Origin of the sequence: Vreelandella glaciei, from assembly GCF_013415125.1 — a bacterium.
GTDB lineage: Bacteria > Pseudomonadota > Gammaproteobacteria > Pseudomonadales > Halomonadaceae > Vreelandella > Vreelandella glaciei.
Window position 1 is genome coordinate 1 of record NZ_JACCDE010000017.1, and the last position, 57,428, is coordinate 57,428.

Below are 57,428 nucleotides of genomic sequence, written 5' to 3' on the forward strand. Positions count from 1 at the left end.
ACCTGCTCTAACCTCCTGACAAACCGAAGGTTTTCACCTTCATTCACCGCTGGAAACGCTTGGCGTCCCCGGCAGCGGATGCGTACTTTACGGTTTCGTGGACGCGTTGGCAAGGGGTTTTGTAAGAAAATTACAGATTAGCAGGCTGTAACGAATGAAAGCCCTTCGGCACTACCCTCATTGGCGGTTACACTAGCCTTATCTACCACCTTACTGAGGTCCGCCATGAGCCACCACCTGCTAACTGTCGACTCATTAAACCGCGAAAGCGTTGATCATTTACTGCGTGTAGCTGCACGCATGGAGCCGATTGCTCAGCGGCGCCAAGTGACGCGAGTGTTGGAAGGGGCGGTACTCGGTAACCTGTTTTTTGAAGCCAGCACCCGCACGCGGGTAAGCTTCAATGCTGCCTTTTGTCGTTTAGGTGGCAGCGTGTGTGACACAACGGGCTTCACCTTCTCCTCTATGGCGAAGGGGGAGTCACTATATGACACCAGCCGTGTAATGAGTGGCTACTGTGACGCCATTGTAATGCGCCACCCCGACCAGGGTTCGGTGGCTGAGTTCGCGGCGGCGACGAATGTACCAGTGATTAATGGCGGTGACGGTCCTGGGGAACACCCTAGCCAAGCGCTACTTGACCTGTATACGATTGATAAAGAGTTTCAGCGCCTGGGTAAATCGCTGACCGGTGCACATATCTTACTTACCGGCGATTTGAAGTATGGCCGTACCGTTCATTCACTGATTAAGCTTTTATCACTCTATGACCCGCTGCGCATTACCCTGGTGTCGCCGCCGGGCCTTGAGATGCCTTCCAAGCTGATTGACTTAGTAGCCTCTCGCGGTCACCGCATTGAGCAGCGCGATTCTCTCGCTAGTGATTTTGCCGATTTAGATGTGGTGTACACCACGCGGATACAGAAGGAGCGCTTTACCGACGAGATGAATGAGAGCTTCCAGGGACTCTCTGACGACTTTATGGTTAACCGCGATTTTCTCGATCACCGCTGCAGTCAAAGCACGATTGTGATGCACCCACTACCCAGGGATAGCCGCCCCGGCGCGAATGATTTAAACGTCGACCTCAACGGCGACCCGCGTCTGGCGATTTTCCGCCAAACCGATAACGGCATTCCTATGCGGATGGCGATTTTCGCAACGTTGTTAGATGTCGACAAATTGATCGAGCAAGATTTGCGCCCTGTGCGCTGGTACGTTCCAAGCCAAACGGGCACGCTGGATCGTTAAAGCTCAAGAACTTAAGAAGAGAATTTAAAGATAGCGGTTATAGGGATAGACGCCCGCCAGGTAAACCTTCCTGGTGGGCAAACCAGCCTTCAAGAATAAGAATAGCCGCAATGCCATCGACACTATCTTGCCGATAGTTGCCTTTATGGCCCGCCTCGCGAGCGATTAGCTTGGCTTCTCGCGTAGTGCCACGCTCATCGACCATTTCACACGGTTTACCAAAACGGCCATGCAGACGATTGCCGAACTTGCGAGCGCGAGTGCTCATATCTGACTCGCTACCGTCCATATTCAGCGGTAATCCCACCACCAACAGATCCGGCTGCCACTCGTTCAGTAGCCGTGACACGACATTCCAATCGGGAATCCCATCCCGCGCCGTCAGCGGAGTGAGCTCGCGCGCACTGCGCAGCAGCTCGTTGCCCACCGCCACACCGATACGCCGAGTGCCATAGTCAAAGGCCAGGATTAAGCGCTGCCCCGCTTCGGCCATCAGGCGTGCCCCGCGTCTCGGGTCATTAAGTTAAGGTCAATACCCAACAAACCAGCCGCCGCGGTTAAGCGCTCAACGGGTGGTGTGTTGAAGAGCACGCTGCTCTCGGCTTCAACCGTTAGCCAGCTGTTCTCCTTCAGTTCCTCTTCCAGTTGCCCAACTTCCCAGCCCGCGCAGCCTAAGCAGACTAAAAAGTGCTCTGGCCCCTCGCCTGCAGCAAAAGCCTGGAGAATATCCAGCGAGGTGGTCAGTGCAATGCCATCCTCCACCTGGATACTCGAATCCCACTGCTGGCTATCGCCAACATGCAGAATGAAGCCACGGTCTTTATGCATCGGCCCGCCGTAATAAACCGGCGCATTACGGTGCGGACTTGTTTCACCGCCTAATTCCAGCTGATCAAACAGTGCCTCGAGCGTGATCTCTAACGGTCGGTTAGTAATCACCCCCATGCAGCCATTGTTATCGTGATCGCAAAGATAGATAAGACTACCGGCAAAATTAGGATCTTCTAAATGCGGCATGGCCATTAGAAAGTGATGTTTCAAACTTTGCATGCGTCTCCCACTGCCTGCTGGCATCCCAGCAGGCATAGCGTAATAAGTGTCGTTATAAGTAAGAAAGCTCGCCTAGGCTAAGCGGCGCTCGATGGCATCCAGCAGTAAACCGGCAATATTGGTGCCCCGCTGATCGTCAATTTCACGCACGCAGGTAGGGCTGGTGACGTTAATTTCAGTAATATAGTCACCGATGACATCTAGACCCACGAACATTAAGCCCTTTTCACGAATCATTGGCTGTATCTGCTGAATTAGCCAGTGATCACGCTCGGTAAGCTCACGACTGACGCCCCGTCCACCGGCCGCTAAATTGCCGCGGGTCTCGCCCGCTGAAGGTATCCGCGCCAGCCCAAAGGGAACAGGCTCACCATCAACCAACAAAATACGCGTATCGCCATCCTTAATTTCCGGCAGGTAGCGTTGGGCCATGATTTGCCGCTGGCCACGCAAGGTAAGCTGCTCGATGACCGCGCCGATATTACGGCCTTCCGGGCCAATATGAAAAATACCGGTACCGCCCATGCCATCTAGAGGCTTGAAGATGACATCGCCGTGCTCCGCGTGGAAGGCGCGCAGTACATCGTCGCGGCTGGCCACAAGCGTGGGCGCGCAGCACTGAGGGAACTGCTGGGCAAACAGCTTTTCATTACACTGCAATAGCGCCGCCGTGGGGTTAACCACCAGCACACCCTCACGCTCAGCAAAGCCCAGCAGGTGCACGGCGTTAGTAAAATCGGCGTCGACGGGCGGGTCTTTACGCATCAACACCACATCCAGCTCAACCAGTGGACGCGCAGAGGGCTCGCCCAGGTCGTACCAGTGGTTTGGATCACGATGCACCGTTAACGGCCGCATACGCGCATAGGCTTGTCCTGCATTCAAGAAAAGGTCTTCCTGCTCCATATAGTGCAGGGTATAACCGCGCTCCTGGGCAGCCCATAGCATGGCCATGGTGGTGTCTTTCTTGTAAGCGATGTCGCTGATGGCATCCATCACAACGCCGAGATGCAGATTTGATTGGCTCATCGGGGGCACTATCCAAACATGAACAATAGGGGCCCAGTATGCCGCACTGCCCGCTAGGCTCCAACTGTCCTAGCGAGTGAAACATCAACAGATCCTAGCTAACTACTCGCTGAGCGCGCCAGGCACTAAGCGAATAGCGTCAGGCTCCAGGGTGATTAACTGCTGCTTATAAAGACGCCCAATAGCCTGTTTATAGGCGCTTTTACTCACCCCTAAACGTGCTTTAACTTCATGGGCAGGGCTTTTATCCCCCAGTGCCAAATAGCCGCCGCTTTCACGCAATGCCTGCAGTATCTTATCGCCCACCACATCTAAACGAGCAGCACCTGGCGGTAGCAGCGAGATATTTAGGCGACCATCTTCACGACGCTGCTTTACATAGCCCTTGACTGATTGACCACGGCGCAATGGCTGAGTGACGTCGTCCTGATAAATAAGCCCCCAGTAGCGGTGATTGACCACCACCTTCATACCCAGATCAGTACGCTCCGCCACCACGACGGCGACTTCGTCACCCTTTTCCAAGGCCCAGGCGTCATCGGTCAAAAAACGATCCAGCTTCATCGACGCCACCGGCCGCCCCTGGTCGTCGCTATACAGCATGACCAGTACACGTTTGCCGGGATCAGGGCGGAACTGCTGCTCACTAAACGGCAGCAACACATCTTTCGGCTGCCCCCACTGCAAAAACGCGCCGATGTTGTTGACGGCCGTAACCGTTAGGTACGCCACTTCACCCAACTGGGCGGCTGCATCGCTGGCGGATCTAGGGGATGAGTGTGACTCACGCACCATGGGTGTCGTCCTTCAAGAAAATAGATAAACATTATGGTGCCTGACACCCACAGGGCAAAGCCGGATAGCGTTTTTAGTAGATGAAAGCATGTCTTCCACCTGAAAAAGCAAACAACGCACAACCTGCTACTATCAAAACACTAGACAAAATTAGGCGTAGGGGAGCGAACATGGAAGGGTTCACGCTTTTTGATACGGTCGTTTTGATTGGTTACATCAGTTTAATCGCTTGGATTGGTTCGCGATTCGGGAAAGATCAGCACAATCCGGAGGACTATTTTTTAGGTGGGCGTAAAATTCCCGGCTGGGCGATCGGCCTTTCGGTAATGGCGACTCAAGCCAGTGCGATCACCTTTATCGGGGCACCGGGCTGGGGCTTCGAGGGCGGCCTTGAACGCTTAGTGACCTTTATCAATGTGCCCTTGGCCATGATCGTGTTGATTTTGGTGCTGGTACCTATTTTCCACCGCGCGGGCATCTACAGTATCTACGAACTGCTGGAGCGTCGTTTCGGCCCAGCGACGCGAACCCTTACCGCCCTACTGTTTCTGATTGCCCGTGGCCTAGCTACGGGCGTGGTGCTCTATGCGCCAGCATTAGTACTTGCCGTAGTGACCGGTTGGAGCGTGAACCTCACCATTATCATCATGGCGGTACTGGCCATCAGCTATACAGTAATGGGCGGTATCAGCGCGGTAATTTGGACTGATGTGGTGCAAATGTTCGTGCTCTGGCTTGGCGCACTATTAAGCATCTTCTTTTTAGTCACCAGCCTGCCTGGCGGTTGGGGCGATGTCTTCGACTTTGGCGCGGCCAGCGGGATGTTCAACGCCATCGATTTGTCCTTCGACCCCAGCGTAACCTACTCGCTATGGGCAGGCTTGCTCGGCGGTTTTTTCCTGCATGTGGCCTACTTCGGCACCGACCAGAGCCAAATCCAGCGAGTGCTCTCAAGCCCATCAGTGCTCGATGCTCAGCGCTCGCTGCTGATTGGCGGCTACCTGCTGATTCCGCAGATGCTGCTGTTTCTATTTATTGGCGTCATCTTGGCCACCTATTACCAGCAGCATGGGCTAACACCACCCGAAGATCTCAATGAGCTGCTACCCCGCTATGTCGTCAGCGCCTTTCCCTCAGGCATGGCCGGTCTTGTCATTGCCGGGGTATTTGCCGCGGCGATGTCGAGTCTCGACTCGGCGCTCAACTCACTCTCAGCAGTGACCGTTCGTGACTTTTATAGCCGCTATATCAAACCCAATGCCAGCGATGCCCATTACTTAAAAGCCTCACGGCTAGCCACTATTTTCTGGGGGCTTTATGCCACCCTGTTTGCCTTTTTTGCGGGCAATCTCGGCCCCGTGATCGAAGCAGTCAACCAAATCGGCTCGTGGTTTTATGGGGCGCTACTGGGTACCTTCCTGTTGGCTATCTTCAGCCACCGCGCCAATGCACGCGGCGCAATGGCGGGGCTCATTGTCGGTATGTGGGCCGTGTGGGCCGTCTCTGCACTACTCGATATCTCTTGGCTGTACAACAACACGGTCGGCGTAGCGGTTTCGATGTCCGTTGGCTACCTCGTTAGCCTAACGGCTCCCGCCCCCAGCCAAGAGCAGTTGAGCGATGTGATGATGACGGAAGCGGCACCGGATATGCAGGCCGTGCTGGCAGCGCGAGCTGATAACGCTCAGGTGATTGGCAAAGAGGCCCGTTTGACGCGGCGTCGCTGTATCGGCTTATTTATTTGGTTTTGCCTCATGCTGGGCATGTTAGCGCTTCTACAGGGTTGGGCGAATGAGTGGTGGGCGAATGGTTGAGTGCTTAACGCTGGCCCGGCGGATTGATGTGGCAGCCGCTCAAAAGCGGTTACAACGCCTAGGGGCTCACGCTTGCGAACCTGCCTGGGTTCGCCTGTGGGCCACTGGCTTGGGCATGGCTGATGGTCAGCCAGGGGCGTGGTTACTCTCTGCTCAAGAAATGCGCCGCGCACTGCTGTTGGTGGGTGCAGAACTGCCCGCTCAAAAAGAAAAACCCAGTGCAGGCGTTAAAATTGATAGCGGTTCACCGCCAACGCCAAAAGCGTTGGACCGACTGTGGTTATGGGAACGCATTGCCACCCCGCGCCACTGGCGAATCCAGTTGCTGGATAGCACGCCTATACCGATATGGCTGCCCTGCTGGCTGGGCTACGCACGTGGCCGACACCTTCGTTTAACGGTACTCAGTGGGTTATCGGGCGAAACGCTACCGATGCTTAAGCCCATCGTGCTTAAGGGGCTTCAGCAGGTATATCAAAATGGGCAGGCATCAGCGCCAAAGAGTTCAGGGGCAAGCAAACGAAGGGAAACGGTAGTTTGAGGGAGCCTTGACGTTAGTAAGCGCTTACAAATCGCCAAAGTAGTGCTGTAGCAGGGAAAGCGCCACTATGGGTGCTGTTTCTGTTCGCAACACCCGTGGGCCGAGTGTTAACGGTGTAAAGGTAGCGGTTTGAGCAGCCGCAATATCGTTTTCACTCAAACCGCCTTCCGGACCAATCAGTAGGGCCACCGCCGCCGGTCGGTCTTGGCGATCAAACGCCTTGCCGGTCGCTAGATGCAGCATCAAGCGCAGCGGCTCTCGGCGCTCGGCAAGCCATGCTTGAAGTGCCATGGGCGGATGCACTGGCGGCACAACCGCTCGCCCGCTTTGCTCACAGGCGCTGGCAGCCACCGCCTGCCAGTGGGCGTGCTTTTTATCTTCGCGGTCGCCCTTTAAGCGCACGTCACCGCGCTCGGTATACAGCGGAGTAATCGCCGCCACGCCCAACTCGACGGCCTTCTGAATGGCATAATCCATTCGGTCGCCTTTTGAGATGGCCTGGCCTAAATGGACAGACAGCGGCGATTCACCACTGCCCGACCATACCGCATCGACCCGTGCGAGCGTCTGTTTACGGCTAACTTCTACCAGACGCACACCCGCCTCGAAACCTTGGCCGTCAAATAGCACCAGCGGCGCACCTTCACCCATGCGCAGCACGCGGGTGATGTGGCGCGCTGGGCCGTCAGGCAATGCAACGTCGCTGCCTGCTACGAAAGCAGCAGGTACATAGAGGCGTGGCATTTTGCCATGCTGGGAGTACCAATCAGCAGCTGGCGATACTTGCACGGCTTTTGACATAGCTTAGTGGGTATTCTCTTCTGCTTGCTTGGCTTCGCGCTGCTTACGCTGGGCGTACATCGCTTCGAAGTTAACCGGCGCCAGCATCAGCGGCGGGAAGCCACCACGGTTGACCAGATTATCGACGCACTCGCGGGCGTAGGGGAACAGCAGGTTAGGGCAGAAAGCGCCCAGGGTTTGATCCAGCTGTGCGCCTTCGATACCGGCAATGCGGAACAGGCCGGCCTGCTCAACTTCGGCCAGGAAAGACGTCGTGCCCGTTTCGTTATCGTTCACCTGAGCGGTCACTTTGACCACCACTTCGTACTGGTCGTCAGCAATCTTGGTGCTGGTGGTATTCAGATCCAGATTCACCTTGGGTTTGAACGCCTGCTTAAATACCGACGGGGAATTGGGCGCTTCAAACGAAATATCTTTTACATAAATGCGCTGCAGCGAAAACTTCAGCTGCGGCTTTTCATCCGTTGCGGCACCGGCCTGTGGGGTATTGTTATCTTCCGCCATGATATAGCTCCTGATTGTTCATTAAATAAAAATAACGTCGCTTACTTCTTAACCACCGGCAGGCCATCGCCTTGCCACTGCGCCATACCGCCTCTTAACTTGTAAGCGCGCTCAAAGCCTGCTTTGGCGAGTTTGGCCTGTGCAGCACCAGAACTCTGGCCGTGCTTGCATACCACAATGATCGGCTGGGCTTTCACTTTTTCCAGTTCGTTCATGCGGCTATCGAGGTTGCTTTGCGGAATGTTACGCGCACCTGCGATATGCCCGGCTTTGAAATCCTTGCTTTCACGGATATCCAGCACCACCGCATCTTCGCGGTTAATAAGCTGAGTGGCCTGCGAGGCAGTCAGTGCATTTGTAGAGGCGCTGCGCGTTTCATAAATAAGCCACGCGATTAACACCAGCAAAAATGCCCCAACCAGCAGGGGGTGGTTCTGTACGAATTCGAACACCTGATCGATCATCGCGAACACAATCTCTTGGTCAATGCAGAAAAAAGCGGCCTAACCGCTGCCAAAACGCGACAAGTATACACGTCAGATAGCTTCCCGCGCAGGTCTTGATCATGACGCCTGGCAGTTGCCTGCGTTATGATGCCCCAAGCGTGCGCCCGTCGCGACCCCGAATTTTCGAGTCGTTCGGCTTGCCAATCTTAACGAGGTTTTTATGGATACTTCGCGTACCCCGCGCCCAGTGGCGCTGATTATTCTCGATGGCTACGGCCACAACCCCGACAGCGACCATAATGCCGTCGCCGCTGCCCATAAACCGGTGTTAGATAAATTGTGGGAAACCTGCCCGCACACCTTCGTTCATACCGATGGTCTTAACGTGGGGCTCCCCGAAGGCCAAATGGGTAACTCGGAAGTCGGGCATATGAATATTGGTGCCGGGCGTATCGTGTATCAGGACTTCACCCGCATCAGCAAAGCGATTGAAGACGGCGACCTGGACGTTAATGAAAATCTTACCCAGCCGATTGACGAAGCCGTCGCCAACGGCAAGCCGGTACACTTGATTGGCCTGCTCTCCCCCGGCGGTGTCCATAGCCATGAAGAGCACTTTATTGCCATGGCCGAATTGGCCGCACGCCGCGGTGCCCAGCGTATTTTTATTCACGCCTTTCTCGATGGTCGCGATATGCCACCACAAAGCGCTCTATCATCAATAGAGCGCGCCAATGCCCGTTTGGCAGAGCTGGTGGGCGCTGATAACGGCTTTGTAGCGTCAATTATTGGTCGCTTTTACGCCATGGACCGTGACAACCGCTGGGAACGTGTTGAGCAAGCGTACCGCCTACTGACCGATGGTCATGCGGAGCACTACGCTACCAGCGCCGAAACTGCGCTACGCGACGCCTATCAGCGCGGTGAAACTGACGAATTTGTAGCAGCGAGCAGCATACCGCAGAAAGACGGCACCAAAGAGCATGCGGTAACCCTACAGGATGGCGATGCCGCCATTTTCCTTAACTTCCGCTCCGACCGCGCTCGTGAGTTAACTCGCGCCTTTGCCGAGCCGGATTTCAAGGGTTTCGAGCGGCGTGTATGTCCTAAGCTTGCGGGCAAGGGGCTGGTGATGATGACCCAGTACGCCGCTGATATTCCTGCGCCTGCCGCCTTCCCACCGTCGGATCTTAACGACACTTTGGGGGAAGTCGTCGCCAAGCGCGGCTTAAAACAGTTGCGTATTGCCGAAACTGAAAAGTACCCTCACGTGACGTTTTTCTTTTCAGGCGGCAATGAAGCTGAGTACGAGGGCGAAGAACGCATCCTGGTGCCCTCGCCCCGTGATGTGCGCACTTACGACGAAAAGCCTGAAATGAGTGCCTTTGAGATCACCGACAAGCTGGTAGACGCCATTGACGGCGGCAGCTTCGATTTCATCGTTTGCAACTACGCCAACGGTGACATGGTCGGCCACACCGGTGACTTTGACGCGGCGGTAAAAGCCATTGAAACCGTCGATACCTGCGTGGGTCGTGTCGTTGAAGCCATTGAGCGCGCTGGCGGTGCCTGCTTGATTACCGCCGATCACGGCAATGCCGAACAGATGGTGCACCCCGAAACAGGCGCGCCGCAGACTGCCCACACCACCTTTGTGGTACCGCTCATTTACGTTGGCAAGCGCGCGGCCTCGCTTGAAGAGGGCAAACTATGCGACCTGGCCCCTACGCTGCTGACCATGATGGATCAGCAACAGCCCGAGGCGATGACCGGAAAACCACTGATTCATTACAAGTAGTGCCCATGCGGTGGTATTTAGCAGTGACGCTCCTGCTGGCGTTAGTTTACACGCCAGCAGGTTTCGCTCAGCAGGATGAAAGCGCGGCGCGCCAGCAGTTGGATGCGATTGGCCAGGAGATCGAATCCGTCGCCCAACGCCTCAGTGCCACTGGCCAAGCCCGCGATGACGCCGAGCGCGAGCTTCAGGAAGTCGAAACCAAGCTTGCCGAAACGCATCAGCGCTTAGACACACTGCAAGCGGAGCGCCGCCAGCTAAACGACGAAACGACCCAGCTACGTCAGCACCGCGACCGGCTGGAGGGCGAGCGTGCCGATCAGTATGCGGCCCTGGGCCAACAGCTTTCAGCGCTTTATCGGCTTGGCCCAACGCCACAGCTCAAGCTGCTGCTTAACCAGGGCGACCCTGCCGAACTTGACCGTATGCAGGCCTACATGAACCGGCTAACGGAAGCACGCAATCGTCGCTTAGAGGCTATCGCCAAGCTAGACACCGCCCTGGCTGAGACCCAGCAAGAGCTGAGCGAGCGCCAGGCCCGCCTCGATACGTTGGCCGACGAGTTAGAAGAACAAAGCGCGCTGCTTGCCGAGCGCACTACCGAACGGCGTGGCGTTGTTTCTAACCTGGATGACCGCTACGGCAGTGAAGAAGAGCGGCTGGCCGACCTCAACCAAAGCCGTGAAGAAGCCGAGCAAGTGCTGCGCACTATTCAAGCCGAAATGGCAAAACTCGCCGAACCATCGCCCACTACGCATATGGTCAGTACCCAAGGTGATTTACCTTGGCCAGTACAGGGCTCCATCAGTAGTCATTTCCACCATCGCGATGGTGTGCACTACAACGGTATTGTCATTCAAGCCAGCGCAGGCACGCCGGTGACCGCCGTTCATACCGGCCGCGTAGTGTTTGCCGACTGGATGCGGGGGTTTGGCAACCTGCTCATTATCGATCATGGCGACCAAATCATGACGCTGCACGCCCACCTGCAGCAGTTCAGCGTTAGACCTGGGCAGCAGGTCAGCCGCGGTGATGAAATCGGCCGTGTGGGGGTCAGCGGTGGTCAGAACCGCGCAGCGCTTTACTTTGAAGTGCGCCGAGGCGGTGAACCCATTAATCCGCAGCGTTGGATTGCGCGCCGCTGACGGGATAAGCTGCACTATTATAAATATCTCAGTTTATAAATGACTCAGTTGTTAATGTTATTCCAGCTACTATTTCAAGGTGACGCACCACGACGCCACCTATCGCCTTGCGGAGTCTGCATGACGCTATCTGTTACCGGGGTATCCACCCCCGCCAAGCGCCTTTTGGCTACCCTGCTGCCGATTGTTTTACTGTCGGCCCCGCTACCGTTACTTGCCCAACCAGCCACTAGCAGCGTGGGGGATGAGCCTGTTTCTAACGAACTCCCCCTTGAAGATATCCAGACCTTCGCCGAGGTGTTTGAACGCATCAAGCGTGCCTACGTTGAAGAGGTCGATGATCGCACGCTGCTGCGCAATGCCATGCGCGGCATGCTGAGCGAGCTTGACCCCCACTCCGCCTACCTGGACGAAGAGGAGTACCAAAGCCTGCGAGAGTCGACGCAGGGCGAATTTGGCGGTATTGGTATCGAAGTGGGCACCGAGAACGGCCAATTGATGGTCATTACGCCTATCGATGACACCCCGGCCTCCCGCGCCGGTTTACAGTCCCACGACATTATCGTGGCCATCGACGGTACGCCTACCGACAGCATATCGCTGCAGGAAGCGGTAACCCTGATGCGCGGCGAGCCCAATACCGAGATTCGCATTAGCGTGCTGCGTTCAGGGGAAGACACGCCGCGCGAGTTCACCCTAACCCGCGAAATTATTCGCAGCGAGAGCGTTAAGCACGAGCTGCTTGAACCAGGTTACGGTTACCTACGCATCAGCCAATTCCAATCTCGCACGCCTGATCAGGCTCGCGAAGCGCTGGAGCGCATGGCACAGGATCAGCCGCTGGAAGGGTTAATACTCGATTTACGTAATAATCCCGGCGGTGTGCTGCAGGCCGCCGTTGGCATTACCGACTTGTTCCTGGATGAAGGGCTGATCGTCTATACCGAGGGTCGCCTCTCGGATACCGAAATGTCGTTCTCTGCCTCCCCCACCACGCCGGCTAGTGATGTGCCGCTGGTGGTGCTGATCAACGGCGGCAGTGCGTCAGCGGCAGAAATCGTCGCCGGTGCGCTGCAGGATCAACGGCGCGGCGTCATCATGGGCACCGACAGCTTTGGTAAGGGGTCGGTGCAGCAGATCATGCCGCTGGGCAATGGCGAAGGACTCAAGCTGACGACAGCGCTCTACTACACCCCTAACGGGCGCTCTATCCAGGCCCAGGGTATTGAACCCGATGTAGAGGTGGTACGTGGCCGCCTGGAAGTAGCCGAGGGTCGTCGTGAAATTCGCGAAGCCGACCTTGAAGGCCACCTAAGCGCCCAGCAGGCGCCCCGTGATCGACAGGAGATGGCCGAGCGGCTACTTGACGATTACCAGCTCAGCGAAGCACTCAACCTACTCAAGGCACTTAATGTGGTGGATCGCCAGCGGCGTTAACAACAGCCTAATTTAACGGCACGTGAGCGGCAGGCGGCCGCGTTCCCCGGTCGCCTGCCGCATCAACACTCGCTTCAGTGGCACCAACTGGTTCATGCCGCTCATGCCCAGGTTGCGCATCATCGTCAACGCCGGATCGTGACTGCCAAACAGTACTTTAAAGCCCTTCATCAACCCCAGCATGGCGCTATTATCAAAACGCCGACGCCGCTCATAGCGCCTTAGCGTACTCAGCTCTCCCCAAGGAGCGCCGCGCTGCCAGGCGTGTACCACCTCTTCGGCCAGCACCGCCGCGTCCATCAGCCCCAGATTGACCCCCTGGCCCGCCAGCGGATGAATACTGTGGGCCGCATCCCCCACCAGCGCGAAATGCGGCTGCACATAGTGGCGGGCATGGCGCTGCACTAACGGAAAACGGTGGGCCTTGTCGCAGGCAGTAACGCCTCCTAGGCGATGACCAAACGCGTCCCCAAGCGCCTCCCCCAGTGCGTCACGAGACAGCGCGCTCAGCTCATCGGCGTGCTCTGGGGTGGTTGACCATACGATAGAGCAGTAATGCTCATTGCCTTCCACGGTTAAAGGCAGGAATGCCAGCGGCCGGCCATCGATAAACGCTTGCCGCGCCGTGCCGCCATGGGGCTTGGTGCACTGCACCGTGGTCACGACAGCGTGCTGTTGCATATCGTCACTGGCCACCTCAATACCCGCCATCTCACGCAGCACCGAGTGGGCGCCATCGGCGGCCACTATAAGCGGCGCGTGTAGCTGGCGCCCATCGTCAAGTATGAGCCAGTCCCCGCTAGCACGATTGCCATTGGCAGTACGACCATTGTCACGTTGCAGAGCTTGCGGGCTAGCACCAAAAAACGTCGTGACGTTGGGGTGATCTAGCACTTGACGATTGAGTGCGGCCAGCGTGACCGTGTTCTCAACGATATGGCCAAGCACCGCCACGCCCGCCTCATCAGCGGAAAAAGCGATTGCGCCGCTGCCTTCGGCATCCCACACCTGCATGCTGCGGTAGGGCGTTACCCGGGTTGCCTGCATGGCGGGCCAAGCGCCCACATGCGCCAGCAAGCGCTGGGAAACCGGCGTTAATGCGCTAACGCGCGGAGCAGGTAGCGGGCCAGTGGCCTTATCTAGACCTAATGGCGCAGGCCTTGCCTCGACCAACGCGACTTTCATCCCCGCCTGTGCCAACAGCGCACAGAGCGCGGTACCGACCATGCCGCCGCCGACAACGATGGCCTCAAAGCGCTCAACCGGCGGCTTTGCAGTAGATGAGTCAGTCTGCATAGAAATCCTTTTAACTAGCGCCAGCGAGCGCAGCTATTGTTGATAGATAGCCTAGCGTTCCAGGCCCATGGCACGTCTGGCCAGTCCTCGCCGCAGCGGCCCCACCAGATTCAGGCCAATCAAGCCCGCCGCACGGGCATGGGGCAATAACGGAAAAGAGAGCCCGAACAGCCTGACCAGGCCGTCGCTAAAGCGAATCACGTTGGCGCGATCCCGTGAGCGCTGCTTCTCGAAGGCCTGCAGTGTGCCCATATCTCCCAGCGGTCGCTTCGCCAGCTCCCCCTGCTCCAAGGCATCGACCAGATCCATCACCCCACGCAGCGCCAGGTTAAACCCTTGCCCCGCGACCGGATGCAGAGCGTGGGCGGCGTTGCCCAATACCGCCAGCCCCGGCCGTACCGGTTCCTCGGCGGTTACCAGTGAGAGCGGATAAGCATGTCGGGCACCCAGCTGCGTAAACCGGCCCACCCGGTCACCAAACGCCTGCTGTAGCTGAAGCAGAAATTCACGCTCCGGCAGTGCCATACGCGCTTTTTCGCTACCGCTGGGGTGCGTCCATATCAACTCCATGGCTTGGCCTGGCAGTGGCAGCAGGGCCATTGGCCCTTGGGTGGTAAAGCGCTCGTAAGCGATCCCCTCGTGAGGTTGGCTGACGCCCACATGCGCGATCAAAGCGGTCTGCTGGTAAGGTTCTCGGCGGCTGCCAATACCCAATTGCTCTTTAAGCCCAGATCGCCCCCCATCTGCCAATACCGTCAAGCCAGCAGTAAGCTGGCTACCATCCGAGAGCTTGAGATGATGCCCGCCCGTCACGGGGGTCAGCTGCTCCACCTTCGCGGGGCAGTGCCACTCCAGCGGTAACTCGGCTAGACGCCGATGCAGTACACGCCCCATCCAGGCGTTGGGAATCACGTGGCCCAGCGCCGCGACGCCCAGCTCGTCAGCACTCAGCCGTGTCGCCCCCAGGCGTCCACGCTCACTGATATGAATACGCTTGATCGGTGTCGCCTCATGACGCATCGCTTCCCACACACCCAGCTGCTCGAAGCGCTGAGCAGAGCCTTCGGCGATCGCGCTGGCCCGTGCATCAAAGCTGGGTTGCCAGGCGCTTTCCAGCGACTGCGCCGTTAACGGTGCCGATTCAATCACGGCTACCCGCCAGCCGTAGCGCTCAATCAGCGGCGCAAGAGCACAGCCTAGGCTCGCCCCCACTAACCCACCGCCCACAATCACAATGTCATGGGTCAGCGCTTGAGCAGTGTCATGATCAGTCATCTGTTTAGCCCGTTGCATCGGCTTCTCCCTCGCCATACCGCCGCACTCTAGAGGCAACTAATAATTCGTAACGTAATTTACATAACGTCAAATTAATGCTCTAAATACTGGTTATTTTTTAGCCATCAAGGCCTCAATATCAGCCACCTGCTTGGGCACATCCGCCGTCAGTACAGCATGCCCATCCTTCGTCACGACCACATTGTCTTCAATACGGATGCCAATACCATGATAGGCATCAGGAATATCGTCATCGCTGGGAATATAGAGGCCGGGCTCTACGGTGAGTACCATGCCAAGGGCAAGGGGGCGCGGCGTTTGCTCGTCCAGGCGATAGGTACCGACATCGTGCACGTCCAGCCCCAACCAATGTGACGTCGAGTGCAGATAGAAGCGTCGATAGCTTTCATCATCGATACGCGCCTGAACGTCACCTTCCAGCAGGCCAAGCTCAATCAGCCCAGCGGTTAAGTCATGCACCACGCCCTGATGAATATCCGCCAGTGTGGCACCAGGCTGGACAGCGCTAACGGCGCGCACCTGGGCGTCGAGTACAACCTGATACAGCGCCCGCTGCGCAGCGCTGAACCGCCCTGTGACCGGAAACGTACGGGTGATATCCCCGGCGTACAGCTCAAATTCGGCGCCCGCATCAATCAATACCAGACTGTCATCACACAGCGGCGCGCTGTTTTCAATATAGTGCAGTACGCAGGCATTGGCACCGCTGCCCACAATCGTGCTGTAGGCTGGGCCACTGGCGCCTTGCCAGACAAACTCATGCTCTAATTCGGCCTGGAGCTGGAATTCGCTGAGCCCAGGGCGACATACCTGCATGGCACGTCGATGAGCCCGTGCGGATATCACCGCCGCATGCCTGAGCAGGGCAATCTCGGCATCACTCTTGATCAGCCGCATGGCGTGGATCAACGGACTAATGTCCAACCAGCCCTTCAATGCTGGCCGCCCGCGCCTAAGCCCTGCCTGAGCACTGTGTAGGGCCTCTTCAGCCACGGCAACTGCCTCACCATTATCAAGGGGCAGATAGAGCAATTCGCGCCCCGTCAGCAGCTCGACCAGCTGCTCATCGCGATCCGCGTTTTCGAATGCCTGGTCAATCCCATGCTCGGCCACCACACCAGCGGCTCCCAGCCGACGCCCTGTCCACGCTTCCATGGTGGGGTCTCGATCCTGGCAGAACACAACGCTTTCGCCTTCTGCTCGCCCCGGCAGCAGCACCAGCAGCGCGTCCGGTTCGCGAATGCCGGTCAGGTAGTAAAAATCACTGTTCTGACGGAAGGTGAATTCACTGTCCCGTGAGCGGGTCATCAGCCCAGCGCCGGGTAGCACTACCGCGGCGTTATCAGGTAGCTGCGCCATCAAGGCATCACGGCGCTGGCGATACTCCGCCAGGCTAATGGCGGGGGGGCGAGGTATCATCTCGGGCAACATGGAGGCTCCTGGCTAAGTGATTAATGAACGGGGGCGTCGGTTTGCTCTACTTGCGGCATGCCTGGGTGCTGCTCGGTATACAGCAGCATGGCGGCCATACGGGCATGCTCAGTCAGCGCAAACAGATCATTTTCGTTCTCGGGGCTGTCATCAATATCGGTATCGATGCGGCCTAACCCTTCCAGGTCACTCAGTGCCTCGCGCAGCGCCTGTGACCAACGCTCACGCAACTCACTGTCAGCCACCTCGTCGACCACCTCGATAAAGCCTAGCGTCCACTCCTTCAGGCCCTGCGCCTGCTCGGCCAGTGAGAACAGCTCATCGGGCAGCAGCGGCGTATAGTCCAGGTCGCTGGCGCTGAGCGCCTCTACGGTTTGCCGCCGCCAGCCTAATAGCCGCTCGGCACTTGGCTGGTCGCGTGGCTGTTCAACACCTAAGCTCTGGCAGACTTCGTCCAACCAGTCCTCGGCACTCACATTGCGCAGCGCCAGCAGCGCGCACAAACGGCCATCCAAGAAAGCCGGAGATTGCATGCTGCCATGCAGTAGAAAAACATCGGCGACGTCAGAAAAGTCCTGACGCTCATCAATCAATGACATAGTATTTGATAACCTCGTATTTATTCGTGGCACTGGGAGTATGGGTGATAGGGCTTGCGCGTTGACCGCGCCCAAGCGCCTCTCTTATAGTGAGTGGCACCTATCTTCCTGTGCTGTGATGTTAACGCATTGGGCCCCCTGCTGGCCCGTGCTGGAGTCTTTGATGAGTAATGCCAAGCGGCCAACCAAAGAAATAACCCTGTTAGGGCGCGGCTATATCATTGCCTGCGACACGGGCGAAGAAGCCAAACTTGACCGCGCCGCGCGCTATCTTGATCGCGCCATGCAGGGTATCAATGCTCAAAGCAGCGTACTGGGTAGTGAGCGAATTGCTATCATGGCGGCCCTCAATATCACCCATGAACTGCTTGAAGCCATGGATGAACACCGCGCCGGTGAGGCGAACCTGAATCGGTTAAATGATCGCCTTGAACGGGCGTTGGCCAAAACACGCCAGCCCTCACGTCACCCCTAGACATTATTTACCTCAGACATTGTTTACCCTGAACATTGTGTAAAAGCGCGGCAAACCGCCTAAAAACTCGGCGAACGTTTAACCCAGTCCTTTGGCATCAGCCATCGCTCTGTTAGGATGGCGGGGTTCTCTGGGGTGTGCGCCAGTCGTTATAGTCCCTCGAGCCTATGCGTAATACCCAGGGGGCCAAATGCTAGCCAGACCCGTGTGCATGTCCGTGCGTCGGAAAGCCTGACGGTTTGGCTGCGGCCACCCACCTGAACCAGTAGGTTCAGGGCCAGAACGACAGCGGCACTCTGGAGAACACCCCTGCAAGAGAGAACCTATGCATGGAAAGCCTCCATCACGACGAGGATAAGCGCGCACTTCGCCGCTTTTTACGTCGCCAACGCCAAGCCCTTTCTCAGCATGAGCAGCGCCTTGCGGCCCAGCGCTTGTGTCAGTATCTGAAAACCCTGCCTGAAATCCGCCGCGCACGGCGTATAAGCCTGTACCTGCCCGTCAACGGTGAAATTGACCCGATGCCGCTGCTTCCCTGGCTGCGCAAACGTAACGTCGAGGTCTATTTACCTGTTTTACGCCCTTTCAGCACGAATACCCTCTGGTTCGTCGCCTACCGGCCCGATACCCCAATGGTAAAAAACCGCTTTGGTATTTGGGAGCCCGATTTACGCTTTAGCGCTCAGCAGCACAACCGGCTACCGGCCTGGGCGCTAGATACGCTGCTTGTGCCGCTGGTTGGCTTTGATGGTAATGCTAACCGTATGGGCATGGGGGGCGGATTTTACGACCGTAGCCTATCGTTCATGCATCGCCCCGGGCCGTCACCTACCCTGATCGGCGTCGCCCATGCCTGCCAGCAGGTGGCTTCTCTGCCTGTGGAGCCATGGGACGTGCCTTTACAAGCTGTGGTAAGTGACCAAGGCGGCGTACGCCGCCAATCAGCCGCCCACAAAAAAGGCTGACCTCTTCAAGGATCAGCCTTTCTCATCTGATATCTATTACCCGGATTAACAGTGGAACTGCCGCGGTTGTCGGAGATTAACTGCCTGACAACGCCTGTGCATAACCGGTCGCGAGCACCCCTAATGCAAACACCACCATCAACGCCATTACCATATCAGGCTTCTTACGCCGCATGCCGCTTCTCCAACACCTTTGTCGTTACCGAATGTGTGAAATCTGCCACCCTTTACTGTCACCAACAGGGTGGCAAACTTGCTTAATTTCGCTCACGACTATAGGGCGATATGACCACCACTGACAACAGCTTGAATGATGTTTTCCAGCCTTATTTCAAACATTTTAGTAACGTTATGTTACTGGCTGCTCTGGCATCTAGGGTAAGCAACCACTTACACACATCGTTTTGCTCATTACTGACCAGCACTAGGCCATGAACAGTCGATAAGCCGGATTGTCGCTCTCACGCCAATAGCGGTAACCAATAGCGTCTAAGTACTCTGCCACATGGGTTCGGTCGCCATTAGGCACTTGCATGCCCACCAGGACTCGGCCATACGCCGCGCCATGGTTGCGATAATGAAACAGCGAAATATTCCAATCGTGGGGCAGTTGGGTCAAAAAGTTCATCAACGCGCCTGGGCGTTCGGGGAACTCAAAGCGATATACCTCCTCTTCAAAGCGCTCGCTGGGTCGACCGCCGCTCAAGTGGCGAATATGCAGCTTCGCCAACTCGTTATCGGTAAGGTCTTCCACCTGGTAGCCGCCTTCACGCAACTTATCAATCACCGCCTGGCGGTCTTCGCCACCGGGTTTGACCTGAACACCGACATAGATATGCGCTTCGCTGCTATCGGCATAACGGTAGCTGAATTCAGTCACCATCCGCTTGCCCAGGGTACGGCAAAACTTTTTAAAGCTGCCGGGCTTCTCGGCAATGGTTACCGCCAGAATTGCCTCACGTTGCTCACCCAGCTCCGTGCGCTCGGCGATGTGCTGCAGACGATCAAAGTTGGTATTGGCCCCCGAATTAATACACAACAGCGTCTCGCCTTCGGCACCAGTCTGCTGAATATATTTTTTCAGCCCCGCCAGCGAGAGCGCACCGGAGGTTTCTGCCACCGCACGGGTATCCTCAAAGATATCTTTGACCGCTGCGCACATTTCATCGGTATTGACGGTGATAACCCCGTCGATCAGATCTTTGACCAACGAAAACGGCACCTCGCCGATTTGCGCCACTGCCACCCCTTCAGCAAAAACACCGACTTGGTCGAGTATTACTCGCTCGCCTGCTTCCATGGCCGCTTTTAGGCAAGCGCTATCTTCGGCTTCGACACCGATCACTTTAATATCTGGACGCAGGTACTTCACATAAGCGGCCACACCGGCAATTAACCCACCGCCACCCACTGGCACAAAAATAGCATCCAAGCGCCCAGCGTGCTGGCGCAGAATTTCTACACCAATGGTGCCTTGGCCAGCCACTACATCAATATCGTCGAACGGTGGAATATAGGTATAACCATGCTCTTTGATCAGCTCTTGCGCATGCTCAGCAGCAGCGGCAAAGGCGTCGCCTTTGAGGATGACCTTGGCCCCACGGGCGCGTACCGCCTGGACTTTAATATCCGGGGTAATCCGCGGCATCACAATGACGGCTTTGACGCCCATGAGTTTGGCGGCCATAGCCAGCCCTTGGGCATGGTTACCCGCAGAGGCGGCAATCACGCCGTTATCTTTTTGCGCCTGGGTAAGCTGCGCCATTTTGTTATAAGCGCCACGGATTTTGAATGAAAACACCGGCTGTAGATCTTCGCGCTTAATCAAAATCTGGTTGTTGAAACGACGCGACAAAAAGGGTGCAGGGGTAATCGGGGTCTCACAAGCGGCTTCATAAACACGGGCCTGGAGGATCTTTTTGACGGTTGCTTCGAGCATGCGGGTATCCCAAGGGAAGAACGTGAACGGACAAAAGCTTTTATTGGTAGCAGATTACGCCTAGTCGCGTCTAGGTCGCTATACTAGCGCCATTAACTCTTTACTGACTCACACTAGACTGACTCACTAGGCTTACTCTTTATGAACCAGGATGAACTGAAGGCCGCCGTGGCGGATGCAGCCATTGCAGAAATTAAACCTAAGCTGGAAAAGGATACCATCTTAGGTATTGGTACTGGCTCAACAGCCAATCTGTTTATTGATCGCCTTGGACCGCTGCGCCATCTTTTTAAAGGCGCGGTGGCCAGTTCAGAAGCGAGCGCCAAGCGCCTTGAAGCCTTAGGCATTGAAGTATTTGAGCTCAACAGCGTCGGCACTGTCCCTTTTTATATTGATGGTGCAGACGAAGTAAATGCTAACTTACATATGATCAAAGGCGGTGGCGCAGCGCTCACTCGCGAAAAAATCGTGGCGGCCTGCGCCGAGCGTTTTATCTGCATTGCTGATAGCTCAAAGTACGTGCCTCAACTAGGCAACTTTCCGCTGCCGGTAGAAGTCATACCGATGGCACGCTCTTATGTCGCTCGCGAACTCGTCGCACTAGGGGCAGAACCGGTCTACCGCCAGGGAGTGGTGACCGACAACGGCAACCAGATTATCGACTGCTTTGATTTCATGATCGCAGACCCGGTGGCCATGGAAGCGCGTATCAATGCCATCGTTGGTGTGGTCACCAATGGTCTGTTTGCCGAGCGTGGTGCCGATGTTCTACTGGTGGGTACAGCGGATGGTGTAGAGCGAATGACGCGTTAATCAAAAAGCGTCAATAAAGGTGCTACGTTATCGGGGCAGCAGCGCTTCTAATCCAGTCAGCGTTCGGGCCAATGCGCCTTTTTGTGTTTCAATCGCCGCGCAGCCAGCACGCCCAGCCTGTTGGGCGTGCTCAGGGTTAGCAAAGTAGCCCGCCAAGGCGTCTGCCAACGTATCCGGGCTATCGACCAGCGTTAGCGCCCCTACTGCTTGAAGTGGCTCAGCCACGTCGGCAAAGTTCTCAATCGAGGGGCCGCTAAGCACCGGTCTGCCTAACGCCGCCGGTTCAAGCACATTATGCCCGCCCAGCGGCACTAGGCTGCCCCCTACAAAGGCCACACTGCCTGCGGCATAAAGCATGGCCAGCTCACCAAGCGTATCCCCAAGGTAGACCTGGGTTTGCGCTCTCACGGGCTGCTGTTGGCTGCGGCGGCTTAATGCCCAGCCTTCGGTTTTGCAAAGCTTGGCCGCCTCATCAAAGCGCTGGGGATGACGCGGTACCAGCACCAGCAGCGCGTCGGGGTAGCGCGCAAGCACTTGGCGGTGGGCCTCAAGCAGCAGTGCTTCTTCGCCGTCACGAGTCGAGCCCGCCACCCAGACAGGTCGCTCACCCCACGAATGAAGTAAGCGCTCACTATCTTCTATTGCTTTCTCTTGGCTGGCCAGTTCAAATTTCAGCGAGCCAACGATGCGGGTGATTTCTGTGCTACAGCCGAGGGCATTAAAGCGTTTGGCATCAGCCGATGATTTTGCGGCGAGCCAGCTAATCTCGGCAAGCAGACTGGCCATCAATGGGCGCAGGCGTTGGTAGCGTTTAAAGGCGCGGGGCGATAAGCGACCATTCACTACCGCCACAGGCACTCCCTGCTGGCGACAGGCGTGAATCAGGTTAGGCCACAGCTCAGTTTCAAATAGGATCGCGAGTTCGGGCTGAACGCTGCGCACAAAGCGTCTGGCAGCACCGGGAAAATCCAACGGTAGGAAGCGATGGGTAAGCCTTGCTTGATCACTTGGGGTTTGCTCGCTAATAAGCGCTTGGGATTGCTCAGCACCCGTCGCGGTCATGGTGGTGAGCAGCAGACTATGCGCTGGATAACGGGCTAGTAGTGCTTCAATTAATGGCCTAGCGGCGCGCACTTCTCCCACCGAGGCACAGTGCAGCCAAATGCGTGGCGCGGGAGGAAGGGGCTCAAGGCGTAATCCCAGTCGCTGAAGGCGGGAGTGAGTGGGTACTTGCTCACGCCAGATACGCCAGCCAATCAGCGGTGAAAGCGCATACAGGGCCGCTGAGTAGGCAAGCCGGGGCCAGGCGGATGAAGCCATTAGCGCTCGCGGTCTAAAATGGAGCTAATCATCGCCGAGGTCGAAACACCATCTTCAAAGCCCAGTACCTTGACCCCTCCGCCATTGGCGATGACGGCCGCGCCCCCGGCGATATCCTCTGGCCGGTAATCACCGCCTTTGACCAGAATATCCGGCAACACAGCTTCAATCAGCGCCTGGGGGGTATCGTCACTAAAGGGCACTACCCAGTCGACAGCGCCCAGCCCCGCCAACACTTGCATGCGCCGGTTAAGCGGATTAATCGGACGCTTGGGCCCCTTCAGGCGGCCAATGGAGGCATCATCGTTTACCGCGACAATCAACCGATCTCCCAGGCGTTTGGCCTGCTCTAGGTAAGCGACATGGCCCGCGTGTAGAATATCGAAGCAGCCGTTAGTCATCACCACCTGCTCACCACGCAGCTGAGCGGCCCTTACAGCCTCTATCAGCACAGTAGGCTCGATTACACCAAACTCGGCTAATTTATCACCGTGTAGCGCGGTGTAGAGCTCGGCGATCGAGAGCGTGGCTGTGCCCGGTTTGGCCACTACCAGCCCTGCCCCCAAATTGGCCAGCATCATCGCTTCAGGAAAGGCATGCCCTGCCGCTAATGCCAGTCCCATCAAGCCAATCACCGTATCCCCTGCCCCTGTCACATCGAAGACTTCTTGAGCCCGGGTCGGCAAATGCAGCGGCGCGTGCCCTTCGCGAATCAGCGTCATGCCTTTTTCGCTGCGCGTAATCAGCAGCGCTTCCAGCTCAAGCTCTGCACGTAGCGCTTCGCCTCTCGTGGATAGCTCCGCATCGGTTGCGCAGGCACCGACCACCGCTTCAAACTCCGTCAGGTTGGGTGTAATTAAACTCGCCCCGCGATACTTGCTGAAATCCTGCCCTTTCGGGTCGATCAGTACCCGCTTGCCCCGGGCCCTTGCATTGGCTATCAGGTTCTCTACTTGGTTCAGCGTGCCTTTGCCGTAGTCGGAAAGAATCACTACGTCGCAGTCGGGGAGCGCCTTTTCTACCTGGGCTAATAGCTCACTGGTATCGACGCTGTCCAGGCGCTGCTCGAAATCCAGACGTAGCAGTTGCTGGTTGCGACTCATCACGCGAAGCTTGGTGATCGTGGGTATTTCAGCGCTGCGCTGGAAGTAAGTGCTTACATCGGAAGCGGTCAAGCTGGCTTCGAGCAGTTTTGCGTTTTCATCATCACCGACTACACCCGCCAACACTGCGTGGCCACCTAGCGAGGTAATGTTCAACGCCACATTGGCCGCGCCGCCCGGGCGGTCTTCAACATCTTCCACGCGCACCACCGGTACGGGCGCTTCTGGAGATATGCGCGAGGTACCGCCATGCCAGTAGCGATCCAGCATGACATCGCCGACTACCAATACACGGGCATGTTCTAACGCGGTTAAGTCAATCTTCATCGGTGCTCCCTGCGCTGGCAGTCAAAGCAGTATGAGCCAGCAGCGTATCCAGTTTAGCGATAACGTCATCGGCTTTTATCAGCATCATGGCGCTTGGGTGGCGCACCCGTTGACCCCAATTCACTTCGTCTACTGACTTATGCAGATAGGTGCGCACCGCCTGAGGGTAAGCATTAACCGCAAAGTCGCGCCACAAATAGGGGGCGGCCCGCTGGGGGTTGGTCGACGCGTACAGGCCCAGTGCTGGGGTTCCCATCGCATTGGCCATATGAATAGGCCCGGTATCCGGCGCGATCACCGCTTGAGCGTGATCAATCAGGGCCAATACCCCTTTCAGGGAGGTGCCGCCAATGGCGTTAATCACACTACCGGGCTGGCAAAGCGCTTCGATTTGATCGCCGATTTCCCGCTCCAGGGCACTGCCGCCACCGGTCAGCACGCTTTTGAGACCATACTGCACCCAGGCATGCTCAATGACGCTGGCATAACCCTCCACTGACCAGTTGCGAAAGTTGCGCAGGCGCACATTGCTGCAAGGGTTGATCACCAGGTAAGGCGCCTCACCACTGATAACCTGCGCTTCGTTGCGCGCGGTGTCGTTAACCGGCAGATTCCACTCTAACCGTTCATCCTCTACCCCCAGCACCCGGGCGAAGTCCATGAATGACTCCAGTACATGGGCATTAGGGTGCGGCGCAAGCTGGTACTGAGTAAACCAGTGCTGAGCATCTTTGGCGCGCGCCTTGTCATAGCCCACACGCACCTTGGCTTTAAGTCCAAGGGACAGCACGCTGGCACGAATGGCCTGCTGCATATGCAGCAGTACATCGAAGCGCGTATCGGCAAGTTGTCGCCATAACGCGCGCATCCCGGCTATACCGGTCGTTTTGTCGTAAACAACGAACTCGACCCCAGAAAGCCCCGCCAGTAGACTATGCTCCCCCTTGCCGATAATCCAGGTAATGCGCGCATCGGGCCACTGGCGCTGCAACGCCCGCACCGTGGGCACGAGATTGCACACGTCTCCTAGAGCGGAGAGGCGCAAAATGGCAATGTGGTTAGGCTGAACAGGCAGAGAGGGCTTCATGCGCTTAGCGGCACTCCGGCAGAAAAATGGGCTGATTTTACATGATGCAGACAGTTTATGTGACACGCCGGGAACACACCAAATGGATCCTGCTCTGTTCACTGCCGAATACTGGCGTGAACAGGGATTAATAGTGGGTGAAGCCCCAGGCCGGGGCAGCAGCCTGTTTTTACAGGTAACACCGACCGAACAGTGGGTGTTAAGGCCCTATTGCCGGGGTGGCATGGCAGCCAAGCTCAGTGAAAAACGCTACTTATGGACCGGCGCTGAGCGCACTCGAGCATTTCGCGAGCTACGATTGACTGCTGCGCTTTTCGAGCAGGGCCTGCCGGTGCCCCGTCCTGTAGCAGGCTGCGTTACCCGCTATGGGCTTACTTATGAAGCCGCGTTGATCACCGTGCGCATAACCGGTGCAAAAGCGCTGGCCGAACTGTTGGTCAACGACCAGGCCGATGAAGCGCTGTTACACCGCGTCGGAGGGATGATTCGACGCTTTCACCAAGCAGGGCTAGATCATGTCGACCTGAACGCGCGCAATATTCTCGTCGATCCCAGTGGAGCGCCATGGTTGATTGACCTTGATCGTTGCCGCCTGCGTGCGGCGGGAGAATGGCAGGAAGGTAATTTAGCTCGTCTAGAGCGCTCATTGGGTAAATTTCTGGCTAAACCAAGCAGCGTAGAATTAATGGGCCGTATTCTACAAGGTTACCGTTACTAAATATTATACTTCGTTAACTTGAAGATACATTTTATATCTATCATGAAAGATTCATCATCGAGATAGCAGCTCATTGAGACATTAAGCAGATGCAAAGAAAGCACTTATTTTTTATATGGGAAACAAAATATTTAGGAAAAACGCCTATTCCTTTAATAGCGATAGGTGTGCTCACCACATTATTTTATATATTTTCAAAACCTCATTTTGACAACTTCAGCGATCTCAATAAGGTAATGTTATCCATTACTGGCTTAGTGAGCATAATAATTTATGCCAAAGAGGTATGGAAGCATCACGTTTTCCATATGCTTTGGTGGGCTTTACTCTTAGCTGTGTGTCATTGGTTATTTTTAACGCTTACACTTCCAATTTTGGCAGATGACTACCCTAAGCTAGACCATATTGCCCGGCTGTTTTTATTTATTATTTTTGCATGGTGGCTAGGGGGCAATACACGAAATACATTAATTTTCTGGGGCATAGCTAGCGCCGCCGTTGTATTGGCACCATGGATCACGGGTGATGGTCTCGCCGATTTTCAGCGTGGCTTTCTCGGCGAACGCGTTGGGTTTGGTATTCGCAATGTGCAGCATTCAGCGATGTTTTTCGGCACCGTTCTGCTCGGTTTGCTCATTTTTCTTCCACGGTTATTATTAGCACCTTTACAACATTGGGGAAAATTAATTCTCTGGGCATTAGCATTTACGATTATTATAGCGGGTGTCATTATTTCGCAGACACGAGCCGCTTGGTTAGGAGTTATCGCTGGCTTTTCCATTGTAATTTTTCTGCTATTTATCAGATACCGAAAAAGCCTTACCAAAAAGCATCTCGCTTTAATTGCTGTTTCATCAGTATGCCTAGCGATGTTTATCATCATTAATAGTTCTTTGATCATTGAAAGAGCCACAGCTGAGCTGGACACTATTCAAGCCTTATTGAGAGGAGATTGGAGTTCAATCCCTCTATCATCCAGTGAAGTGCGCTCCAGCGTAGGCGAGCGACTGTATAGCTGGCGCGCTGCCATTGATATGATTGCACAGCGCCCCTTGCTTGGCTGGGGAGAACAAGGTGTCGAGTATTTATTTGATAATATCGAATATAATCAGGCGCACTATCAAGCTTTAAACTTTGGCCACTTACATAACCTCTACCTTGAAATCACACTGCAGTATGGTTTGGTGGGCTTAGCCGCTTACGCCTACTTACTGATATGGTTTATAGCAAACTCATGGTTTGCATGGAAACGTGGCGACATGCCCGGTGATGTACTCCTTTTTCTTTATGCCTTTTTATGTTTTTGGAGTGTTATCAATCTTTTTGAATCCTATTTGATATTTTGGACAGGTGTATTCTTATTTAACGTTGTCATGGCTGGCTGCCTAACTCATATATGGAAACCCACATTGCGAGCCAACCGGTCAAAGGCTATTACCAACATCGAAAGGGATCTCCCATGATTACTGTTGTCCTGTGCTCCGATGAAGGGTATGTCGACAAGGCAGCCGCCGTGATGGCATCCACTATTTGCCATAGTGAGACGCCAGAAGCGCTGCATTTTTATTTATTAGGATACAACTTATCAGCCAATACTCATCAACAGCTGTACCAATGGTTTTCCTCACTACCTGCATCGCTAACCGTCATTGAAGCAGAAAACAATAGCTGGCCAGAGCTAGCTTTCGGCCGTTTTGGCCCTGCCGCCATGCTGCGTTTAGGCATGCACAACTGGCTACCGATGAGCTGCCGGAAAGTCATCTATTTAGACTGCGATCTTGTGGTACTAGATGATATTGCCAATCTGTTGTCATTCGACATGCAAAATGCTCCTTTAGCCTGTGTGGCCAACTTACAAGGAACAGATCAGAGCCGAATGGGGCTTGATTACCGGAACTATTTTAATTCAGGCGTGCTGGTGGTGGATTTAGCGGGTTGGAAAGCTCGCAACGTGCTAGACCAAGTAGAGCAGCTACTAAAGCAACATGATTACACGCTGGACTACCCCGATCAGGATGCATTGAACGTCATTTTTCTGGACTGGCATCGGCTGCCCATGCGCTGGAACATGCAGCCCTATGCTTATGCAGCGGTAGAAAAAAGCGTGGCTCATTATGCTGATTGGCAAGAGGAGCTAGACCATGCAACCCGCCACCCTGCAATTATTCATTTTATTGGTTCAAGAAAACCCTGGCATGCCAACAGTCGCCACCCGCTTGCTGACCTGTACCGCCATTACCACTCGTTAACGCCTTGGCAACCTTCGATCAGATACCCTAGCCCCTCCCTACAGCAGCGCCTAAAGCATGCGCTATCGTGGTTCAAGAACCGTCGCCGTCGCCAGCGACTAAAGTTCGTCCCTGTCATGCAACTTCCGTCACATAAAAAGGATTCGCCTACATGAAGGTATTAATTGTCGTGCGTACTTTAAAAATTGGCGGCATGGAGCGAGTCGCGGTAAACCTTGCGGATGCCTTTGCCGAGCACGGCCATGAAAGCCACCTAATGTACTTCAAGCCCCGCCCTCCTCAACTTGAACCAGGCAACAAAAAGGTAAACATTCACCACTTCGCTCTTTCTCGGGCCATGTGGATGTCAGGGATAGGGGGCACGATCGAGATTGCCGCACGCCTGCTGAATAGCGTGGTACGAAAAAGCTATTTTCTACTGTCAGGCTGGTGGGGCGGAAAGCTTTTTCGTCGTGAGATACGAAAGCTAGAGCGCCAATATGGCACTTTTGACCGCATTATTTTTCGCGGCATTGGCACCTTTGAGACGGTATGGTCCTTCAAAGATCCCCGCGCCTGTTACGTCTTGGAAAATATAGTTAAAACCTCTTCTGGACATGCTCCCTGGCTGGAGCGACTCAAGGCACGTTGCTTGTTTCATGACAAACACTTGATAACCGTCTCGCATGGCGTCGAAAAGCAGATTGCCACGGCCATGCAGGCACTGAAGGTGCAGCCACTATCGCTGCGTACGATCACCAATCCATGCCCCATAGCGACTATCCAAAGTGCCATGCACGAAGACACTCCCGAACGGCCCACCACCCCTTATTTACTTAACGTCGCCCGTTTGGTACCGCAGAAGAACCACCACCTGCTGCTGCGCGCATATGCCAAGATGCAAACTCAGCTACCACTGGTCATTGTCGGTGAGGGACCATTACGCAGCGAGCTGGAGGCGCTAGTCGCTGAGCTGGGTATTGCTGAACGCGTTACGTTTGTCGGCCGCCAATTAAACCCCTACCCTTGGATGCATCATGCACGACTCTTTATCTTGAGTTCTGCGCATGAAGGCTTGGGCATCGTGCTGCTGGAAGCGCTGGCCTGCCAAACGCCTATTGTCTCGGTCGATTGCCCAGGCGGGGTACGTGATATTATGAGCGGTGAGCTGGAAGCTTATCTGTGTGAAATGACACCAGAGGCTTTAGCAGCCCGTGTCGATGCTGTTCTTGAAGCTGACGGCTACGCGATTGATGAGCGTTGGCTGGAAAGCTTTTCCCCAGCACAAATTACTTCTGCCTTTTTGCAAGAGATGACTGCTTCATGATTTCGGCCAATATTATTACCTTTAACGAAGAAGCCAATATTGCCGACTGCATTGCGTCAGTTCGCCAAGTATGTGGCGACATCGTGGTGGTAGATTCAGGAAGCCAGGATCAAACCACTACTATTGCTCGCGAGCTAGGCGCCAGGGTGGTTCAACAGGCCTACCTCGGTGATGGCATCCAAAAAAATATTGCACTTGAGCATGTAGAGCACGACTGGGTGCTCAGCCTGGACGCCGATGAACGTTTAACAACAGAAATGGTCGCAGCCATTCGTCAGCTTGACCTTGCTGCCACCGAGCATGATGCGTTTGCCTTTCGTCGGCGCAACATGATCGGTTCGCGCTGGATCAGGGTCTGTGGCTGGTATCCCGATTACTGTATTCGCCTCTACAACCGACAACATGCACGCTTTGCGGACGTTAAGCAGCACGCTAGCGTAGTAGCCGCAAATCCCAAAAGAATCAACGCCGATATTGTGCACCACTCGTTCGAAAACCTGGGGCAGTTATTTGCGAAGCCAGGACGCAATTTCAGTGGTCGTGCCGCGAAGATTATGTTCCAGAAAGGGAAGCGCGCCAATGCATTTTCACCGTTTGTCCATGGCCTGAATGCCTTTGTACGCAAATATATATTTCAGCGAGGCTTCATGGGTGGGGTCGATGGCCTGAGCGTTGCAATCAGCGCGGGACTCAATAGCTACTTGAAGTACGCCAAGCTACTCGAATACCAGCGTGATCCTAAAGTGCTTGAAGCAGAAGACTTTAATAAGGTTTGGTGATCTATGCATGTTACTCATGTAAATCTGGCACGAGGCTTTCGCGGTGGCGAGCGCCAGACTGAGATATTAATCGAGACGTTGGCAGCGCAGCCTTCGAGTCACGTTACACAGACACTGGTTTGCCGACAGGACTCTCCCATGCGTCAGCACCTGCTCGACGTAAAGGGGCTCCGTTTTCATTCAGCCAATCATCAGCTGGCTGGGCACTATCGATTAGGTGATACCCAGCTTGTTCACGCTCATGATGCAAAAGGTGTTCATTGGGCTTACTTACACTATCGCCTAACAGGCACACCCTATTTAATTACTCGACGCGTTGATTCGCCTGTCAAACGTAAGTGGTTTAACCAGCAATGTTATTCTCATGCCTCCTCACGAGTTGCTCTTTCTCACGTGATAAAGCGTCTTCTGGAAGCAAATCAGTGGGGCGATGTTAACTTAATAGCAAGTGCTTACTCTCGGCTAGCGTCTTCACCTGAAGCCACTCGTATTTTTCGCGAGGATTTTGCCAATAAATTTTTGGTAGGCCACGCAGGGGCCGTGGTTGATCGCCATAAAGGTCAGCGGTTATTACTGCAGGCGGCGCAGAAACTTGAGCGACAAGCGCCTGATATACAGTTCATTTTTTTAGGTGACGGCGAAGACGCTGAAACGCTTAAAGCAGAGTCATCTTCGCTTGGCAACGTGTCCTGGATGGGATTTAAAAATAACATTGCCGATTATTTGGCTGGCTTGGATGTGTTTGCGTTTCCTTCACGCAATGAAGGCTTGGGCTCCGTTTTGTTGGATGTAATGCAGTTAGGTATTCCTGTCATCGCTACTGACGTTGGCGGTATACCCGATATCGTTCAGCATGAGCAGACGGGGTTACTCATACCAGACAATGATGCAAATGCATTAGCCAGCAGTATTATGCGATTAAGAGACGACGCCGCTCTTCAGCAGCAGTTAGTTCATGGAGCCACTGAGCGTTTAGATCAATACAGTCCTCAGTCAATGACAGCATCATATTGGCATCTCTATCAAACAATCGTGAGTTAATGGTTATGCTTGTTGCGAAAGCACATAAGAACCTTCACAAGCTGGTTTTTTATGTTCAACATACTGCTCATCGCCTGATCCCCACTGCTTTATTACAGTGGCAACGGAAACGCTTATTACATTCACTAAAGCGCTTATCGAAAGAAGAGCAGAAAAAAATACTTTATCGCGTTAATTACTGTAATAGCCTCGATAACTACACTGAACTACCTGATCAGGTAATAAGTTTATCTAATTTTAAGCGTGAAAAAAGCGGAACTTACTACTTGGACCTGCTGAGCGTATTACGTTACTTTTCGCCCGAGCTGAAGTTCTGCTATCTCTTCGGCGATGTAACAACGGTACCAAGCGTGGCTACCTTGGTAAAAAGTCGCCCTATTAACCAGCCTAATCAAAACTCGGTATTACTTAAGCTAAATCGCGTACGTCACTACTATACGGTCAAAGACCCTATCCCCTATGATGATAAGCTTGATTTTGTCGTGTGGCGGGGGGCTTGCCACCAAGAGCATCGACGCCAATTCGTGCGGGACTTTTATGATCACCCTTTATGCAACGTGGGTGACATTCACAAAAATGCTCTGGGTCAGCCTTGGCATCGACAGTTCATGTCGGTGCAGGAGCAACTGAAATATAAATTCGTGCTCAGTATAGAAGGTAAGGATGTTGCCACAAACCTTAAATGGATAATGGCCTCTAATTCCCTCTGCTTGATGAGACGGCCGCGCTTTGAAACATGGTTTATGGAGGGCACTCTGTTACCCGGCTATCACTATGTTGAGCTCAAGGAGGACTACTCGGATCTTGAGGAGAAAGTCATCTATTACCAAGAAAACCCCGACGCCGCCAAAAGGATTATTGCCAATGCAAACTGCTACTTTTCTCAATTCATGAATACAGAACGGGAACGCTTAATTAGCCTATTGGTTATGCAGAAATATTTTGAGTATACCCAACAATCTTTCAATAGTTGTCGTTTTAACTAACACTTTTGTTGTCTTGCTGTAGACAATTACGCCACTTAATTTTTTGGACCTCAAGCTAGCAACACAAATTACACGCAAAGGATAATGCATGTTTTTTTCGTACAAAAGTATAGTCAAGAAAATTGAATGCAGTGAAAAGCTAATTTTAAACGATACTGATATTTTATCTTATGGCAATAAACGTATTTGCTACTACCATGCAAAAAATTCCTCAAAAATAATTAAAATTTCTCGGGATCCAAAGCATTGGAAAGAAGGCCATAGGCAAAGCCTAACAGAATGGCATGTATCAGATAAAGTTAAATCAGCAAAAGGAGCATGCCCAATAAGTCTTTGTCATCATTGGATAAATACGAATAAAGGACCTGGCTTATTGGTAGATAGGATTAGCGATGATAAAGGTGAATCGCGAACGTTAAGAAATCTTTTATTTAAAAGAGAGCTCACCGTTAAAAAAGCGATTGACTTAGTGGAAGAAACGATCCAAATTTTCTCTACTTTTGGAGTTCCTGCATCAGATTTTAATATTGATAATTTCATTCTAGACGGCGCTTATGATGAATATAGAATTATTATGGTTGACGGGTTCTCACCCAAAAAAACAAATTTTAAAACATTCTTACTGCTCAACAGCAGTATATTAGCAAACCTTTACGCTAAACGTAAATGGAGATTAATAAAAGATAAATTCACCTACTGTGCACAAAAAGTTTATGCTGGTGATTATAATTTTGCCGCAGCCATGCCTCTGAGTGATACCTCAAACTGTGATGGTCTCAAAGCTAACCAATGAAATGAATTTGCCTGAAAAAGTAGGTTACATATGGATCCTCGTGCTATTCGAAAAATAGCAATCATCACTATCGGCCTTTGTCTGGGCTATACCGTCACGGTACTAACCCGCCTGCCTTGGTGGACGCTATTTTTTGTGGCGGCCGTATGGATTGGAGTGGGCTTAAAGCTGCGCTGGGGCCAGCCTGCCAATGCCCGTTATCGAAAAATGTGGCCCTGGTCGCTGTTGCCGCTAAGCCTGTGGGGCGTTTACGTCTACTTGGCAGATAGCTTCGGCATTGTCGATCTGGGTGCGGTGTTTTTTCATCTCCAGGCTGGCATGGCCGAGCACGGCGGCGCCGGTAAAATGCTTACCGCAGTGCTTTATACGCTGATCATGATTGGCGTGCTGGCATCCGTCACGTGGTTATCGCGTCATGACCAGCGCTGGCGGTTAGCCGAGCGCTTTTTCGCTATTTTGTTATTGGCAAGCAACCCGCTGCTTTTTGGCCTGGGCCAACGCAGCGCAGCTATTGTTACCGACGATGGTGCCTGGCTGGATCGCCGCTATAAGCCCCCCCCCGCTGAAGCGCTTAGAGACGCCCCGAACTTACTTCTCTTGTATCTAGAAAGCATCGAGCGTACCTATGCTAACGATATATTCGAGGATGCCTATGCCAATCTCAACGCACTGGGTGAGCGAGGCGCGGTCTTTGAAGGTGTCCGCCAAATGGATAACACCGGTTGGACAATGGCGGGGATGATTGCCAGCCAATGTGGCGTACCTTTAATGCCAGCCGGCCTCCTTCACGACAGCCAGTTTGACCCTCTCTCGAAGGTCGTTCCCGGCGTTGATTGCCTTGGCGATATACTCGCTGCGCAGGGCTACCAGCTCAGCTACTTGGGCGGTGCCAGCACTCAGTTTGCAGGTAAAGGGCTGTTCTACCGCGGCCATCAATTCAACACCGTAAAAGGGCGTGAAGAGTTAGAGCCACAGCTGACAGATCCAGAATATGTAAACAGTTGGGGGCTTTATGACGACACGCTTTATGACATTACCGCCGACGAAATACGGCGACTGAACAAAGAGAATAACGGCCCATGGGGCGTGGTATCTCTTAATTTAGCAGGCCATGCGCCCAATGGTTACCCCTCTCAATCCTGTGTAGAACAACAGGGCGAATTTGACGGGCAGGATATTCTTTACTCCGTAGAGTGCTCAACGTGGCTGGCCCGAGATTTAATTGAGCGTTTGGAGTCAGAGGGGCTTCTCGACAACACGTTGGTTGTGGTTCTCAGCGACCACCTCACCATGCGGGTGTCGGTGTGGGATCAATTGACGGCATTAGACCGAGACAACACGCTTATCATGCTGGGCGATGATATTCAGCCACAGCGTATTCGCCGTGATGCCACCATGCTGGATGTTTTCCCTACGTTGTTAGATGCGCTGGGCTTTCGCTTGGAAGGCCAGCGTGCGGGGCTGGGCACGTCATTATTTAGTGATCAGCGTACGCTGGTGGAAGCACACGGTATCGAAGTACTCAATGAGCGCTTACAGGAAGAGACAGCGCTGCAGCACCGTCTCTGGGAAGGTATCTCACCCCAGCGCCGTGAGCCCGACACGCCCTCTTCTCAAGAGCAAACCGTAGAGACACCCGCTGACCGAGCCGATGAAGTGGAGCTTATCCATTAGCTATCACGCTTCTCCCGTTGATGAGCCGCGTTAATCTGTTCATAGACCTGATCAACACTCAGTTGGTTAAGACAGTTGGTATGTCCCAATGGACACGTGCGCTGAAAGCAGGGAGAGCAAGAGAGCGCCAGATAGTGAATCACCGCATTATCGGTCAACGGCGGCGTGTAGGCGGGCGATGAAGAGCCATATAGCGCATGGATGCGAACGCCTACCGCTGCGGCCACATGCATCAAGCCCGAGTCATTGGTGACCACTTGCCGGCAGTCAGCCAGCAAGTCAACGGCATCGGCCAACTGTGTTTTGCCGCACAGATTATGGGCATGGGCAAGCCCCTGCGTTATTTCCTCTCCTGCTGGGTGATCCTTGGCGCCGCCCAACACCCGCACTTCAAAACCTTCGTTTACCAAGCGTTTTGCTAACGTATGAAAGTAACTGATCGGCCACTGCTTGGCGGGGCCGTATTCAGCGCCCGGCATCATGCCAATCGCCGTGCGTGATGAAAGTGAATGCGTCAGGCGTAAATTAACCAGATTATCGCGATCAATCTGCAGCCGCGGCTTGGGCAATACAAAGTCGCCGCTGTTCGCTTCTTCAAGGGGCAACCCCAGCGAAACAAAGCGCTTTACGGTTTGATCCAGCACCTGCTTATCGAGCTTACGGCGCTCCTTGAGAAGACCGTAGCGATGCTCGCCCATAAACCCGACACGCTCGGGAATGCGTGCCATAAAGGGCACCAGCGCGGCCTTCCAAGAACGCGGCAATACAATCGCGCGATCGAATCGCCCCCGTAGGCGGCTGGCGAGTTCGCGGCGGCTGGCCAAACCAAATTCACCATGACCAACCGCCAGCGGCAACACCTCATCCACCTCGGGCATGCGTTCCAGAATAGGCTGCGACCACGCGGGCGCGACCACCCCTATCGTCGCGCCTGGCTGGCGGGCTTTTAAAGTCATAAACAGGCTTTGTGCCATGACCATATCACCGACCCACGAAGGGCCAATCACCAGCAAGCGCTGAGCTGAGTTAGCCATTTAGCCACCCCAAGTAGGCCTTAACCCCTTGAGCAACGGTTTTAAACTCCACATCGCAGCCACTGGCACGTAGCTGGTTAATGTCAGCCCGGGTATAGCTCTGATAGCGCCCTTTCAACTCTTCAGGGAAGGCAATGTAATCGATCTCGCCTTTACCATAGAAGTCGATAACGGCTTCACCAATCGCTTTGAAAGGCTCTGCACGCCCAGTACCAAGATTGAAAATGCCCGACTGGTTAGGATGATCCAGAAACCAGAGATTCACATCGACCACATCACCGACATAAACGAAGTCGCGGCTCTGCATACCCGCCTCATAACCGCCATAGGCGCCGAACAGCTTCAGGGTTTCGCCGTTACGAATTTGCAGATGATTGTGATACGCCACGCTGGCCATTTTGCCTTTGTGCTGTTCCCGGGGGCCGTAGACATTGAAGTAACGAAAGCCCACCACTTGTGTGGTCAATTCGCTCCACCGCACACGCACGTGCTGATCGAACAGCAGTTTGGAATAGCCGTAAACATTGAGTGGCTTTTCGCACTCCGGTACCTCTTTGAAAACCTCGCTGCCGCCATAGGTCGCCGCCGATGACGCGTACAGGAAGGGAATACCCTGCTGCTCGCAGTAGTTAAGCAGCACTTTGGAGTACTCGAAGTTATTTTCCATCATGTAATGGCCATCCCACTCGGTGGTATCCGAGCAGGCGCCTTCGTGGAAAATGGCGTCAATGGTAGGCAAGTCGACGCTTTCCCCTTTCAGGGCAGCTTTTACCCTGGCAAGGAAGTCATCTTTATCCAGATAATCCGCCAGCGTGCAGTCGGCCAGGTTGACGAATTTAGTGCCATCGCGCAGATCATCGACCACCATTACATCGTTTCGGTCACGGGCATTCAGTGCTTTCACTATGTTGGCCCCGATAAAACCGGCACCGCCTGTTACCACAATCATGCTGTTCTCCTTACTTAAAGCGGCTTGTTGGCATACGTGCCTATAACCCATCTGCCTAGGATTGTATACTTGACGCCTTATGAATTCATGGCCAACGGTGCTTTCCGCGATGAGTGTCTCGACAAACCAATCGACACCCGATGTGTCGACCTTTCAGGGCTTGATCCTTGCTCTGCAGCAGTACTGGGCAGAACAGGGTTGCGTCATCCTTCAGCCACTTGATATGGAAGTTGGCGCGGGCACCTTCCACCCCGCCACCTTCCTGCGGGCGATTGGCCCCGAAACCTGGAACGCTGCCTATGTGCAGCCTTCAAGGCGCCCTACTGATGGCCGCTATGGCGAGAACCCTAACCGCCTTCAGCACTACTACCAATTTCAGGTGGTGATGAAGCCATCGCCCAGCAACCTGCAGGATCTTTATCTGGGCTCACTCAAGCGGCTCGGTCTCGACCCACTGATTCATGACATCCGCTTTGTCGAAGATAACTGGGAATCCCCAACGCTAGGCGCCTGGGGCCTGGGCTGGGAAATCTGGTTAAACGGCATGGAAGTCACCCAGTTTACCTATTTTCAGCAGGCAGGTGGCATTGAGTGCTACCCGGTTACCGGCGAGCTGACCTATGGGCTTGAGCGTATCGCCATGTACCTGCAGGACGTCGACAGCGTCTATGACCTGATTTGGGCCATTGCCCCAGACGGCAGCAAGGTCACCTATGGCGATGTGTATCTGCAAAACGAACGCGAGCAGTCCACTTACAACTTTGAACATGCCGATGTGGATCAGCTATTTGCTAGCTTTGACCATCAGGAAAAAGAGTGTGGCAAACTGCTCACTGCCAGCCTACCGCTGCCCGCCTATGAGCAAGTCTTAAAAGCATCGCACACGTTCAATCTGTTGGATGCCCGCCACGCTATTTCGGTCACCGAACGTCAGCGTTTTATTCTGCGTGTTCGTACCATGGCCCGCGATGTGGCCACCGCCTACTTTGAGTCGCGCAAGGCCGAAGGTTTCCCCATGGCGCCAGAAACACTTCGCCGCGAACTACTCGCCGATCAGGGAGACGACTAATGGCTGTTAATACGCTTTTACTAGAACTGGGTGCAGAAGAGCTACCACCCACGGCCCTGGATGCGCTTTCCGATGCGTTTTCCGCAGGAATAGAGAAAGGCCTGCAAGAAGCCGACGTTCCCTTCGCCAGCGTGACGGCCTTTGCGACCCCTCGTCGGTTAGCGGTTCAAGTCCGTGAGCTGGCCGATAAACAGCCTGACCGCGACGTTGAGCGCCGTGGCCCCGCACTGGCGGCGGCCTTTAAGGATGGCGTGGCCACGAAAGCTGCGGAAGGCTTCGCCCGCTCCTGCGGGGTTAGCGTCGATGAGCTGATTCATTTGGAAACCGATAAAGGCACTTGGCTTGGCTACCGCGAGCAGCAGCCGGGTGAATCTATTCAAGCGCTGTTGCCCGAGATTATCCGCAAAGCCATCAGTGCCCTCCCTGTGCCTAAAAATATGCGCTGGGGCGCTTCACGGATTGAGTTCTCGCGCCCGGTTCATTGGCTGGTGGCGCTTTACGGTAGCGATGTCGTGGCTGCTGAGGCGCTAGGCCTACAGGCAAGCTGTACCACTTACGGTCATCGCTTCCACGCCCCTGATGCCATTCAGTTGACCCATGCCGATGAGTATGTGGCTGCGCTGGAAAATGCTTACGTGCTGGTCGATCGCGAGCAGCGCCGAGAACGTATCCGCGAGCAGGTGCTGGCAGAAGCCGAAGTCCAAGAAGCCACCGCCGTTATTGATGAAGACCTTCTGGTCGAAGTGAGCGGACTGGTTGAATGGCCGGTAGCGCTTACCGGTAGTTTTGATGAGCGTTTCCTGGAAGTGCCCGCTGAGTGCCTGATCTCTTCGATGAAGGCCAACCAGAAATATTTTCACCTGCTGGATGACGCTGGCAAGCTGAAACCGCTGTTTATCACCATCGCTAATATCGATAGCGCCGACCCCGATCAGGTCATTGCCGGTAACGAGAAAGTCATTCGCCCGCGCCTAGCCGACGCAGCGTTTTTCTACGAAACCGACCGCAAGCGCACACTGGCCTCGCGCATTCCCCAGCTGGAAAGCGTTGTCTTCCAGCAGCAGCTGGGCACCTTAGCGGACAAAGCCCGTCGCAGCACCGCTATCGCGACCTTTATTGCCGAGCAGATCAACGGCGATGTGGCCCAGGCCCAGCGCGCCGTGGCGCTTGCCAAATGTGACCTTGTGACCGAAATGGTGCTCGAATTCCCCGAGCTACAGGGCATCATGGGGCGTTACTACGCCGAGCAGGATGGTGAGCCCGCGGAGGTTTCCCAAGCGCTTGAAGAGCAGTACCTACCGCGATTCGCCACTGATGTCATTCCCCAGAGTTCGACCGGTAAGGCGTTAGCCCTGGCTGATCGGCTGGATACCCTGGTGGGTATCTTCGGTATTGGCCAACGCCCTACCGGCGCGAAGGATCCCTTTGCGTTACGCCGTGCCTCGATTGGCGTGCTCAACATTATGATCAAAGGCGAGCTGGATCTTGATCTGCGCGAGCTACTCACCGTTGCCGCTGAGCAGCACCAGAGCCTACCCAAGGCCGATGGCCTGGTTGAGGACGTGCTGACCTATATGCTGGATCGCTTCCGCGCCTGGGGCCAGGAAGAAGGTATCAGTGCTGAAATGTACCTTGCGGTACGCGCTCGCCCGGTGACCAATCCTCTCGACTTCGCTCGCCGCCTGCGGGCCGTGAAAGCTTTTGCCCAGCGTGATGAAGCAGCCGCGTTGGCAGCCGCTAACAAGCGTGTTTCTAACATCCTGGCTAAGCAAGAGCACAATGGTAGTACCCAGGTTGATCAAAACTTATTGCAGGAAGATGCCGAACGAGCGTTGTTCGATGCGGTGAGCGGAAGCCAGACACAAGTGGCCCCACTGTTTGCTGTAGGCAACTATCAGCAAGCATTGGACACTCTTGCTACCCTGCGGGAACCGGTGGATGCTTTCTTTGACCAGGTAATGGTGATGGCGGATGACCCCGCTATTCAGCGCAACCGCTTGGCTCTACTCGCTAGCCTTCAAGCGCTCTTCCTAGAAGTGGCCGATATCTCACTTCTTCCCCAGTAGTCATCGCTTGATTGGTCGCTACAAGCCCAGCCGTCTAAACGGTTGGGCTTTTTTGTTAACTGGGAATATATGTTTCACGTGAAACACTGCTGCGAGTCCGAGTAAGATAGTCGATAAAAATCGCGGACATCAAGTATCGCCGAACCGTACCAATAGGATTTCTATGCTAAGTGCCGGAAAACTTGTCATTCTGGATCGTGACGGCGTCATTAATCTTGATTCTGATGCCTACATAAAATCCCTTGATGAATGGGTGCCCTACCCCTCTTCAATTGCCGCCATTGCTCGCCTCAGTCATGCGGGATTTACAGTAGTGGTGGCGACCAATCAGTCAGGCATTGCCCGTGGCTATTATGATGAAGCAACGCTCCAGAGCATGCATGATCGCTTGTTAGCGTTGGTGGAAAAGGAAGGCGGAAGCATCGCTCACATCGCCTACTGCCCCCATGGGCCTAACGACAAGTGTCAATGCCGTAAACCATTGCCTGGAATGCTGCATCAGATTCAGCAGCAGTTGGGGCTGGCAAGCTTGGCAGGGAGCTGGATGGTAGGAGACAGTCTGCGAGATTTACAAGCAGGCGAAGCAGTCGGCTGTCGTACTGTACTGGTTAGAACCGGAAAAGGAGCAAAAACTGAAGCCAAGGGTATTGGGCTTGAAAAAGCACATGCTTTCGATGATTTAGCTCACTTTGTGGACTGGCTGATCACTACGAAGCAGTAGATACCGATCTGTAATCAAAAAAGCGCCGCTAGGAGACTACGGCGCTTTTCGTTAATGATCGTCACTATGTTTCACGTGAAACAATGACGATAGTAGCAAACGTCTCTTATACGTCTAGGTTAGCCACTAGCGCATTGGTTTCGATGAAGTCGCGACGTGGTTCAACGTCATCACCCATCAGCGTGTTGAACATCATGTCAGCACCCACCGCATCTTCGATCGTCACCCGCAGCATTCGGCGGCTATCGGGATCCATGGTGGTATCCCAAAGCTGATCTGGATTCATTTCACCCAGACCTTTATAACGCTGCACCGATAGACCACGCTGGCCCTCTTGCATCAGCCATGCCAGCACTTCGGAGAAGTGAGATACAGGCTTTTGACGTTCCCCTCGGGCAATAAACGCGCCCTCTTCAAGGAAGCCATCCAGCGTTTCGCCCAACTCAGCGATGCCCCGATAATCAGCGCTTTCAAAGAAGTCGAGTCCCCACGTGTACTCTGTGGTTACACCATGAGCCACCAGCGAGACGGTAGGTAGGAAAAGTCCACGTTCAGAATCTTCTTGAAGGTGGAAGTGATAACGCGGACCACCTTCATAGGCAACCATGTCATCCATGGTCTTCTGAATTTCATCAATCCAGTTCTGCATGGTTACGCGATCTTTCAGGCTTTCTTCACCTTTAAGCGCGGACGTATGAATGATCTGCTTGAGCACTTCATTGGGGTAAACCCGTGACAAGCGATCAATCCGTTTCATGACGTTACGGTACTGGTTTACCAGCGTTTCTAACTGAGAACCCGAGATGCCTGGTGCATTGGCATTAACGTGTAATCCAGCGCCGTCCAGGGCCGTGGTGGTTAAATAATCCACCATCGCCTGCTCATCTTTCAGATAGAGCTCTTGCTTACCGCGCTTGATTTTATACAACGGCGGCTGGGCAATGAAGATATGGCCACGCTCGATCAGTTCCGGCATCTGACGGAAAAAGAACGTCAGCAATAGCGTACGAATATGTGAGCCATCCACGTCCGCATCGGTCATGATAATGACGGAGTGGTAGCGCAGCTTATCAGGGTTGAACTCTTCGCGGCCGATGCCGCAACCAAGTGCAGTAATCAACGTGCCTACTTCAGCTGAAGAAAGCATTTTATCAAAACGTGCTTTTTCGACGTTCAGGATTTTACCCTTGAGCGGCAAAATAGCCTGGGTACGCCGGTCACGGCCCTGCTTGGCACTACCCCCTGCCGAGTCACCCTCCACCAGGTAGAGTTCAGACTGGCTTGGATCTTTTTCCTGGCAATCCGCCAGCTTACCGGGCAGGCCGGCAATATCCAGCGCGCCTTTACGGCGGGTCATATCACGCGCCTTGCGGGCGGCTTCACGCGCCCGCGCCGCATCCAGCATCTTATTAACGATCGCTTTAGCTTCGTTAGGTTTTTCAACCAGATACTCAGAAAACAGGCGGCTCATCTCCTGCTCAACGGCAGTCTTAACTTCGCTGGAGACTAGTTTATCTTTCGTTTGCGACGAAAATTTAGGATCCGGCACTTTGACCGAAATAATCGCAGTCAAGCCTTCACGGGCGTCGTCACCGGTGGTATTGACCTTGGCCTTTTTGAGCAGGTTTTCAGCTTCAATATAGTTATTGAGCGTACGGGTAAGCCCCGCTCGGAAGCCTGCCAAGTGCGCGCCACCGTCTCGCTGAGGAATATTATTGGTGTAGCAAAAAATATTTTCAGTGAAGGCTTCGCTCCACTGCATGGCCACCTCAACTTCAACGCCATCTTCACGAATAGCGTTAAAGTGGAATACCGGGTTAATGACACTTTTATTGGTATTCAGGTGATCAACAAAGGCTTTTAAGCCGCCTTCGTAATGGAATAGCTCTTCTTTACCGCTGCGCTCATCGAACAATCGGATCGCAACACCGGAATTCAAGAAAGAGAGTTCACGCAACCGCTTGGCAAGAATATCGAAATGGAACTCGATATTGCCAAAGGTTTCAGGGGAAGGGCGAAAATGGACGCGGGTACCGCTTTTTTCGGTTTTGCCCACAACGCCCAACGGTGCTTGAGGCACACCGTGATGGTACATCTGTTCAAACACTTCGCCCTGGCGCCAAATGGTCAAGCGCAGCTCGGCAGACAGTGCGTTTACAACAGAAACGCCAACGCCGTGTAACCCACCAGAAACTTTATAGGAGTTATCGTCGAATTTGCCGCCTGCGTGCAGCACCGTCATGATAACTTCAGCAGCGGACACCCCCTCGCCTTCGTGAAGTTCAGTGGGTACGCCGCGGCCGTTATCACTAACGGTGACTGACTCATCCGGGTGAATGACAACGCGAATTTCGCTGCAATGCCCAGCCAAGGCCTCATCGATGGAGTTATCCACCAACTCGAAGACCATGTGGTGCAGACCGGTACCGTCGTCGGTGTCACCAATATACATTCCTGGACGCTTACGCACTGCGTCCAGCCCCTTGAGCACCTTAATGCTTGATGAATCGTAAGCCTGCTCGCTCATTGACCACTCCGTCGTGAAGTCTGTCTCATTCCGTATCGTCTACTCTTCGCGCTAGCTAGCCAGCACTAACTGGCTCAGCCCTTGTTCAGTATGTTTCACGTGAAACATCTTCACCAAAGTATCAGGCCGCCAGGTACTACTTAACGCAGAAGGTTCGACGCTGGTAATAAATGCTTGGCACTGCATGTCTTCAAGTAACCCACAAAACTGATGCCGATTTTGCTCATCAAGTTCTGCTGGCAAATCGTCGATGAGATAAATACAGTGCCGCTGTGCTGTTCTTTCCAGAAACCGCCCTTGGGCGAGTTTCAAGGCGCTCACCACTAACTTTTGCTGGCCTCTGGAAAGCACTTCGATAGCAGGCTGCTTGTTTACTCGGATACGCAAATCTGCGCGCTGCGGGCCTTGCTGCGTGAAGCCCATTTGTTGATCAGTGGGTCGGCTATCGTGTAGCACTGCCGAAAGAGAGCGCTCTTTATCCCAGCCCCTCGCGTAATGAATCGACAATCCAGGCAATGGAAGTAGCACCTTAAGCGTCTCTTCAAAGACTGGCAAAAAGTCACTAAACCATGCACGGCGCAACGCATCCATCTGTTCGCCCCAAATGGCGAGCTCCTGCTCCCACACCACTATTTCCTGAGGGTGTATTCTACCACGCCTGAGCAGTGCATTCCGATGTTTCAACGCACGCCGGGTACGCTTCCAGATTCCCAAAAAGTCATGTTTCACGTGAAACACTCCCCAGTCGAGAAACTCTCGGCGACCAGCAGGAGAACCTTCAAGCAGTCGAAAAGCGTCAGGGTTGATTAACTGCAACGGCATCGCTTCGACAAGCTCCGCCAAGCGGGCGTTTTTATCTCCCTTTAGACGAAGCTCTAGCTCTCTCTGGGCACGCAAACGGCGTACACCAAGGGTAACCTCAGGCTCACCGCTTAACCGTCCGTACAGCGTCATATGGGGTTTATCGGCTTGAATGGTGTGCTTCAACTGGCGTGTACGGAACGAGCGTCCCATACCCAGAATATGCACGCCTTCGAGAAGGCTGGTTTTACCACTGCCATTGGCGCCACTAATAACGTTAATACGTGATGAGGGCGTCATTTCGACTGGCTGGAGGTTACGCAAACCGTGGAAATTAAGCAGTGTCAGGCTCATCCTATTATCACCACTTAAAATAGTCCGCAAATAAAGAGTATTGCATCCAATGAGAAAGCGGTGCTTCTGCTACCAGAAGCACCGCTAATGTAGCTTGCATGTGCAATGCTATGATCCAAACCCCCTTTACAGGCGCATTGGCATAACCACATAAAGTGCATCACCACCGCCGGGCACTTCAAGCAGTGCACTACTGTTAGGGTCGGCCAGGGTAATCTGCACGCGTTCTTCGTTCAGCACCGTCAGTACATCGACTAGATAGCCAACGTTAAAACCGACCTCCATCGCGCCGCCGTTATACTCAACAGCGATATTTTCCTCGGCTTCCTCCTGTTCCGGATTGTTGGCCATTACTTTAAGGTTGTTTTCCTCAAAGTATAGCCGTACACCACGGTATTTCTCATTAGAGAGAATAGCGGTACGCGAAAGCACTTGGCGCAGCGCAGCGCGTTCGGCAATCAGCACTTTATCGCCGTTGCGCGGCACTACGCGTTCATAGTCAGGGAATTTACCGTCGATGAGCTTAGAGGTGAAGGTGAAATCGCCCGTGTGAGCACGTACATGACTGGAGCCCAGCGTCAGGCTGACAGGTTCATCGCTGTCATCCAGCAAACGCGACAGCTCAAGGATACCCTTGCGAGGTACAATCAGCTTTTGTGACTGACTAACAGACACTTCAATGGGGCGTGAGCACATCGCCAAACGATGACCGTCAGTCGCGACCGTACGCAGCAGGTTGCTTTGGATTTCCAGCAACATACCGTTGAGGTAATAACGGACATCTTGCTGCGCCATCGCAAATGAGGTGGCTTCAATCAGGTGCTTTAAGGTGCCGCGAGGTACGCTGATTTCCTGACTGCCGTCCGCATCTTCTATATTGGGGAACTCGGCTACCGGAAGCGTCGACAGGGTAAAACGTGAACGGCCACTGCGTAAGACCGCACGGCCCTCTTCAACGGCTAGCTGAATATCGGACTGATCAGGCAGTGATTTACAAATATCCATCAGCTTGCGAGCAGGCACCGTTGCTGCACCCGCCTGGTCAACCTGGCTGGCCACCGTGCGCCCAACAAGCTCAACCTCTAAATCAGTACCGGTAAGCGACACTTGGTCGCCCTCTACCTGGATCAGTACATTTGAAAGTACTGGTAGCGTTTGGCGGCGCTCGACAACACCTGCGACCAGAGTCAGCGGACGTAACAGCGCCTCTCGGGAAATCGAAAATTTCATCAATACTCCGGTTCTATATCCTGAAAGACCTGCGCGTAACAGGCCCGTCCCATAGGGTGGTTAACTGGTCAACAGGCGCAGCAGATTCTTGTAATCCTCACGAATATCCGCGCTCTCTTCCTGCAATGATTTCACTTTTCGGCAAGCGTGTAACACCGTTGTGTGGTCACGCCCACCAAAGGCATCACCAATCTCCGGCAAACTATGATTGGTTAGCTCCTTAGCAAGCGCCATCGCCACCTGACGAGGGCGGGCAACCGAACGTGAACGGCGCTTGGAGAGCAAGTCCGCTACCTTGATCTTGTAATACTCCGCGACTGTGCGCTGAATATTATCGACGCCCACCTGCTTGTCTTGAAGGGCCAACAAATCCTTCAGCGATTCGCGAATAAAGTCTTGGGTAATTGTTTTGCCCATGAAGTGCGAATCAGCGATGACCTTTTTCAATGCACCTTCCAATTCGCGCACGTTGGAACGAATTTTCTGAGCAATAAAGAAAGCTGCATCGTGAGGTAAATCGACCTTAGCTTGGTCGGCCTTTTTCATCAAGATGGCTACGCGGGTTTCAAGTTCCGGCGGTTCAATCGCGACCGTGAGCCCCCAACCAAAGCGTGATTTAAGGCGCTCCTCTACCCCACTGATCTCTTTAGGATAGCGGTCAGAGGTCAGGATCATTTGCTGACCACCTTCTAATAACGCATTGAAGGTATGAAAAAACTCTTCCTGGGAACGCTCTTTGCCAGCGAAAAACTGAATATCATCAATAAGTAATGCATCAACACTGCGATAAAAGCGCTTGAAATCGTTAATCGCATTGAGCTGTAACGCCTTGACCATATCGGCGACAAAACGCTCTGAGTGCAGATAGACCACGCGGGCATTTTCGCGCCGCGTTGCCAGCGCATTACCCACGGCGTGCATCAAGTGAGTTTTACCAAGACCCACGCCGCCGTATAAAAACAGCGGGTTATAAGCGCCGCCGGGGTTTTCAGACACCTGGCGGGAGGCAGCGCGAGCCAGTTGGTTTGATTTACCTTCAACAAAAGTATCGAAAGTAAAATTCGGGTTTAGTCCGCTACCATGTTTCAGGCTGCCCTCTACCTGTACCTGGCGCTCATTATTACGCCGACTGGGAGCTTCATCACGCAGCCTGCCTATTTCACGCTCATCGGCAATATCGCCGCGCGGAGGCGTATGAACAGCCGGTGCCGAAGGACGCGATGGAGAAGCCGATACGGGGTTGCCCAAGTCGCGATGCTGAGGTGCCTGCGTGGCCGGACGGCGACTACCTACCGTCAAACTCACTTTCGGCGGCTTGGCCGGCGCGAGCTCACGCATTAGTTCACTAATCCGCTTGGCATACTTATCGCTCACCCAATCGCGCACAAAGCGATTCGGCGCCAATAAGCGCAGCTCGTTGGACTCTCCTTCTTCTGCCTGCAGCGGGCGTATCCAGGTATTGAACTGCTGTGAATTCAGCTCATCCTGCAGGTTGTCCAGGCACTGTTGCCAAAGCGTCAGTGACACTCATCTCACCATCGGTTGAAAACGGCCGACCATTGTAGCGCCCAAAGCCTCGGTTATCCACACGGGTTTAAGCTTGAATATTGCCCTGTGGACAACTTGCAGTGAGCCTACGGGAAAACCATGTGGAGGAACGGGGATAATTAACAAAAAAGCGACTTACGTTTAGGTTAAACACATCTACTTAACATCTTGTAGACTGTTTATACGGAACTTACACACAGATTTTTTATGTCTATAGGCAATTGATAAATAATAATTAAAACCACTTATCCACAAATAGTATCCCCACTATTAATAACAACAGGTTTAGAACTACTTATTAGTAATAATAGCCAGAACATAGATTGCTATAATTCTCACTGCCAGCATGGCCGCAATGACGCCACAACGCTTTTTATGCAAGGAAAAATTGCACCCAGCAAAGGAAGTCTCTACAATTTCCGGTCTTGAATTGAATCTCCCCGGCTAGTTCCTCACTGGACCGGGCTTTTTGGAATTCACTTTCCGTCCTAAACCACGTGGGAATAACGAGTTATGAAACGCACTTTTCAACCTAGCGTTCTCAAGCGCAAGCGCGCGCATGGCTTCCGTGCTCGTATGGCAACCAAAAACGGTCGCGCCGTCCTCGCACGTCGCCGTGCCAAGGGCCGCAAGCGTCTGAGCGCCTGATCTCGGATTGCGTGTGCCACAGAAAGGCTTTCCCCGGCAGTTACGGTTACTAAATGCTGGGGATTTCAGTCACGTGTTTGAGCAAGCCGACCTGAAAGTGCATGGCAAAGGTATGATGGCGTTAGTTCGCTTAAGTACTCGGGGATACCCCCGCCTTGGACTGGTAGTCAGCAAAAAAAATGTCAAACGCGCCGTAGATCGCAACCGTTTCAAGCGTCTCGTTCGAGAATCTGTCCGTCTTCGTCAAGATCACTTACCCTCTGTGGATATCGTGGTGCTTGCCCGACGCGGCGTTCAGGATATCGACAACGACACCTTGCATCGCCAGTTACACGGCATGTGGAAGCGACTTCAGCGTGACGCACAGGCGGTGATCGCAGCACCAACGCCAGAGCGTGACACGTGACCTTTGGTGCACACCTCGCCGCTCGACCTCGGCCTGCCGTCTGGCAGGCTTTCGTGTGTCAAGGGTCGAGTAAATGACACTGCGCCATTAGCATGTTCACCACCCAGCGGGCAGAACCCTCATGGACGTAAAACGACTTTTATTACTGATTCCACTAGCCGTACTGGCGTACTTGCTAGTCGTCCAGTGGAATCAGGATTACGGGCAGCCGAATTACGATTCAGTGCCTGAAACGACTCAACGCAGTAATTCAGTACCATCTAGCAATTCAGTACCATCCCGCAATGTTGACGATGGCGAGGGCGGCTTAGCCGTTCCGAGTACCACATCGCAGCCAAATGCGGTTGGTGAAGGTATTCCTGGCGATACTGAAAGCGAAACGTCTAGCCGTGATTTCATTGCCGTAACGACCGATGTTCTTGATGTACGCATTGATCCACACGGTGGCGATATTGTTTACGCCGCGTTACCTCAGCACAAACTTTCCCTCGAGTCAGAGCGGAACTACGTGCTGTTGTCGGATAACAGCAGCCGCAGCTACGTGGCTCGCTCAGGCCTTCAGCTTGATGGTCAAGCAAGCCGCATCGCGTTCACGCCTGAAAATACCGACTATCGTTTAGGCGATAACGATGAAGAGCTGAGCATCGACCTAACCGCCGACGTTAACGGCGTCGAGGTTATTAAGCGCCTCACATTTGAGCGCGGCAGTTATGCGGTTAACGTCAATTACTACCTAGCCAATAACACCGATGCACCGGTTAGTGCGCGCTTTATTGGTCAGTTGGCACGCGATAATAGCCCCGATCCTTCAAGCGGCGTTTCAATGGGTATGAACTCCTATCTGGGGGCTGCCTACTCAACGCCGGATGCACGATACGAAAAGATCGACTTTGAAGATATTCAAGCCAGTAACTTTGAAAACCGCGAAGCACAGGGCGGCTGGATTGCAATTATTCAGCACTACTTTGTCTCGGCATGGGCACCTCAGCAGGATCAGCAAAACCTCTACTACGTTACCACCGACTCAAGTAATCGTAACGTCGTAGCCTTTGCTGGCCCCACTAGCAGCATTGCCGCAGAAGGCGAAGCCACGTTAGGTGCTACCCTTTATATGGGTCCGAAGATTCAGGACTACCTAGAGCAGGTGGCACCAAACCTTCGCTTAACCGTGGATTACGGTTGGCTATGGTTTATCGCTAACCCCCTCTTCTGGTTGCTGGATAAGATCCACGACATCGTCGGTAACTGGGGCTGGTCGATTGTATTGCTAACGGTACTGGTTAAGACCGTGCTGTTCCCGCTTTCCGCCAAAGCGTACAAATCCATGGGCCGCATGCGTAAGCTCGGTCCTGAAATGCAGCGCCTGAAAGAGATGTATGGCGACGATCGTCAGAAGATGTCGCAAGAAATGATGAAGTTCTACCAGAAGGAGAAGATCAATCCGCTGGGGGGCTGTCTACCTATTGTGATTCAGATGCCGGTCTTCATCGCGCTTTACTGGATGTTGCTGGAATCGGTCGAACTGCGACACGCACCGTTTATCTTCTGGATTCAGGATCTATCGGTGAAGGATCCGTACTTCATTCTGCCGATCCTGATGGGTATTTCAATGTTCGTTCAGCAAATGTTGAACCCGACGCCCCCGGATCCGATGCAGGCGAAGATCATGAAGATGCTACCCATCATCTTTACCTTCTTCTTCCTGTGGTTCCCAGCGGGTCTGGTCATCTACTGGGTGGTCAACAACATCATTTCGGTGGCGCAACAGTACTACATTACGCGCAAAATCGAGAATGACCCGACCATCGGCAAAGGCATGAAGACCAAATAGCCTGCCGTGGTAGTTGAAGCCTTCAGACCCCCGCCCAGTGCGGGGGTCTGGCGTTTTAAAGATGACAAACTCACACTGTACGCATCCATTAAAGAGGCTCGCCATGGTTGAACGACTTTATACTCAAGATACGATTACCGCATTGGCTACCCCTCCTGGACGCGGTGGTGTTGGTATCATTCGCGTCTCAGGGCCTGCCTGCCGCGCTATCGCCGAGGCCATACTAGGTCACTGCCCCTCTCCTCGTTACGCCCATTACGGCCCCTTCCAGGGCGCTGAAAGCATTATTGATGAAGGCATCGCCCTGCTCTTCAACGGTCCCCACTCGTTTACCGGTGAGGACGTCCTTGAATTACAGGGCCACGGCGGCCCCATTATTATGGATATGCTGTTGGAGCGCTGTGTGGCTCTCGGCGCACGTCTAGCGCGCCCTGGCGAGTTTTCTGAACGGGCTTTTCTCAACGACAAACTCGATCTGGCCCAGGCAGAAGCTATCGCCGATCTGATTGATGCCACTTCCCGCTCAGCGGCCGAAAATGCCGTGCGCTCGCTCCAGGGGGAATTCTCGAAGCGCGTGTCAGCGTTGGTGCAGCGGCTGATCGAGCTACGTGTTTACGTTGAGGCGGCGATTGATTTCCCAGAAGAGGAGATCGACTTTCTTGCCGACGGCCATGTGGCTGAGCACTTGAACAGCGTTCAGCAAACGTTAATCGACGTGCGCCAAGCAGCAGGCCAAGGCGCTCTGATGCGTGAAGGTATGAGCGTGGTAATCGCAGGGCGGCCCAATGCAGGCAAATCGAGCCTGCTGAATGCCCTCACGGAGCAAGACACCGCCATTGTAACGGATATTGCCGGTACGACCCGGGATGTGCTGCGCGAACATATTCATATCGACGGTATGCCGCTGCATATTATCGACACCGCCGGACTGCGCGATACACCCGATGCCGTTGAGAAGATCGGTGTCGCTCGCGCCTGGGCCGAGATAGAGAAAGCCGATCGCGTACTGCTGTTAGTGGATGCCAGCACGACCGCCTCAACCGACCCCATGGCCATCTGGCCCGAGTTTGTCGCCCGCCTGCCCGATCAGCAGAGCTTGACGTTAGTGCGCAATAAGATTGATACCAGTGCGGAACCGCCTGGATTAGATTTATCCACAACGCCCCCCACCGTACGTTTATCCGCTAAAACGGGCGAGGGTGTGGATAACTTAAAAGCACATTTAAAAGATATCATGGGCTTTGCCGCCACCACCGAGGGTCGCTTCTCTGCCCGCCGACGGCATTTAGATGCCTTAGATCGTGCTATGGCAGCCCTTGATACAGGCCGCGCTCAGCTTGATGGCTACGGCGCAGGAGAGCTGCTAGCGGAAGATCTGCGCGATGCTCAGCAGGCATTGGGCGAAATCACCGGTGAATTCAGCGCCGATGATTTACTGGGCGAGATTTTCGGCAGCTTCTGCATCGGTAAGTAAGAGAGCTACTCGTTACCCTCGTTACCAACACTACTCTCCCACCCACCAATCCGCCTGATAGCGACTAGAAGAACCTAATAACGGCGTAATTTCTGCCATTGCAGCGGCTAGTCGCTCATCCAAGCCCCAGGGCGGATTAATCACCACCATGCCGCTGCCAAACATGCCGTGAACCTGCTCACCGGGTTCACGCAGCAGCAGCTCGCTGCGCCATATTTTGCGCTGACCGCTCTCTTTCAATGCATCTAATAGCGTGTGATGGTGGCCAGCGGGTAGCAGCGGATACCAGATCAATACCACGGCATGGCGCGCTTTCTCCAGTGTATAAGCGACGGTATCGGCCACTTCCTGATATTCCACTTTGCGCTCATAACTGGGGTCGATGAGTACACATAGCCGTGGCGTTATCGCGGGCAACATGGCCTCCAGCCCCGCCAGTCCATCGCCAAACACACGCTGGGCGTTAGCTGGCAACTCCTGAGTAGAAAGTTGCTCGTGCTCGCCGGGGTGCAGCTCAAACAGCCGCAGTTGATCCTGCTCACGCAACGAATGACTCAGCCACCAGGGAGAGCCTGGGTAGTGCGTCAGGGTTGCTGAGGAGGCTTGAGCAGTGGCTACCGCTGCTTGCCACGCGATCAGCAACGGATCGTTTAGCTCATTGCGAGCTTGCCACAGCGGCCCTATGCCTTCGCGATACTCTTGCAAGCGTTGCGTCTCTTGCGCATTAAGGGGATAGAGCCCTCGACCCGCATGAGTATCGACATATGTAATAGCCGTTTTTTTACGTAATAAATAATTAATCACCGTGTAAAGTGTCAGATGTTTATGCACATCCGCAAAATTACCGGCATGGTAGGCATGTTGGTAGGACAGCATGGAGACTCATCAGCAAGTGAATAAAAAAGCCCGCTATGGGAGCATAGCGGGCTTTAGTCGGCAACAGCCAGGTTAATTCAAGAACGTATCAACCTTGACCATTACCGGTAGGGGTTAGGGTAATTTCAACGCGACGGTTCTGGGCACGACCCTGCTCATTGTCATTACTGGCCACTGGCTGAGTAGCACCATAGCCCGAGGTATTAAGACGCGTGGACGAAACGCCATTCTGGGTGAGGTAGCTCGATACGGCTTGAGCGCGACGCTCGGAGAGACGCTGATTGTAGCTAGCATCGCCGGTGCTATCGGTGTGGCCGGCGATACTAACGCGGGTGTCTTGGTACTGAGTGAGAACATTAGCGACTTCATTAAGAGAGCCGCGCGCTTCGCTGGTCAGTTCAGCTGAGTCAAAACCAAAGGTGACACCGCTAGGCATATTGAGCACGATATCGTCGCCACGGCGATCAATCTCAATGCGCGATCCTTGCAAGTTTTCACGCAGTTGCTGCTCTTGGCGATCCATATAGACACCAATGCCAGCACCGGCTGCCGCACCTACGGCCGCACCAATCAGTGCACGATCACGGCGGCTAGTACTACCGTCGCCAGACAGCGCACCGGCAGCGGCACCCACAGCGGCACCAATACCAGAGCCCATCGCGGTGCTAGAGCGCTGCGTTTGGCCACCGTAAGGATCCGATGTGGCGCAACCTGCTAATAAAATAGCGGCTGCCAGCGGTGTCAGTAGTCGAGAAATACGCATCACTCACTCCTTGTTTATGTTCAGGACATCTTTTATTCACTGGTCAATCTTCATTAATTAAAGCCAGCAACTCGTTCAAGAATAATAGACCTTGAGGCGATGCACGCAGTTTTTCAGGCATTTGCATCAAAAGTCCTTTTTTCTCGGCGGTTTGTAAACGCGTAAGTAACATATCAGAAGAGAGCCCAGTATTGGCCTTCCATGCCTCGAGCGACACCCCATCAGTGAGCCGTAGAGCATTCATGGCAAACTCCAAAGGTAGCTCGTCCGCTGATATAACCTGCTTACCCGCTATAAAGCCACGCAGGTCATCCATGCGCTTTAAATAAGCATCCGGCTGGCGGGTTTTCCAACGCCGCTCAATACGCCACTCACCGTCTGGATCAATATGGCTTAGCTTGCCATGGGCCCCGGCACCAATCCCAAGGTAGTCGCCAAACTGCCAGTAATTAAGGTTATGCAGACTCTGACGACCATCGGTTGCATAGGCCGAAATTTCGTAGCGCTTAAACCCGGCCTGCTCCAAAAGCTGATGACCGCTGTCCTGGATATCCCAGAGTGCTTCTTCCTCAGGCAACGTCGGTGGATGGGAGTGAAAGGCCGTATTCGGCTCAAGGGTAAGCTGGTACCAGGAGAGATGCTCCGGCGCTAACGACAGCGCTTGGGCAATATCATCCATCGCCAGTTGAGGCGTCTGACCAGGCAAGCCATGCATAAGATCAATGTTAATATTTGTAAAACCCGCCTGGCGAGCCTGCGTAACCGCAGTGACCGCTTCGTCACCGCTATGAATTCGCCCCAGCGCATGCAGTTGATCGGGCTGAAAGCTTTGAATACCTAGCGATAAACGATTAATGCCTGCCTTTCGATAACCGATAAATCGCGCCTGTTCCGTGGTGCCGGGATTTGCCTCCAAGGTAATCTCGATGCCATCAGCAAACGGCAAACGGACTTCAATCTCGCTCAATAAACGGTCATAAAACCAAGGCGACAGCAGGCTGGGTGTCCCGCCACCGATAAAGATTGTCTGTATTTCTCGCCCAGCCGCTAAGGCGAGATCGCTATCCAGGTCTTGTAACAATGCGTCGAGATAAGCGGCTTCAGGCAAATCGCGAGGCGTAAAACCGTGTGTACCCGGCTCATGGGAGTTGAAATCACAATACGGGCATTTACGGACACACCAGGGGGTATGGATATATAGAGATAGCGGCGGCAACGTATCAACCATGCGCCACCTGCAGTAACTCCACCAAGCCTTGCAGCGCGCGCCCACGGTGACTAAGGCGATTTTTACTTTCACTCGGCAACTCGGCAACGCTCATACCCTGGTCGGGTAGCCAGAAAAGCGGATCATAGCCGAACCCCTCTTTCCCCCGTGGATGGGCAAGAATCTCGCCTTCCCAACTGCGTTGCACAATCACCGGCACTGGGTCTTTCGGGTGACGTAAATAAACAAGTACACACCAGTAACGGCCACTACGCTGTCCTTCTGCACAATCGCTGAGTGCGGCTAACAACGTTTCATTATTTTTCTCATCGCTCTTTGGTTCACCACCGTAACGGGCCGAGTAAATACCCGGTGCGCCTTGTAGGGCGTCTACCTCAAGCCCTGAATCGTCTGCTAATGCAGGTAATCCACTAATAAGACTCGCTTCTCGAGCCTTTAATAACGCATTTTCAACGAATGTTAACCCTGTTTCTTCAACCTCAGTAACACCAAAGTCTGCCTGAGGACGCACATCGAAGCCTAGCGGAGATAGTAATTGATTGAATTCTCGTAACTTTCCAGCATTACCGCTGGCTAGGACAAGTGTATTAACTGATGCCATGACACGCACTCCAAACAGTAGAGCACCAGTTTACGCGCTCATTGAACGTATCAAAAGCCAGCAAAATATTGCTCAACGTATCTGAAATGAAGCCACGTTGAAAATTATATGTCTGTAATTAAGATCCTGATAAATATATATTTCACCAAAATTCTAAAAACATAGGTGGTTATTCAATTTATTTTTACCTCTTATCTAATAACAAAACTTTACGAAACTTATCTTATAAGCAACACTTCAGGGGTTACCTGCTCACTCTTTCTTTCCATGAGGGCGACCCAATGTCGCAGGAAAAGTCTACTGGCTAGGTCTATATCGTTACCGATAAAAGTCCCCAAGCTCAGCTGTTCGCTGAATACTTGAATAAACATACCGGGTGCCCAATTAAGCTAGCACAGCCCCTGTGTCGATTATTAACTAATCATGAGCGTCAAGGTACCTCCCGCCCCATGAGTAGACGAACGCGACCGATTGCTGCCTTTTTGAATATCTACCTCTAGCCGTTCATCATCACTTAACAGCTTTACTGTGCCTTCCAATTCTGTACCCGTAAAGGTGTACTCAGCAGGTACTGTCCCGCTCTCTTCAACGTGCTCGGTGGTTTCGCCTTCGTGGGTAATCCGCCAATGGGCGGAAAACTCTGCGCCCGGCGAACCGCTCATGGTGATATGGATCTGGGTCATGTTTTGCTCCTGAGGCGTCTGTGCAGCGAGCGGGAAGCAGGCTAGCAGCCCCGCCGCGCAGGTCACGTATCGCCAAGCCGCTGGTCGTATCATGAGTGTAACTCTCATCTAAGCAATAGCCGCTCACCTTGAGCGGCTATTGCAGTATAGCGGGCTTTTAGTTACTTGCCGTTACATAACGGCAAAGGCTTTCTCTGCTGCATCCAGGGTGAACTGGATGTCTTCCGGTGTGTGTGCGCTGGACATAAAGCCTGCTTCGTAAGCAGAAGGCGCCAAATAAACACCGTGATCAAGCATCGCGCCAAAGAAACGGCGGAAGGCATCCGGGTTACAGGCGGTGGCTTGGGCAAAGTTATCGACACGACTTTGAGAGGTAAAGAAGAGCCCAAACATACCGCCCGCCGACTGCGTCATCATCGGCACCCGTGCGGCATTGGCACGCTCCTGAAGGCCAGTGCAAAGCGTGTTAACCCGCTGGGTAAGCGCATTGTGAAAGCCTGGTACCTGTAGCTTGGTAAGTAGTGCAACGCCTGCGGCCATGGCCAGCGGGTTACCCGACAACGTGCCCGCTTGGTAAATCGGCCCCAGAGGGGAAATGTTTTGCATTATCTCGCGCTTGCCACCAAAGGCGCCCACCGGCATGCCACCACCGACAATTTTTCCCAAGCAGGTTAGATCGGGCACTATACCGTAGTGGGCTTGGGCACCGCCCAATGCCACTCGAAAACCGGTCATCACTTCGTCAAAAATCAGCACGCTACCGTACTCGTTACATACCCGGCGCAGGGTTTCCAAAAAGCCCGGTTGCGGCGGAATGCAATTCATATTGCCAGCAACGGGTTCAACGATAATGCAGGCAATCTGATCACCGATTTCATTGAAACACGCCTCAACCCCTTCAGGGTCGTTAAACGAGAGCGTAATGGTGTGTTCAGCCAGCGACGCAGGCACGCCCGGCGAGCTGGGTTCGCCGTGGGTAAGCGCACCTGAGCCCGCTTTAACCAGCAACGAATCAGAATGGCCGTGGTAATTACCTTCAAACTTAACGATCTTATCGCGGCCGGTGGTACCTCGCGCCAGGCGTATCGCCGACATAGTCGCTTCGGTGCCCGAGCTGGTCATGCGCACCATATCCATGGAGGGAATCATTTCGCAGATCAAATCCGCCATGGTGGTTTCGACGGCGGTCGGGGTACCAAAGGACAGACCGTTGTCTAATCGCGCTCGCACGGCAGCCAATACGTCTTGGTCGGCATGCCCAGTGATCATGGGTCCCCAGGAGCCGACATAGTCCACGTAGCGATTGCCTTCAACGTCAAACAGAAAGGCACCTTGAGCACGCTCCATGAAGACTGGCGGGCGGTGTAACCCTTTAAACGCCCGAACGGGTGAGTTTACGCCGCCCGGTATATGACGACTGGCAAGTTCAAACAGTTCAGCTGATGTAGTCATGGCATCCTCTCGGTCAATGGCGTACAGAAGATAGGATCAAAAACGGACAGCCCGTGAAAAACGATGCGGCAAACATTGGCCGCTGGGCGGTTGAAAGCCTTGAGACAAACTTTGCCAGGTAAAGCGCTGGGCCTGCTCACAAGCAGTTGGTAAGCGCTCACCAACAGCAATACGTGCGGCAATGGCCGATGCCAGCGTGCAGCCAGAGCCATGGAAGAGTTCGGGCAAACGCGGCCACTGCCACTGGCGAGTGGTATCGGGCGAGTGCAGTGTGTGCACTACCTGCTGGTCATTGCCGGGCAACGGTTCATCCGTAGCCGTGACCAGGATGGCTTGGCACCCCTGTGACATCAGTGCCACCG

The 57,428-nt window shown here is 53.9% G+C and carries 53 protein-coding genes and 1 other RNA gene (1 of these 54 running past the window's edge); 26 read left to right on the top strand and 28 right to left on the bottom strand.

Translation table 11 applies throughout. The annotated features are described in order from the left end of the window. The first annotated feature begins 225 nt into the window (after positions 1-225). Positions 226-1,251, top strand: a complete 1,026-nt coding sequence (locus HZS80_RS12360; protein ID WP_035556442.1) for an aspartate carbamoyltransferase — start codon at positions 226-228, stop codon at positions 1,249-1,251. Between the two features lie 37 nt (positions 1,252-1,288). Here the strand turns inward: HZS80_RS12360 and ruvX are convergent, their stop codons facing one another. From ruvX to HZS80_RS12380, 4 genes are all read right to left on the bottom strand, one after another. Next, positions 1,289-1,744 carry a Holliday junction resolvase RuvX gene (gene ruvX / locus HZS80_RS12365; protein WP_022520995.1) on the bottom strand — a complete coding sequence of 152 codons (456 nt, stop codon included), beginning with the start codon at positions 1,742-1,744 and terminating at the stop codon, positions 1,289-1,291. Then, a complete protein-coding gene (locus HZS80_RS12370; protein ID WP_022520996.1) occupies positions 1,744-2,301 on the bottom strand; it encodes a YqgE/AlgH family protein in 558 nt (185 codons plus the stop codon). Before HZS80_RS12370 ends, ruvX begins: the two co-directional genes overlap by 1 nt. Positions 2,302-2,373: 72 nt before the next feature. Beyond that, the gene (gene gshB, locus HZS80_RS12375; RefSeq protein WP_179916267.1) at positions 2,374-3,330 is read right to left on the bottom strand and encodes a glutathione synthase; all 957 of its coding nucleotides are present in this window, start codon (positions 3,328-3,330) and stop codon (positions 2,374-2,376) included. Positions 3,331-3,432: 102 nt separating this feature from the next. Beyond that, complete coding sequence (locus tag HZS80_RS12380) at positions 3,433-4,125, bottom strand: CvfB family protein (RefSeq protein ID WP_035556438.1); 693 nt, start codon at positions 4,123-4,125, stop codon at positions 3,433-3,435. A gap of 170 nt (positions 4,126-4,295) precedes the next feature. Between HZS80_RS12380 and HZS80_RS12385 the strand changes: the two genes are divergently transcribed. Both HZS80_RS12385 and HZS80_RS12390 read left to right on the top strand, forming a co-directional pair. Next, positions 4,296-5,939, top strand: coding sequence for a sodium:solute symporter family protein (locus HZS80_RS12385; protein ID WP_179916268.1), 1,644 nt, complete (start codon positions 4,296-4,298; stop codon positions 5,937-5,939). Then, positions 5,932-6,480: a hypothetical protein gene (locus tag HZS80_RS12390; protein WP_035556434.1), complete on the top strand. Its 549-nt coding sequence runs from the start codon at positions 5,932-5,934 to the stop codon at positions 6,478-6,480. Before HZS80_RS12385 ends, HZS80_RS12390 begins: the two co-directional genes overlap by 8 nt. Positions 6,481-6,504: 24 nt before the next feature. Here HZS80_RS12390 and HZS80_RS12395 read toward each other — a convergent pair whose 3' ends face one another. The 3 genes from HZS80_RS12395 to HZS80_RS12405 are packed head-to-tail and all read right to left on the bottom strand — an operon-like array spanning position 6,505 to position 8,249. Continuing rightward, positions 6,505-7,281, bottom strand: a complete 777-nt coding sequence (locus tag HZS80_RS12395; protein WP_179916269.1) for a 16S rRNA (uracil(1498)-N(3))-methyltransferase — start codon at positions 7,279-7,281, stop codon at positions 6,505-6,507. Positions 7,282-7,284: 3 nt separating this feature from the next. Continuing rightward, complete coding sequence (gene secB, locus HZS80_RS12400) at positions 7,285-7,785, bottom strand: protein-export chaperone SecB (protein WP_035556433.1); 501 nt, start codon at positions 7,783-7,785, stop codon at positions 7,285-7,287. A 41-nt stretch (positions 7,786-7,826) separates the two neighbouring features. After that, complete coding sequence (locus HZS80_RS12405; RefSeq protein WP_035556430.1) at positions 7,827-8,249, bottom strand: rhodanese-like domain-containing protein; 423 nt, start codon at positions 8,247-8,249, stop codon at positions 7,827-7,829. A 202-nt stretch (positions 8,250-8,451) separates the two neighbouring features. Here HZS80_RS12405 and gpmI point away from each other — a divergent pair, with 202 nt between their 5' ends. From gpmI to HZS80_RS12420, 3 genes are all read left to right on the top strand, one after another. Continuing rightward, complete coding sequence (gene gpmI, locus HZS80_RS12410) at positions 8,452-10,029, top strand: 2,3-bisphosphoglycerate-independent phosphoglycerate mutase (RefSeq protein WP_179916270.1); 1,578 nt, start codon at positions 8,452-8,454, stop codon at positions 10,027-10,029. Positions 10,030-10,034: 5 nt separating this feature from the next. Then, positions 10,035-11,171 carry a murein hydrolase activator EnvC family protein gene (locus HZS80_RS12415; RefSeq protein WP_179916271.1) on the top strand — a complete coding sequence of 379 codons (1,137 nt, stop codon included), beginning with the start codon at positions 10,035-10,037 and terminating at the stop codon, positions 11,169-11,171. Positions 11,172-11,291: 120 nt separating this feature from the next. Continuing rightward, positions 11,292-12,608, top strand: a complete 1,317-nt coding sequence (locus HZS80_RS12420) for a S41 family peptidase (RefSeq protein ID WP_179916272.1) — start codon at positions 11,292-11,294, stop codon at positions 12,606-12,608. Between the two features lie 12 nt (positions 12,609-12,620). Here HZS80_RS12420 and HZS80_RS12425 read toward each other — a convergent pair whose 3' ends face one another. The 4 genes from HZS80_RS12425 to HZS80_RS12440 form a co-directional block, all read right to left on the bottom strand. Continuing rightward, positions 12,621-13,904, bottom strand: a complete 1,284-nt coding sequence (locus tag HZS80_RS12425; RefSeq protein WP_179916273.1) for a UbiH/UbiF/VisC/COQ6 family ubiquinone biosynthesis hydroxylase — start codon at positions 13,902-13,904, stop codon at positions 12,621-12,623. Positions 13,905-13,955: 51 nt separating this feature from the next. After that, positions 13,956-15,197, bottom strand: a complete 1,242-nt coding sequence (ubiH, locus tag HZS80_RS12430; protein WP_179916274.1) for a 2-octaprenyl-6-methoxyphenyl hydroxylase — start codon at positions 15,195-15,197, stop codon at positions 13,956-13,958. Between the two features lie 93 nt (positions 15,198-15,290). Continuing rightward, the gene (pepP, locus tag HZS80_RS12435) at positions 15,291-16,631 is read right to left on the bottom strand and encodes a Xaa-Pro aminopeptidase (RefSeq protein WP_179916275.1); all 1,341 of its coding nucleotides are present in this window, start codon (positions 16,629-16,631) and stop codon (positions 15,291-15,293) included. A gap of 20 nt (positions 16,632-16,651) precedes the next feature. After that, a complete protein-coding gene (locus HZS80_RS12440) occupies positions 16,652-17,230 on the bottom strand; it encodes a UPF0149 family protein (protein WP_035556415.1) in 579 nt (192 codons plus the stop codon). A 163-nt stretch (positions 17,231-17,393) separates the two neighbouring features. Here HZS80_RS12440 and HZS80_RS12445 point away from each other — a divergent pair, with 163 nt between their 5' ends. From HZS80_RS12445 to HZS80_RS12455, 3 genes are all read left to right on the top strand, one after another. Next, the gene (locus HZS80_RS12445) at positions 17,394-17,705 is read left to right on the top strand and encodes a cell division protein ZapA (RefSeq protein WP_179916276.1); all 312 of its coding nucleotides are present in this window, start codon (positions 17,394-17,396) and stop codon (positions 17,703-17,705) included. 124 nt (positions 17,706-17,829) lie between these two features. After that, positions 17,830-18,012: non-coding RNA, 6S RNA (gene ssrS, locus HZS80_RS12450), on the top strand. Between the two features lie 22 nt (positions 18,013-18,034). Further along, positions 18,035-18,670, top strand: a complete 636-nt coding sequence (locus HZS80_RS12455; RefSeq protein WP_035556412.1) for a 5-formyltetrahydrofolate cyclo-ligase — start codon at positions 18,035-18,037, stop codon at positions 18,668-18,670. 424 nt (positions 18,671-19,094) lie between these two features. Here the strand turns inward: HZS80_RS12455 and ilvA are convergent, their stop codons facing one another. Next, a complete protein-coding gene (gene ilvA, locus HZS80_RS12460) occupies positions 19,095-20,609 on the bottom strand; it encodes a threonine ammonia-lyase, biosynthetic (RefSeq protein WP_179916277.1) in 1,515 nt (504 codons plus the stop codon). A gap of 141 nt (positions 20,610-20,750) precedes the next feature. On the opposite strand from ilvA, the gene rpiA reads away from it, so the two are divergent. Beyond that, entirely contained in the window at positions 20,751-21,422 is a 672-nt protein-coding gene (rpiA, locus tag HZS80_RS12465; protein ID WP_035556409.1) for a ribose-5-phosphate isomerase RpiA, read from the top strand. A gap of 27 nt (positions 21,423-21,449) precedes the next feature. Here rpiA and waaA read toward each other — a convergent pair whose 3' ends face one another. The 3 genes from waaA to HZS80_RS12480 are packed head-to-tail and all read right to left on the bottom strand — an operon-like array spanning position 21,450 to position 25,259. Further along, positions 21,450-22,742, bottom strand: coding sequence for a lipid IV(A) 3-deoxy-D-manno-octulosonic acid transferase (gene waaA, locus HZS80_RS12470; protein ID WP_179916278.1), 1,293 nt, complete (start codon positions 22,740-22,742; stop codon positions 21,450-21,452). Next, positions 22,742-24,172, bottom strand: a complete 1,431-nt coding sequence (gene hldE, locus HZS80_RS12475) for a bifunctional D-glycero-beta-D-manno-heptose-7-phosphate kinase/D-glycero-beta-D-manno-heptose 1-phosphate adenylyltransferase HldE (RefSeq protein WP_035556404.1) — start codon at positions 24,170-24,172, stop codon at positions 22,742-22,744. Before hldE ends, waaA begins: the two co-directional genes overlap by 1 nt. Continuing rightward, entirely contained in the window at positions 24,162-25,259 is a 1,098-nt protein-coding gene (locus HZS80_RS12480) for a glycosyltransferase family 9 protein (RefSeq protein ID WP_179916279.1), read from the bottom strand. The genes hldE and HZS80_RS12480 overlap by 11 nt, the downstream gene beginning before the upstream one ends. Between HZS80_RS12480 and HZS80_RS12485 the strand changes: the two genes are divergently transcribed. The 9 genes from HZS80_RS12485 to HZS80_RS12525 all read left to right on the top strand — a co-directional run bounded on the left by HZS80_RS12485 (position 25,258) and on the right by HZS80_RS12525 (position 34,805). Further along, positions 25,258-25,977: a 3-deoxy-D-manno-octulosonic acid kinase gene (locus tag HZS80_RS12485; RefSeq protein ID WP_035556400.1), complete on the top strand. Its 720-nt coding sequence runs from the start codon at positions 25,258-25,260 to the stop codon at positions 25,975-25,977. The two genes, HZS80_RS12480 and HZS80_RS12485, sit on opposite strands and share 2 nt — an antisense overlap. 89 nt (positions 25,978-26,066) lie before the next feature. Then, positions 26,067-27,440 carry an O-antigen ligase family protein gene (locus tag HZS80_RS12490; RefSeq protein ID WP_082072661.1) on the top strand — a complete coding sequence of 458 codons (1,374 nt, stop codon included), beginning with the start codon at positions 26,067-26,069 and terminating at the stop codon, positions 27,438-27,440. Then, positions 27,437-28,381: a glycosyltransferase family 8 protein gene (locus tag HZS80_RS12495; RefSeq protein ID WP_179916280.1), complete on the top strand. Its 945-nt coding sequence runs from the start codon at positions 27,437-27,439 to the stop codon at positions 28,379-28,381. Before HZS80_RS12490 ends, HZS80_RS12495 begins: the two co-directional genes overlap by 4 nt. After that, on the top strand, positions 28,378-29,532 hold the full coding sequence (locus tag HZS80_RS12500) for a glycosyltransferase (protein WP_035556396.1): 1,155 nt from the start codon (positions 28,378-28,380) through the stop codon (positions 29,530-29,532). The genes HZS80_RS12495 and HZS80_RS12500 overlap by 4 nt, the downstream gene beginning before the upstream one ends. After that, positions 29,529-30,311 carry a glycosyltransferase family 2 protein gene (locus tag HZS80_RS12505; protein WP_035556394.1) on the top strand — a complete coding sequence of 261 codons (783 nt, stop codon included), beginning with the start codon at positions 29,529-29,531 and terminating at the stop codon, positions 30,309-30,311. Before HZS80_RS12500 ends, HZS80_RS12505 begins: the two co-directional genes overlap by 4 nt. Positions 30,312-30,449: 138 nt before the next feature. Further along, positions 30,450-31,352 carry a glycosyltransferase family 4 protein gene (locus HZS80_RS12510; protein WP_235272449.1) on the top strand — a complete coding sequence of 301 codons (903 nt, stop codon included), beginning with the start codon at positions 30,450-30,452 and terminating at the stop codon, positions 31,350-31,352. Positions 31,353-31,357: 5 nt separating this feature from the next. Next, positions 31,358-32,338: a glycosyl transferase family 90 gene (locus HZS80_RS12515; protein WP_235272451.1), complete on the top strand. Its 981-nt coding sequence runs from the start codon at positions 31,358-31,360 to the stop codon at positions 32,336-32,338. A gap of 88 nt (positions 32,339-32,426) precedes the next feature. After that, positions 32,427-33,131 carry a YrbL family protein gene (locus HZS80_RS12520; protein ID WP_082072663.1) on the top strand — a complete coding sequence of 235 codons (705 nt, stop codon included), beginning with the start codon at positions 32,427-32,429 and terminating at the stop codon, positions 33,129-33,131. Positions 33,132-33,161: 30 nt separating this feature from the next. Then, positions 33,162-34,805: a sulfatase-like hydrolase/transferase gene (locus tag HZS80_RS12525; RefSeq protein WP_035556387.1), complete on the top strand. Its 1,644-nt coding sequence runs from the start codon at positions 33,162-33,164 to the stop codon at positions 34,803-34,805. On the opposite strand, the gene waaF is transcribed toward HZS80_RS12525, so the two are convergent. Beyond that, on the bottom strand, positions 34,802-35,839 hold the full coding sequence (gene waaF / locus HZS80_RS12530; RefSeq protein ID WP_035556385.1) for a lipopolysaccharide heptosyltransferase II: 1,038 nt from the start codon (positions 35,837-35,839) through the stop codon (positions 34,802-34,804). The genes HZS80_RS12525 and waaF overlap by 4 nt on opposite strands. After that, entirely contained in the window at positions 35,832-36,788 is a 957-nt protein-coding gene (gene rfaD, locus HZS80_RS12535) for an ADP-glyceromanno-heptose 6-epimerase (protein WP_035556383.1), read from the bottom strand. Before rfaD ends, waaF begins: the two co-directional genes overlap by 8 nt. A 109-nt stretch (positions 36,789-36,897) precedes the next feature. On the opposite strand from rfaD, the gene glyQ reads away from it, so the two are divergent. From glyQ to gmhB, 3 genes are all read left to right on the top strand, one after another. Further along, on the top strand, positions 36,898-37,857 hold the full coding sequence (gene glyQ, locus HZS80_RS12540; RefSeq protein ID WP_035556381.1) for a glycine--tRNA ligase subunit alpha: 960 nt from the start codon (positions 36,898-36,900) through the stop codon (positions 37,855-37,857). Then, positions 37,857-39,923, top strand: coding sequence for a glycine--tRNA ligase subunit beta (glyS, locus tag HZS80_RS12545; RefSeq protein WP_035556379.1), 2,067 nt, complete (start codon positions 37,857-37,859; stop codon positions 39,921-39,923). The genes glyQ and glyS overlap by 1 nt, the downstream gene beginning before the upstream one ends. Before the next feature lie 163 nt (positions 39,924-40,086). After that, positions 40,087-40,644 (top strand): D-glycero-beta-D-manno-heptose 1,7-bisphosphate 7-phosphatase, encoded by a 558-nt coding sequence (gmhB, locus tag HZS80_RS12550; RefSeq protein ID WP_008959110.1) that lies wholly within the window; start codon positions 40,087-40,089, stop codon positions 40,642-40,644. A gap of 106 nt (positions 40,645-40,750) precedes the next feature. Here gmhB and gyrB read toward each other — a convergent pair whose 3' ends face one another. From gyrB to dnaA, 4 genes are all read right to left on the bottom strand, one after another. Next, entirely contained in the window at positions 40,751-43,171 is a 2,421-nt protein-coding gene (gyrB, locus tag HZS80_RS12555) for a DNA topoisomerase (ATP-hydrolyzing) subunit B (protein WP_008959109.1), read from the bottom strand. Positions 43,172-43,222: 51 nt separating this feature from the next. Beyond that, a complete protein-coding gene (recF, locus tag HZS80_RS12560; RefSeq protein ID WP_179916281.1) occupies positions 43,223-44,326 on the bottom strand; it encodes a DNA replication/repair protein RecF in 1,104 nt (367 codons plus the stop codon). Between the two features lie 126 nt (positions 44,327-44,452). After that, positions 44,453-45,556, bottom strand: a complete 1,104-nt coding sequence (gene dnaN / locus HZS80_RS12565; protein WP_035556372.1) for a DNA polymerase III subunit beta — start codon at positions 45,554-45,556, stop codon at positions 44,453-44,455. Positions 45,557-45,616: 60 nt separating this feature from the next. Then, positions 45,617-47,083 carry a chromosomal replication initiator protein DnaA gene (gene dnaA, locus HZS80_RS12570; RefSeq protein ID WP_035556369.1) on the bottom strand — a complete coding sequence of 489 codons (1,467 nt, stop codon included), beginning with the start codon at positions 47,081-47,083 and terminating at the stop codon, positions 45,617-45,619. A gap of 534 nt (positions 47,084-47,617) precedes the next feature. Here dnaA and rpmH point away from each other — a divergent pair. The 4 genes from rpmH (at position 47,618) to mnmE (ending at position 51,463) form a co-directional block, all read left to right on the top strand. Further along, a complete protein-coding gene (gene rpmH / locus HZS80_RS12575; RefSeq protein ID WP_008959105.1) occupies positions 47,618-47,752 on the top strand; it encodes a 50S ribosomal protein L34 in 135 nt (44 codons plus the stop codon). Positions 47,753-47,765: 13 nt separating this feature from the next. Next, positions 47,766-48,158 (top strand): ribonuclease P protein component, encoded by a 393-nt coding sequence (gene rnpA / locus HZS80_RS12580; RefSeq protein ID WP_082072518.1) that lies wholly within the window; start codon positions 47,766-47,768, stop codon positions 48,156-48,158. A 121-nt stretch (positions 48,159-48,279) separates the two neighbouring features. Further along, positions 48,280-49,989, top strand: coding sequence for a membrane protein insertase YidC (yidC, locus tag HZS80_RS12585; RefSeq protein WP_035556366.1), 1,710 nt, complete (start codon positions 48,280-48,282; stop codon positions 49,987-49,989). A gap of 103 nt (positions 49,990-50,092) precedes the next feature. Continuing rightward, positions 50,093-51,463, top strand: a complete 1,371-nt coding sequence (gene mnmE / locus HZS80_RS12590; protein WP_179916282.1) for a tRNA uridine-5-carboxymethylaminomethyl(34) synthesis GTPase MnmE — start codon at positions 50,093-50,095, stop codon at positions 51,461-51,463. Positions 51,464-51,493: 30 nt separating this feature from the next. On the opposite strand, the gene HZS80_RS12595 is transcribed toward mnmE, so the two are convergent. The 7 genes from HZS80_RS12595 to thiD form a co-directional block, all read right to left on the bottom strand. Then, entirely contained in the window at positions 51,494-52,339 is an 846-nt protein-coding gene (locus tag HZS80_RS12595; protein ID WP_179916283.1) for a 23S rRNA (adenine(2030)-N(6))-methyltransferase RlmJ, read from the bottom strand. An 88-nt stretch (positions 52,340-52,427) separates the two neighbouring features. Then, positions 52,428-53,102: a YiaD family glycine zipper/OmpA-like lipoprotein gene (locus HZS80_RS12600; protein ID WP_035556360.1), complete on the bottom strand. Its 675-nt coding sequence runs from the start codon at positions 53,100-53,102 to the stop codon at positions 52,428-52,430. A gap of 43 nt (positions 53,103-53,145) precedes the next feature. Then, positions 53,146-54,330, bottom strand: a complete 1,185-nt coding sequence (gene hemW, locus HZS80_RS12605; protein WP_035556358.1) for a radical SAM family heme chaperone HemW — start codon at positions 54,328-54,330, stop codon at positions 53,146-53,148. Continuing rightward, positions 54,323-54,931: an RdgB/HAM1 family non-canonical purine NTP pyrophosphatase gene (gene rdgB, locus HZS80_RS12610; RefSeq protein WP_035556355.1), complete on the bottom strand. Its 609-nt coding sequence runs from the start codon at positions 54,929-54,931 to the stop codon at positions 54,323-54,325. The genes hemW and rdgB overlap by 8 nt, the downstream gene beginning before the upstream one ends. A 413-nt stretch (positions 54,932-55,344) precedes the next feature. Further along, positions 55,345-55,614, bottom strand: coding sequence for a hypothetical protein (locus HZS80_RS12615; protein WP_246362002.1), 270 nt, complete (start codon positions 55,612-55,614; stop codon positions 55,345-55,347). A gap of 171 nt (positions 55,615-55,785) precedes the next feature. After that, the gene (hemL, locus tag HZS80_RS12620; RefSeq protein ID WP_035556353.1) at positions 55,786-57,066 is read right to left on the bottom strand and encodes a glutamate-1-semialdehyde 2,1-aminomutase; all 1,281 of its coding nucleotides are present in this window, start codon (positions 57,064-57,066) and stop codon (positions 55,786-55,788) included. Positions 57,067-57,102: 36 nt separating this feature from the next. Beyond that, on the bottom strand, positions 57,103-57,428 hold the 3' end of the coding sequence (thiD, locus tag HZS80_RS12625; protein ID WP_035556349.1) for a bifunctional hydroxymethylpyrimidine kinase/phosphomethylpyrimidine kinase. 484 nt of this gene lie beyond the right edge of the window; the window shows 326 of its 810 coding nt (coding positions 485-810); its start codon lies beyond the right edge, outside the window; it ends in the stop codon at positions 57,103-57,105.

Bases quoted from the DNA above. Each gene is read 5' to 3' on its own strand.
- HZS80_RS12360 (WP_035556442.1), top strand. From the start codon at position 226: ATGAGCCACCACCTGCTAACTGTCGACTCATTAAACCGCGAAAGCGTT.
- ruvX (WP_022520995.1), bottom strand. From the start codon at position 1,744: ATGGCCGAAGCGGGGCAGCGCTTAATCCTGGCCTTTGACTATGGCACT.
- HZS80_RS12370 (WP_022520996.1), bottom strand. From the start codon at position 2,301: ATGCAAAGTTTGAAACATCACTTTCTAATGGCCATGCCGCATTTAGAA.
- gshB (WP_179916267.1), bottom strand. From the start codon at position 3,330: ATGAGCCAATCAAATCTGCATCTCGGCGTTGTGATGGATGCCATCAGC.
- HZS80_RS12380 (WP_035556438.1), bottom strand. From the start codon at position 4,125: ATGGTGCGTGAGTCACACTCATCCCCTAGATCCGCCAGCGATGCAGCC.
- HZS80_RS12385 (WP_179916268.1), top strand. From the start codon at position 4,296: ATGGAAGGGTTCACGCTTTTTGATACGGTCGTTTTGATTGGTTACATC.
- HZS80_RS12390 (WP_035556434.1), top strand. From the start codon at position 5,932: ATGGTTGAGTGCTTAACGCTGGCCCGGCGGATTGATGTGGCAGCCGCT.
- HZS80_RS12395 (WP_179916269.1), bottom strand. From the start codon at position 7,281: ATGTCAAAAGCCGTGCAAGTATCGCCAGCTGCTGATTGGTACTCCCAG.
- secB (WP_035556433.1), bottom strand. From the start codon at position 7,785: ATGGCGGAAGATAACAATACCCCACAGGCCGGTGCCGCAACGGATGAA.
- HZS80_RS12405 (WP_035556430.1), bottom strand. From the start codon at position 8,249: ATGATCGATCAGGTGTTCGAATTCGTACAGAACCACCCCCTGCTGGTT.
- gpmI (WP_179916270.1), top strand. From the start codon at position 8,452: ATGGATACTTCGCGTACCCCGCGCCCAGTGGCGCTGATTATTCTCGAT.
- HZS80_RS12415 (WP_179916271.1), top strand. From the start codon at position 10,035: ATGCGGTGGTATTTAGCAGTGACGCTCCTGCTGGCGTTAGTTTACACG.
- HZS80_RS12420 (WP_179916272.1), top strand. From the start codon at position 11,292: ATGACGCTATCTGTTACCGGGGTATCCACCCCCGCCAAGCGCCTTTTG.
- HZS80_RS12425 (WP_179916273.1), bottom strand. From the start codon at position 13,904: ATGCAGACTGACTCATCTACTGCAAAGCCGCCGGTTGAGCGCTTTGAG.
- ubiH (WP_179916274.1), bottom strand. From the start codon at position 15,197: ATGCAACGGGCTAAACAGATGACTGATCATGACACTGCTCAAGCGCTG.
- pepP (WP_179916275.1), bottom strand. From the start codon at position 16,631: ATGTTGCCCGAGATGATACCTCGCCCCCCCGCCATTAGCCTGGCGGAG.
- HZS80_RS12440 (WP_035556415.1), bottom strand. From the start codon at position 17,230: ATGTCATTGATTGATGAGCGTCAGGACTTTTCTGACGTCGCCGATGTT.
- HZS80_RS12445 (WP_179916276.1), top strand. From the start codon at position 17,394: ATGAGTAATGCCAAGCGGCCAACCAAAGAAATAACCCTGTTAGGGCGC.
- HZS80_RS12455 (WP_035556412.1), top strand. From the start codon at position 18,035: ATGGAAAGCCTCCATCACGACGAGGATAAGCGCGCACTTCGCCGCTTT.
- ilvA (WP_179916277.1), bottom strand. From the start codon at position 20,609: ATGCTCGAAGCAACCGTCAAAAAGATCCTCCAGGCCCGTGTTTATGAA.
- rpiA (WP_035556409.1), top strand. From the start codon at position 20,751: ATGAACCAGGATGAACTGAAGGCCGCCGTGGCGGATGCAGCCATTGCA.
- waaA (WP_179916278.1), bottom strand. From the start codon at position 22,742: ATGGCTTCATCCGCCTGGCCCCGGCTTGCCTACTCAGCGGCCCTGTAT.
- hldE (WP_035556404.1), bottom strand. From the start codon at position 24,172: ATGAAGATTGACTTAACCGCGTTAGAACATGCCCGTGTATTGGTAGTC.
- HZS80_RS12485 (WP_035556400.1), top strand. From the start codon at position 25,258: ATGCGCTTAGCGGCACTCCGGCAGAAAAATGGGCTGATTTTACATGAT.
- HZS80_RS12480 (WP_179916279.1), bottom strand. From the start codon at position 25,259: ATGAAGCCCTCTCTGCCTGTTCAGCCTAACCACATTGCCATTTTGCGC.
- HZS80_RS12490 (WP_082072661.1), top strand. From the start codon at position 26,067: ATGCAAAGAAAGCACTTATTTTTTATATGGGAAACAAAATATTTAGGA.
- HZS80_RS12495 (WP_179916280.1), top strand. From the start codon at position 27,437: ATGATTACTGTTGTCCTGTGCTCCGATGAAGGGTATGTCGACAAGGCA.
- HZS80_RS12500 (WP_035556396.1), top strand. From the start codon at position 28,378: ATGAAGGTATTAATTGTCGTGCGTACTTTAAAAATTGGCGGCATGGAG.
- HZS80_RS12505 (WP_035556394.1), top strand. From the start codon at position 29,529: ATGATTTCGGCCAATATTATTACCTTTAACGAAGAAGCCAATATTGCC.
- HZS80_RS12510 (WP_235272449.1), top strand. From the start codon at position 30,450: ATGCGTCAGCACCTGCTCGACGTAAAGGGGCTCCGTTTTCATTCAGCC.
- HZS80_RS12515 (WP_235272451.1), top strand. From the start codon at position 31,358: ATGCTTGTTGCGAAAGCACATAAGAACCTTCACAAGCTGGTTTTTTAT.
- HZS80_RS12520 (WP_082072663.1), top strand. From the start codon at position 32,427: ATGTTTTTTTCGTACAAAAGTATAGTCAAGAAAATTGAATGCAGTGAA.
- HZS80_RS12525 (WP_035556387.1), top strand. From the start codon at position 33,162: ATGGATCCTCGTGCTATTCGAAAAATAGCAATCATCACTATCGGCCTT.
- waaF (WP_035556385.1), bottom strand. From the start codon at position 35,839: ATGGCTAACTCAGCTCAGCGCTTGCTGGTGATTGGCCCTTCGTGGGTC.
- rfaD (WP_035556383.1), bottom strand. From the start codon at position 36,788: ATGATTGTGGTAACAGGCGGTGCCGGTTTTATCGGGGCCAACATAGTG.
- glyQ (WP_035556381.1), top strand. From the start codon at position 36,898: ATGAGTGTCTCGACAAACCAATCGACACCCGATGTGTCGACCTTTCAG.
- glyS (WP_035556379.1), top strand. From the start codon at position 37,857: ATGGCTGTTAATACGCTTTTACTAGAACTGGGTGCAGAAGAGCTACCA.
- gmhB (WP_008959110.1), top strand. From the start codon at position 40,087: ATGCTAAGTGCCGGAAAACTTGTCATTCTGGATCGTGACGGCGTCATT.
- gyrB (WP_008959109.1), bottom strand. From the start codon at position 43,171: ATGAGCGAGCAGGCTTACGATTCATCAAGCATTAAGGTGCTCAAGGGG.
- recF (WP_179916281.1), bottom strand. From the start codon at position 44,326: ATGAGCCTGACACTGCTTAATTTCCACGGTTTGCGTAACCTCCAGCCA.
- dnaN (WP_035556372.1), bottom strand. From the start codon at position 45,556: ATGAAATTTTCGATTTCCCGAGAGGCGCTGTTACGTCCGCTGACTCTG.
- rpmH (WP_008959105.1), top strand. From the start codon at position 47,618: ATGAAACGCACTTTTCAACCTAGCGTTCTCAAGCGCAAGCGCGCGCAT.
- yidC (WP_035556366.1), top strand. From the start codon at position 48,280: ATGGACGTAAAACGACTTTTATTACTGATTCCACTAGCCGTACTGGCG.
- mnmE (WP_179916282.1), top strand. From the start codon at position 50,093: ATGGTTGAACGACTTTATACTCAAGATACGATTACCGCATTGGCTACC.
- HZS80_RS12595 (WP_179916283.1), bottom strand. From the start codon at position 52,339: ATGCTGTCCTACCAACATGCCTACCATGCCGGTAATTTTGCGGATGTG.
- HZS80_RS12600 (WP_035556360.1), bottom strand. From the start codon at position 53,102: ATGCGTATTTCTCGACTACTGACACCGCTGGCAGCCGCTATTTTATTA.
- hemW (WP_035556358.1), bottom strand. From the start codon at position 54,330: ATGGTTGATACGTTGCCGCCGCTATCTCTATATATCCATACCCCCTGG.
- rdgB (WP_035556355.1), bottom strand. From the start codon at position 54,931: ATGGCATCAGTTAATACACTTGTCCTAGCCAGCGGTAATGCTGGAAAG.
- HZS80_RS12615 (WP_246362002.1), bottom strand. From the start codon at position 55,614: ATGACCCAGATCCATATCACCATGAGCGGTTCGCCGGGCGCAGAGTTT.
- hemL (WP_035556353.1), bottom strand. From the start codon at position 57,066: ATGACTACATCAGCTGAACTGTTTGAACTTGCCAGTCGTCATATACCG.